The following is a 56,416-nucleotide window of genomic DNA, read 5'->3' as shown; positions in this document are numbered from 1 at the left end:
GTCGCGGGACGCCGAGGGGCGACGTCCCGCAGCTGCCCGGCGGTTGACGAGGTGTCAGCCGAAGATCTTCACGGCCTGGTAGTACGTCCACGCGGTGCTGTTGCAGGCGGTCGCGGTGGCACCGCTGTAGGCGGCGCAGACGCGCTTGAGGTCCTCGTAGAAGGCGCTGTCGAGCCGGGACTTGTTGGCGTCGAAGCCGCCCGCGGCCTTGTAGTTGCGGTAGCCGAAGTCGTGGCGGGCGCAGGACGTGGCGAAGGGGAAGCCGAAGGGGTTGTCGGGCGAGTCGGAGCAGTAGTCGGTGGACCAGTCGAACTCGTAGGCGGACCAGGCGCTTTGGTTGGCGCGGGCCGCGGCCCAGAGGTTGTAGCTCGACGCGCTGGTCTGCGTCCAGCTGGAGAGGACCTGGGGCTTGTCGGCGGGTACGGCGGTGGCGGCTGTCGCGGTGGCGACGACGGCGACCAGGGCCAGAGTCGAGGCGGCGAGACCGGTGGCGAGTCTGCGGTGCATCCAACACCTCCATGAGACCGCGATCCGCCGGTCGGATCGCAGGTTCATGACAAGATGATTTCCGGCTCGACCCCGCCTTCACACCGCATGTGCCCCAATGACCCGTTAACTCTCGGATGTGCCGGGAGATCGGGACATGAACCCCATGAGGAGACCTGGGGCGGCGGGCACGGGCGGGCGGCTCCGGGCGGTGAAACCGCCGTGAAACCACGCTGAATGCGGTCTGCCGCACGCTCTGCGGCATGACGACAACGACATCGCCCGCACTCGGCATCGCGGCCGAGGGGCTGCGCAAGGCCTACGGGGACAAGACGGTCCTCGACGGCATCGACCTGACGGTACCGGCCGGCACGGTGTTCGCCCTGCTCGGCCCGAACGGCGCCGGTAAGACCACCGCCGTCAAGATCCTCTCCACCCTCATCGCCGCCGACGCCGGTCAACTGACCGTCGGCGGGCACGACTTGGCCGTCGACCCGCAGGCCGTGCGGGCCATGATCGGCGTCACCGGGCAGTTCTCCGCCGTCGACGGGCTGATCACCGGCGAGGAGAACATGCTCCTCATGGCCGATCTGCACCATCTGCCGAGGCGGGAGGGCCGGCGGGTGGCCGCCGAACTCCTCGCGCGCTTCGACCTCACCGAGGCCGCGAAGAAGCCCGCCGCCACCTACTCCGGCGGCATGAAGCGCCGCCTCGACATCGCCATGACGCTGGTCGGCGGCCCGCGGATCATCTTCCTCGACGAGCCGACCACCGGCCTCGACCCGCGCTCCCGCCACACCATGTGGGGCATCATCCGCGCGCTGGTCTCCGACGGCGTCACCGTCTTCCTCACCACCCAGTACCTGGAGGAGGCCGACGAACTCGCCGACCGCATCGCGGTGTTGCACGACGGCAGGATCGCCGCCGAGGGCAGCGCGGAGGAACTCAAGCGGCTCGTCCCCGGCGGACACGTCCGGCTCCGCTTCACCGACCCGGCCGCCTACCAGGCCGCCGCCACCGAGCTGCGCGAGGTCACCCGCGACGACGAGGCGCTGTCGCTCCAGATCCCCAGCGACGGCAGCCAGCGCGAACTGCGCGCCGTCCTCGACTGGTTGGACGCCGCCGGCATCGAGGCCGACGAACTGACCGTGCACACCCCCGACCTCGACGACGTGTTCTTCGCCCTCACCGGCGACAGCAAGGCCCCCCACCAGCCGAAGGAGAACGCCCGATGAGCACCCTCGCCCTCGCCCTGCGCGACTCGAACACGATGCTGCGCCGCAATCTGCTGCACGCCTGGCGCTACCCGTCCGGCACCCTGAACCTGCTGCTCACGCCGATCATGCTGCTGCTGCTCTTCGTCTACATCTTCGGTGACGTGATGAGCGCGGGCATCGGCGGCGGCGGCGCGGACCGCTCCGCCTACATCGCCTACATCGTCCCGGGCATCCTGATGATGACCATCGGCGGCACGGTGATCGGGGCCGCCGTGCACGTCTCCATGGACATGAACGAGGGACTCATCGCCCGCTTCCGGACCATGGCGATCTACCGCGGGTCCATGCTCGTCGGGCATGTCGTGGGCAGCGTGCTCCAGTGCGTGGCCAGCGTGGTCCTCGTCGGCGCCGTCGGCGTGGCCATCGGCTTCCGGTCCACGGACGCCACCGGGCTGGAGTGGCTGGCCGCGTTCGGACTGCTCGTCCTGTTCTCCCTCGCGCTCACCTGGATCGCGGTCGGCATGGGGATGGCGAGCCCGAACGCCGAGGCGGCGGCCAACAGCGCCCAGCCGCTGATCCTGCTGCCGCTGATCTCCAGCGCCTTCATCCCGGCCGACACGATGCCGGGCTGGTTCCGGCCGATCGCCGAGTACCAGCCCTTCACGCCCGCGATCGAGACCCTGCGCGGACTGCTGCTCGGCACGGAGATCGGTGACAACTGGTGGATCGCGCTGGCCTGGTGCGTCGCACTGACCGCGCTCGGCTACCGCTGGTCGATGGCCTCGTTCAAGCGCGACCCGAAGTAACCGCCATGACCGCGCGGGCCGCCGCCCGCAACTCGTCGCGCCCCAGGGCGGCGTACTCCGACACCGCGTCGGCGTACGCCGCCCTGTCGGCTTCCTCGGCCGCCTCCCGGGCACGCTCCGCCGACATCGTCGGATGGAACTCCCGCATCACCCGCAGCCGTTCGGCCAGCGCGAGCATCCGTACGCCCGCGGTGTCGCCGGAGGCGAGCGCGACCAGGCCGAGGGCGTGCAACACCGTCCCGAACATGGGGAGTTCGGCGGGCGAGCCGACCGGCTCCGCGAGCAGCGCGCCCAGCCGCAGCCGCAACCGGGCGATCAGCTCCGCGACCGGCGCCAGACGGCCAGCGTAGGCGTGCGCGGTCACCGCGACCGCCTGGATCACCAACGCCCAAGGGTCGAGGGGGGCTTGGCCGCCGCGCGCCGAGCCGGCCGCGAGCATCCGCTCCACCACCCCGCGCCACAGGCCCAGTCCGACCTCCGTCAGCCCACGGGTGAGCGCGATCTCGGCACGCCCGCACAGGTCGGGCCGGTAGAAGTCGTCCTGGCCCGGGGAGTTGTCGCGCTCGGCGCGCCGCAGCCACTCCTCCGCCTCCTCCAGCTCGCCGCGCTGAAGACACGCGAAGACAAGGAGCGAGCGAACACCGATGTGGTCGTGGCCGTCGCCGAGCCGCGGCAGCACGGCGAGGGACGCCCTCAGGTGCTCGTACGCCTCCGCACCGCGTCCCGTGCGCAGGCACAGCTCGCTCAGCCGGGAGTGCACCATGAGCTGCACGGACGGATTGTCGACCGGCGCCAGTCCGGCGACCGCCCTGCGGGCCGAGACGAGCGCGCGGTCGATGTCGTGCTCGAACTCCCAGACGTAGCAGGCCACGCACTCGGCGATACCGGAGAGCAGCGGCTGCTCACTGGCGCACAGCGCGCGCAGCACGCCGTAGTCGGGCGGCCGGATCTCGGGGATCGCGCTGAGCACGACCGCGGTGGCGCGCATCAGGGTGTCCGGCGGGGCCGGGGGCAGTCGGCGCAGGGTGGCGAGCTGGCGTACCGCGCGGGGGCCGGGGCCCATGAACACGGTCGCGGCGCCCAACACCGCGGCGGTGCGGGCCACTTCGACGTACGCGGGTTCGGGACGGTAGTGCGACAGCGGCGGTCCGGTGTCCTCGGCGAGCGCGGTGAGGCGGGGGTAGCTGGTGCCGGTGGACCACAGTGCGGCGAGGACGGCGGTCACGGCGGCGGTCGTCGGGCCGTCCGCGCGGGCCAGGGCGTGGCGCAGGGCCGACAGGAGGTTGTCCTGTTCGGCCTTGATGCGCTCCCAGGCGGACTGCGCGTCGGAGCCGAAGAGCACGTCGTGGTGGGCGACCCCGAAGTCCCGCGCCCAGAGCAGGAATCGGTCCACGGCCGCCTCGTCCTCGCCCGCTTCGGCGCGGCGGGCGGCACTGAACTCCCGTACGGTCTCCAGCATGCGGAACCGGACGCCGGCCGGGGTGTCGGCGACGGTGAGCAGGGACTGGTCGGCCAGTTGCTCCAGGAGGAACAGCGGGTCCTCGCCCAGGACTTGCTCCGCCGCGTCGCCGAGGAAGCCGCCGGGGAAGACGGAGAGCGTGCGCAGCGCGGCCCGGGCGTCCTCGGCGAGGAGATTCCAGCTCCACTCGACGACCGCGTGCAGGGTGCGGTGCCGTTCGGGCGCGTCCCGTGCGCCGCCGCGCAGCAGGGCGAACCGGTCGCCGAGGCGCTGGGCGATGTCCGGCACCGACAGGACCCGGACCCGGGCCGCGGCGAGTTCCACGGCGAGGGGCAGTCCGTCGAGGTGGCGGCAGAGTTCGGTCACCGCGTCCGGGGGCAGTTCCACGCCGGGGCGGGCGGCGCGGGCCCGCTGGGCGAACAGTTCGACGGAGGTGTCGAGGCCGAGTTCCGGGAGCGCGTACACCGCCTCCGAGGTCAGGCCCAGCGGGGCGCGGCTGGTGGCCAGCACCCGCAGGTCCTTCGAGGACGAGACGAGGGCCTGGACGAGGGCGGAGGCGCCCCGGACGATCTGCTCGCAGTTGTCGAGGACCAGCAGCGCGGGCCCGGTGCCGAGGACGCCGAGGATGCCGGCCACCGGGTCGTGGCCGTTGACGGCGCCGGGCCGGCCCTCGCCCGCGCCGAGCGCGGCGGCCACCTCGGCGGCCACGTCCGCGTCGCCGGTGACGCCGGCCAGCGGCACGAAGTACACCACGCGCTGCTCGGCCCGGCGGCTGACGGCGTGCGCGAGCCGGGTCTTGCCGAGGCCGCCGGGGCCCACGACGGTGACGGCGCGGGAGGCGCGCAGCGAGCCTTCGACCGCCGCGATGTCCTCGTCGCGGCCCAGGAGGGGGTTGGGTTCGTGCGGTACGCCGTGTCTGACCGCGGGTGCCTCGCCGCGCAGCAGTTCCTTGTGCACGGCCTTGAGCGCGGCGCCGGGGTCGGTGCCGAGGTCGTCGCGGAGTTCCCTGCGGTACGCCTCGTAGCGTGTCAGGGCGGCGGACGGGCCGGCCGACGCGGCCTCGGCGCGCAGCAGTTCGGCGAGCACCTCCTCGTCGCGGGGGTGCGCGGCGGCGACCGCGGCGAGCGGGCCGGCCGCCTCCGCGTGCCGTCCCAGGCGGGCGAGTGCGAGGGCCCGGGCGCGGACGAGCGCGCCGTGGACGGGGGCGCGTTCGGCGCGCAGGACGGCCACCGGGTCGGCGCTGTCGGGGTCCCCATCGGGGGTGCCCTCCCACAGGGCGAGTCCGGCCTCGGCGGCGGCCAGCGCGCCCGCGTGGTCCCCGGCCCTGGACCGGTCGGCGCCGACCGAGGCGTGCAGCAGCAGGGCGGAACTGTCGACCTGCTCCTCGGCGAGGGTGAGCCGGTAGCCGGTCGGGGTGCTGGCGATGACGTCGGCGCCCAGTTGGGCGCGGGCCCGGGACACCAGGACCTGGACCGCCTTGCCCGGCCGCTCGGGCAGTTCCTCCGGCCACAGCCCCGCGACCAGCCGCTCGGTGCTGCACCCCGTGCGCAGATCGCCGGCGAGCAGCGCGAGGAGGCCGCGGAGCCGGGGCGCGGTCACCTCCTGTCCGCGGTGGGCGACGCGGGGCAGCAGGGTGAGATCGGTGGTCACCTGTGCAGATTAGCCAAGGCCGGGCGGCCGTGGCTCCCGCCGTGGGGCGGCCGTTGCCCCAACACCCCTGTCGTCGAAGGCGGTTGGCGTCAGCGGGAGGGGGTCAGGGGCAGGTCGTCGGTGAAGGCGTTGACGGGCTGGGCGATGGTCCGGGTGCCGTGGACGTCGAGGGCGACCGCAGCGGACCTGGTGCCGAGGGCGCCTCGGGTGTGCCAGGTTCCGGTGACGGCGAGCCAGGTGTTGGCGGGCGGGGCGGGGGTGCCGTACATCCGGATCTTCACCGTCTGGGCGTCGGCGGCGCAGCAGGTGAAGATGATCCGGGTCAGGTCCCAGGCGCCGCCCTGTCCGGGTGTCACGAAGCCGGTCATCTCGACGGTACGGCCCCTGATCGCGTGTTCCTTGTCCTGCTGGACCCGGGTGGTGAAGTCGGTGAGGGTCATCGGGAGGGGGGTGGTCGCGGGCAGTGCGGCGAAGCGCTTGTGCCGGGCGACGGTCTCGCTGCCGGCGTGCGCGGCCGTGTAGGCGCCGAGGGCGGGCGGGGCGTAGAGGAGGAGGCTGAGCGCGGGGAGGAAGAGCAGCCAGGCGATGCGGGGGGCGGTGGAGTGGTCGTGGCCGTGGGCGTGCGCGTGGTCGTCGTGCTCGCCGGTGTCGCGGTCGAGCGCCGCGTGGGCCAGGCCCAGGAGGAGCAGGAGGGCGCCGGAGACGATCAGCAGGGGGCGCAGGCCCTCCTTGACGTAGCGCAGGTAGAGGTCGGTGAACAGGGCGGTGTGCAGCAGGCCCAGGCCGGTCAGGACCAGGAGCGTGATCTGCGCGGTGCGCTTCACAGCAGGACGCCTCCGATCAGGACGCTGGCGGCCACGGCCACGACGGTGGTCGCGGTGGAGAAACGTACGGCGAACGCCCGGCCGAAGGTGCCCGCCTGGAGGGCGATCAGTTTGAGGTCGACCATCGGGCCGACGACCATGAAGGCCAGCCGGGCCGTGGGTGAGAATCCGGTGAGCGAGGCCGCCACGAAGGCGTCGGCCTCGGAGCAGACCGCGAGGACGACGGCGAGCGCGGCCAGGAACAGCACGGACAGCCAGGGCGAGCCGGAGAAGGTGTCGAGGACGGAGCGCGGGACGGTCACGTTGAAGGTGGCCGCGGCCATCGCGCCCAGCACGAGGAAGCCGCCCGCGTGCAGGAAGTCGTGCTGGAAGCCGAGCCGGAACTCGGTGAGGCGGCTGTGTCCGTGCTGGTGTCCGGTGTGCCGGACGACCGGGCGCAGCCACTCGGTACGGCCGAGCCAGAGCCACAGCCAGCCCATGACGGCGGCGGTGGCGAGCGAGGCGAGCAGCCGGGCCAGCACCATGGCGGGGTTGCCGGGGAAGGCGACGGCGGTGGCGGTCAGCACGATCGGGTTGATCGCGGGCGCCGACAGCAGGAACGCGAACGCGGCGGCCGGGGTGACGCCCCGGCGGATCAGGCTGTTGGCGACCGGCACGGACGCGCACTCGCAGCCCGGCAGCACGACCCCGGCGATCCCGGCGACCGGGACGGCGAGCACGGCGCGCTTGGGCAGCACCTTGGTGAACAGGTCGGCCGGCACGAAGGCGTTGATGGCCCCGGACAGGGCGGTGCCCAGGAGGAGGAAGGGCAGCGCCTGCACGGTGATGGCCAGGCAGACGGTGCGCCACGCGGCCACGGCGGGGCCGTCGAGCCAGGGGGTGCCCGACAGCAGGAGGGCGCAGACCGCCAGTCCGAGGGCGGCGGCGAACACCGTCGCGGGCGGTGGTCTGCGCGGGCGGCGGCGCCGTCGCTCGGGTGGGTGGACGGCGGCCGGGGCCACCGCCTCCGTCACATCAAGCAGCTCATCCGTTTTTGGCATTTTTGCTCCGAATGTCTGATGTTGCGACAGAAGATAGTACGGTTCTCGCGTGATCAGCCGACTGTCCGTCACAATCGTCCGGGCGTGTCTGCGGGAGGGCCACGGCGGCAGCCCGACCGCCGTGCTGGACGAGGTGCCGCTGAGCGACGCCGAGCGGTGCCGGGTGCCGGTGCTCGTCGGAACCTCGCACGCCGTGTTCGTCGCGCCGCGCGGGTCCGAGGTGTCGCTGCGCTTCTTCACCGCCGAGGGCGAGCTGCCCGCCTGCGGCCACGGCACGGTCGCCGCCCTGGCGTTCCTCGCGGAGCGCGCCGGAGGTCCCGAGTACCGGGGCACCCTGCGCGCGGCGGGGCGTTCCTTCGCCGGACGGGCCGTACGGGAGGGCGCCCGGGTCCGCGCCGCCTTCGAACCCGGTCCTGTCGGGCTGCGGGAACCGACGACGGCCGAGCGCGGACTCGTCCTGCCGGCCCTGCGCGTCCCGCCCGGCGCACTCGCCCCCGGTGCCCGCGTGGCCTCGATCGGCCGCGAACGCCTGCTGGTCCCGGTCACCTCGCGCTCCGCGCTCACCGCGCTCGCCCCGCACTTCGACCGCCTCCGGGCGGCCTGCGACCGGTTCGGGTTCCTCGGCTGCTACGTCTACTCGGTGCCGACGCGCTCCGGCCGGATCGCGGCGCGCATGTTCGCGCCGTCGATCGGCGTCCCGGAGGACATCGCGAACGCCAACAGCACGGCCTGCCTCGCCGCCGACCTGGCCGACCGGGGCGTCACCGGGATCACCGTCGACATGGGCGACGCACTGGGCAGCCCGGCCACGATCACCGCGAGCGCGCGGCCGGTGCCGCAGGTAGGCGGCGTCGCGGAAGTCGAAGCTGCCGCAAGGGAGTTGGCCGTCTAGCGGGAACGGACCCGGGCCAGCACGGCACGGATCAGGTCGGCGCTGATCGTGAAGTGACTCCGCGCGATCTCCTCGGCGCGCTCCGGTTCGCCGGCCGCGATGGCCTCGTACAGGGCCCTGTGGTCCTCACCGCCCTGATGGAAGTGGGCCTGCTCGCCCTTGCCCCAGGGTTCGACCGGGAAGCCGAGGCTGATCCGGGCCAGCAGGTCCTGGCTGAGCATGACGATCTGCGGGTTGGCCGTGGCGACGCGGACGGCCTGGTGGAAGGCGCTGTCCGCGGTGTGCGCGTCGCGCTGGGTGCTGGCGGAGAGGTAGGCGGAGAGGGCGTCCCGCATGGCGTCGAGGTCCTCGGCGCGGCGGCGCCGGGCCGCGGTCGCGGCGACCATTCCCTCGACCAGCCCGCGCAGGTCGAAGAGCTGCTCGAACTCCTCCCAGCGGGGCAGCAGCGTGTGCCGGACGGCGGCCGCCGTCGACTCGGTCCAGCTGTCGCGGACGTAGGTCCCGCCGTTGCGGCCACGGCGGATCTCGACGACGCCGACGGCCTGGAGGCGGGCCACCGCCTCGCGCACGGTGGGGCGGCTGACCCGCAGCAGCCCGGTGAGTTCGCGCTCGGCCGGCAGCCGTTCGCCGGGCAGGAAGTCGCCGACGGCGATCGCGGTGAGCAGCCGGTCGGACACCTCGTCGACCGCCGAGGCCACCCGTACCGGGCGCAGCGCGGAGGACGGGGAACCGCCGAGGAGGACGCGGTCGAGCACGCGTGAGAACTCGTCCCCGGCTTCGGATGCCTCAGGTACGGATGTCAGTTGTCCTCCCCCTTCGGTGCCACTTCTGTAAACGGGCGCGGGCCACGTGAACTCGCCGTTACGTCTTGCCCAGCCGCCACTAAAAGGTCTTGTGCGCTGACCTTTTACCCAATCACCATCGCTGCCATCCGTCACATCCTTTTCCGTTTCCGCCATCGGCCGGCTCGCGTCCGGCCCCTCTGGGAGGCCCTCGCGTGGCGATTCCCGAACCGAACCACACCGGCACCGTCGACTTCAACGGCCGGTCGACCTGGTACCGGATCACCGGCGAACCCGGCCGGACCCCCTTGGTCGTCCTGCACGGCGGCCCCGGCGCCGGTCACAACTACACGCTCAGCATCGCGGGCATCGCACAGCAGGGACGCCCGGTGGTGCACTACGACCAGCTCGGCACCGGGCTGTCCACCCATCTGCCCGACGAGGGCGCCGACTTCTGGACCGTCCAGCTCTTCCTCGACGAACTCGACAACCTCCTCGCCGCGTTGGGCATCGCCGACGCCTACCACCTCCTCGGCCAGTCCTGGGGCGGCATGCTCGCCGCCGAGCACGCGGTACGCCGACCGGCCGGGCTGCGCGGTCTGGTCATCGCCAACTCCCCCGCGTCCATGGAGCTGTGGCTCGCGGCGGCGGCCGAACTGCGTGCCGCACTGCCGCCCGAGGTCCAGCGGACCCTGCTCGCCCACGAGGCGGCCGGGACCACGGACCACCCCGACTACCTCGCCGCCGAGCAGGTCTTCAACGAGCGCCATGTGTGCCGGCTGACCCCCAACCCGCCCGAGGTGCAGGCGACTTGGGAGAACATCGCGGCCGACCCGACCGTCTACCACACGATGAACGGGCCGAACGAGTTCCATGTCGTGGGCACCTTGAAGAACTGGTCGGTGATCGACCGGCTGCATCTCGTCGAGGCACCGACCCTGCTGGTGTCCGGGCGGTACGACGAGGCGACTCCCGAGACCCTGCGTCCGTTCGCCGACCACATCCCCGATGCGCGCTGGCACATGTTCGAGCACTCCAGCCACATGCCGCACGTCGAGGAGGAAGAGCTCTACCTCCGGGTCGTGGGCACCTTCCTCGACTCCGCCGACTGAGCAACCGCTCCCCGGCCCACCAACAGCCGTTTTCCCGACGGGAGTTCCCTGGATGTCCCGCAGCACCGGACGGGGCGCGTTCGCCGCCGCCACCGTCGCCCTCGCCCTGACCACCGCCGCCTGTTCGTCCTCCGGCAGCGACTCCTCCGCCGACCCGGCCGCGTCCTCGTCGGCATCCGCTTCCTCCGCCTTCCAGCCTCAGCACAAGGGCGGGACCCTGAAGCTGGTCGCCCACGCGGCGGCCGGCAGCTTCGATCCGCAGGTCAACTACACGCTCCAGTACTGGCAGTTGTACCAGTCGATGTACGACGGGCTGCTGTCGTTCAAGAAGGTCGGCGGCCAGGAGTCGTTCACGGTCGTACCGGACCTGGCCGCGGCGATGCCCAAGGTCACCAACGGCGGGAAGACGTACACCTTCACCCTCCGCAAGGGCATCACCTTCTCCAACGGCAAGGCGCTGACCACAGACGACGTGGTGGCGTCCTTCCAGCGCATCTTCAAGGTCTCCAGCCCCACCGCTGGCACCTTCTACAACGGCATCGTCGGGGCCGCCGCCTGCCTCAAGACACCCGCGTCCTGCACACTCAAGGGCGGGGTGACCGGCGACGCCGCGGCCGGCACGGTCACCGTCAACCTCACCGCGCCGGACTCCGAGTTCGCGTACAAACTCGCCGTCCCGCACGCCAGCATCGTGCCGAAGGACTCGCCGGTGAAGGACGCGGGCACGAAGCCGCTGCCGACGACCGGCCCGTACATGGCGGCCTCCTACGACCCGAACCGCGAGCTGAGACTGGTGCGCAACCCGCACTTCAAGGAGTGGTCGCGGGAGGCCGAACCGCAGGGATACCCGGACGAGATCGACTACACCTTCGGACAGACCGTCGAGTCCGAGGTCACCGCCGTCGAGAACGGCCAGGCGGACTGGATGTTCGACCCGCCGCCCGCCGACCGGCTCGACGAGATCGGCACCAAGTACACCTCCCAGGCCCATGTGAACCCGCTGACCGCGTTCTGGTACGCGACGCTGAACGTCAACACGGCCCCGTTCAACAACAAGTTGGCACGCCAGGCGATCAACTGGGCCGTCGACCGGTCCGCCGTGGTGCGGCTCTACGGCGGCACCAACCTCGCCTCCCCCGCGTGCACGATCCTGCCGCCGGGCTTCCCCGGGCACGTCGACTCCTGCGACTACACCAAGGGCGGCGGCAGGACCTGGACCGCCGCGGACCTCGCCACGGCCAAGGCGCTGGTGAAGCAGTCCGGTACCGCCGGGCAGGAGGTCGGCATCGTCGTACAGGACGACGACGTCAACAAATCGATCGGACAGTACCTACAGAGCCTGCTCACCCAGCTCGGCTACAAGGCGACGCTCAAGCCGCTGTCGGCGAACATCCAGTTCACCTACATCCAGAACACCAAGAACAAGGTCCAACTCGCCCTGACCTCCTGGTACCAGGACTATCCGGCGGCCTCGGACTTCCTCAACGTGCTGCTGTCCTGCGCCGCGTTCCACCCGGGCAGCGACTCCAGCATCAACATCTCGGGCTTCTGCGACAAGGGCGTCGACGCGAAGATGCAGACCGCGCTGAAGACCGCGCAGACCGACCCGACGGCGGCGAACACGCAGTGGGGCTCGATCGACCAGGCCATCATGCGGCAGTCGCCGGTCGTCCCGCTGATCAACCCGAAGCTCATCGACTTCACGTCGAAGCGGCTGGGCAACTACCAGTTCAGCAAGCAGTTCTACATGCTCGTCGGCCAGACGTGGGTCAAGTGAGCACCGCCGCACCGCAGTCGGTCACCGCGGAGGCCCGGCGCCCGCCGGGCCCCTGGCGGACGGCCGGCGCCGACCTCGCGCGCGACAGGCCGGCGCTGGCCGCGGCCGTCGTCCTCCTCGTCGTCGTCCTGGCGACCCTGTGCGCGCCGCTGTATGCGGCCCACATCGCGCACACCGACCCCTTCCAGTCCCATGTCTCCGGCACCACGGTCATCGACGGGAAGACGGTGCCGGTGCTCACCCCGAGCAGCACCGGCCTCGGTCTCGGCGTCACTCCGGTCGGCCCGACCTGGGACCCCGCCCACTACTTCCTCGGCGCCGACAACCAGGGCCGCGACGTCATGGCCCGCCTGCTCTACGGCGGCCGGACGAGCCTGTTCATCGGGTTCACCGCGGCACTGCTGACCTGCGCCCTCGGCACGGTCGTCGGAGTCGTCGCCGGGTACGCGGGCGGGATCGTGGACGCCGTCATCTCCCGTGTCCTGGACGTCATCTGGGCGTTCCCGGTGTACCTGCTGGCGATCTGCCTCTCGGTCGTCCTGCTCACCGACGGACTGCGCCTGGGACCCCTCACCGTCGAGGCGGGAAGCCTCTGGCTCCCGGTCGCGATCATCGCGGCGATCTATGTGCCGTACATCGCCCGCCCGTTGCGCGGTCAGGTGCTGGTGCTGCGCAACAAGGAGTACATCCAGGCGGCCGTGGGCTCGGGAGCGTCGACCGCGCGCATCCTGCGCCGCGAGGTGCTGCCGAACGTGCTGCCCACGGCCATCGTGTTCGTCCCGCTGATGACCGCGCTGGCGATGCTGACCGAGTCGGCGCTGTCCTTCCTGTCCGTCGGTGTGCAGGCGCCGGACGCCAGTTGGGGCACGATCATCGAGGACGGACTCGGGCTGCTCTACACCCGGCCCGCCGTGACCATCGCGCCCGGCCTGCTGATCGCGCTGACCACGGCGGCGCTCAACGTGCTCGGCGACGGAGTGCGGGACGCGCTCGATCCCGGCGCCCGGCTGCGCGGAGGGGTGTGAGGGCCGTGCTCCAGTTCGTCGTCAAACGCTTCGCGTCCGCCCTCCTGGTGATGTTCGCGATCAGTGTGCTGGTCTTCCTGATCTTCTTCGCCACACCGGGAGTCGACCCCGCGGCCCGCATCGCCGGCCGCAACGCCGACCCCGCCACGCTCGCCCAGGTCCGGCACTCCTTCGGCCTCGACCGGCCCATGCCGATCCGCTACCTGCTGATGATGCGTCACCTGCTGATCGACCGGGACCTGGAGTCGTTCGTCAACCGCGGCTCCCGCGTCATCCCGCAGATCGTGCAGGCCACCCCGGTGACCCTGTCGCTCGTCGTCGGCGCCGCGCTGATCTGGATGGTGGCCGGCATCGTCATGGGCACCGCCGCGGCGGCCCTGCGCGGCAGGGCCGCCGACCCGCTGATCATGCTCGTCGGCGTGGTCGGGGTCTCCCTGCCGGCCTACTGGCTCGGTGAGGTCGTCAACCTCATCACGCAGAAACAACTGCACGGCTCGGTGTTCTCCTGGGTACCACCACCGGGCTACGTCGGCCTCGCCCAGGACCCCGGCCAGTGGGCGCTGCACCTGCTCTTCCCCTGGCTGACGCTCGCACTGCTCTACGCCGGGATCTACGCCCGGCTGCTGCGCGGCGAGGTCGTCACCGCGCTGTCCGAGGACTACGTCCGCACCGCGCGGGCCAAGGGCCTCTCCGAACGGCGCATCCTGATCCGGCATGCCCTGCGCTGCTCGCTCATTCCCGTCGTGTCGCTGTTCGGCCTGGACTTCGGCGCGCTCGTGGGCGGCGCCGCGCTGCTCACCGAGGTGGTCTTCGGCCTCCCCGGCATCGGCAAGCTCACCTTCGACGCCCTCCAGAACCTGGACCTGCCCGTGATCATGGGGACCGTTCTGTACGCGGCGTTCTTCGTCGTCCTCGCCAACGCCCTGGTGGACATCCTGTACGCCCGACTCGACCCGAGGGCCCGCCATGCCTGACCAACCCCTGCTGGACGTACGCGACTTGCGGGTGTCCTTCCGTACCCGTCACGGCTCCGTCACCGTCGTCGACGGTCTGTCCTTCTCGGTGGCACCCGGCGAAATCCTCGGCGTCGTCGGCGAGTCGGGCTCCGGCAAGAGTGTCTCGATGCTGGCCGTGCTCCGACTGCTGACCAGTGCGAACGTCACCGTCGAAGGCGAAGTCCGCTTCCGTGGAAGGGACTTGCTCACGCTTCCCGACCAGGAGATGCGGGCGGTGCGGGGCCGGGAGATCGCCATGGTCTTCCAGGACCCGATGACCGCGCTCACTCCCGTGTACACCGTGGGCTGGCAGATCGCCGAGCAGATCCGGGCGCACGAGAAGGTGTCCCGCAAGGAGGCGCACGCGCGGGCCGTCGGCCTGCTCTCGGACGTCGGCATCCCCGACGCGGCCTCGCGCGCGAACGCCTATCCGCACGAGTTCTCCGGCGGTATGCGCCAGCGCGCGGTCATCGCCATGGCCCTCTCCTGCGGCCCCGCGCTCCTGATCGCCGACGAGCCGACGACCGCGCTCGATGTCACCGTCCAGGCCCACATACTCGACCTGGTACGGGAGTTGAACTCGGAGGGCTCGGCGGTGGTCCTCATCACGCACGACATGGGGGTCGTCTCGCAGATCACCGACCGGGTCCTGGTGATGTACGGCGGCCGGGCGGCCGAGGAGGGTCCGCGCCGAGCGGTGTTCCACGGGCCACGACATCCCTACACGTGGGGGCTGCTCGACTCGGTGCCCCGGGTGGGCGGACCCCGGCTGCGGCGGCTGCCCACCATCGCGGGGACGCCGGTGGCACCGGGGAACCTGCCCGAGGGGTGCGCCTTCGCGCCACGCTGCCGGCTGCGGCACGACCGGTGCGAGGAACGGCCGGTCCTCGGTGCCGGCACGCACCGCGACGCCTGCTGGCTGCCCGACGACGACCGCGACTCACTGCGCCTGACGGCACGGGCCGCGGCGACGGACGTACCGGACCTGGAACGAGAGGCGACGCCGTGAGCGCACAGCCCACAACGGCAGAGGTGCTGCTGCGCGCCTCGGACGTCACCAAGCACTACCCCCTGCGCCCGGACGGGTTCTCCCGGCACCGCAGGGTGCTCCGTGCCGTGGACGGTGTGTCGCTGGAAGTGCGCGCCGGTGAGACGCTCGGCATCGTGGGCGAGTCGGGCTGCGGCAAGTCCACGCTCGGCCGCTGCCTGGTCCGGCTCACCGAACTCACCTCCGGCCGCGTCGAGTTCGACGGACAGGACATCAGCACCCTGTCGACGCGCCGGCTGCGCCCGGTGCGTCCGGGGATGCAGCTGGTGTTCCAGGACCCGCAGGCATCGCTGAACCCGCGCCGGCGCGCCGGGGACATCGTGGCGGAACCACTGCTCGTGCACCGCTACGGCGACGGGGCCGCCGTGCGCCGTCGGGTGGCCGAGCTCTTCGACGTCGTAGGGCTGGCGGCGGCCCATCTGGACCGCTATCCGCAGGAGTTCTCCGGCGGGCAGCGGCAACGCATCGGTATCGCGCGGGCGTTGGCGACGAATCCGAAGCTGATCGTCGCCGACGAACCGGTGTCCGCGCTCGACGTGTCCATCCAGGCACAGGTGTTGAACCTGTTCGCGGATCTCCAGGAGGAGTTCGCGCTCACCTATGTCTTCGTCGCGCACGACCTCGGGGTGGTCCGCCATGTGTCGGACCGGATCGCCGTCATGTATCTCGGCGAGATCGTCGAACTCGGCGAGACGGAGGCCCTGTACAAGGAGCCGGCGCATCCGTACACGCAGGCGTTGCTTTCGGCGGTCCCGGACATCGACGACGGTGCGGACGTGCCGCGCCGCGAGCGGATCGTGCTGACCGGGGAGGTGCCCAACCCGGTGGACAAGCCGACGGGATGTCCCTTCCGCACCCGATGCCCGTACGCGCGTGAGCGATGTGCGCGGGAACGCCCGCAGCTGACGGAGACGACGTCCGGCCGCCACACCGCCTGCCACTTCCCCCTGATCGACTGAGGTCGCGGAGCGCGCACGCGGCATGATGGCCCCTATGCGCCTCCGTATCGACGCCGTCGACCTGCCCGGCCGTACCTTTCCCGCCTCCGCCGACGGTTCCGGCCCGGGGTACGACGACGTCCATGTCGCCGTGCAGCGCAAGGACCGGCCGGGCGAACTGCTCGATCCGCAGGCGGGGGACGCGGTGTCCGCGACCTGGACGCTGGAGTGCGCGACGCAGGCCACGCCGGACGGCATCGTGGTCGACGGCCCCTATGTGCAGCACCGGTTGGGCCGCCGGTTCGTCTATCTGTCGTGGGGCACGGTCGACGGCGACGGGGTCTTCACGATGTTCCGGCGCGCCAAGCTCATGCTCGACTCGGTGCCCGCCGACGTCCTGGCCGCCGCCGCGCACGAGGGCCTGCTCGTGGGCCGTCTCGGCCTGACCGACGCGAACGGCGGCCCGTTGTGCGCGCGGGTGGAACCTCCGCGCATCACGTGGACCGCCGCCACGCACTAGCCGTCGGTCAGGACGCCGAGTCCTTCTTGTTGGTCGCCGCCCGGTACGCCTGGGTCGGCGTCATCGCGACGCCGTTGAGGCTGACCGTCTTGTAGGTGCTGACCTTGGCGCAGGACTTCGACTGGTCGGCGGTCGAGGCCTGGGCGTTGGAGGTGGCCGCCTTGGTGTCGGCCGGGGCCGGGGACGAGGAGCTGCCCGGGAGGGTCGAGCCGCTGGGCCAGTCCGTGCCGATGACCAGGGTCAGACCGGTGCCGGTGCCCTGCTTGAGGTGCGAGGAGGCGAGGCCGATCGCCTTGGCCACGGTCTGGGCCTCGGCCTTCTGCCCGGTGCCGTAGGTGAGGGTGGTCGTGGTCGCGCTGACGGAGGCGTTGCCGGTGGTCGTCTCCGAGCTGAAGCCGCCGTCTATCAGGCCGGTGGCGACGGTGGAGGCCCGGCCGCTGATGGTGGTGCCGTTCTCCACCGTCACGGCGATCTGCGCGGCCGGTACGGCGGCTGCCGTGGCGGTCGCGGTGGCCGCCGCCGACTTCTTGCCGGACGAGCTGGTCAGCGACTGGTCGTTGGCGATCGTCGCGAACAGGCTCTTCGCCGCGGCGGCGGGCACGACCCGGTTGGCGTTGGTCGGGTCGGCGCCGGTCTGCATCGTGGTGAACGTCATGCGCTTCGTCGGGACCTTGTCCAGGTCCGCGGCGAGCCCGATGAGCTTCTTCACGCTGCCGAGGCCGGTGTCGACGGTGAGCGCCTTGGTCGCCGCGTCGGCCAGGTTGTAGACCGCCGAGGGGTTGGTGAGGGTGCCCGCGCTCTTGAACTTGCGGATCATCGCGCTCAGGAAGAGATGCTGGGAGACGGTACGGCCGAGGTCGCTGCCGTCACCGAAGCCGTGCCGCGAGCGGACGAACTCCAGCGCGGCGGTGCCCTTGAGGGTGTGGGTGCCCTTGGCGAGCTTGAGGTGCGAGTAGGTGTCGTAGACGTCGGCGTCGACGCACACCGAGACCCCGCCGACCGCGTCGGACATCTTCACCACACCGGAGAAGTCCATCTGCACGAAGTGGTCGATGGTGATGCCGGTGAGCGCGTGCACGGTCTTGACCTGGCATGCCTGCCCGTACTGGAGGGCGCTGTTGATCTGCCCGTAGTAGCCGGACGTCGACTGGCCGCTCTTGGGGTCCTTGCAGGCGGGGACCTGGGTCATGGTGTCGCGCGGGATGCTCATCACGGTGGCGTTGGAGCGGTCCGCCGAGATGTGCACCACCATCTCCACGTCCGCGTTGCCGTTGCCCGACTGCACGCCGGTCTGCGAGCAGCCGCCGCCCAGCTTGCAGTCGGCCGCGCTGGTGCGGCCGTCGCTGCCCATCACCAGCAGGTTGATCGGGGTGCGGCCGAAGGCGTCGGCCTTCTCCTTGCCGCCCGCGCCGTCGTCGATCGGGACGCTGTTGATGTTGCCGTTCAGGTGCTCGTAGAACCACCAGCCGGCGCCCGCGGTCGCCATGATCACCACGGACAGGGATATCGCGCTGACCTTCAGCACCCGCCTGCCGCGCGGGGGCGGCTTGCGGCGCGAGGCGGCCCGGCCGGCCGCGCGGGACCCGCCGCGCGGCGCCTGGCGGGCCGCGGCGCGGGAGGCGGCCCGGCCGCCGGTGGGCAGCGGCTCGTCGGCCTCACCCGCCCGCGGTCTGGGCACCCCTCGTGTGCGGCTGCGCGTGGCGTGGCCCACGGGGCCGTCCCCGAGGTCGGTCATCTGGCACTCCCACAAAACGGTCGGGCCGTTCAGGCCGTCGGTGCTGCGGCCAGGGGGCGCGCGGCCGTGTCAGGTCGGACGAGGCGGGATTCCCGCCGCGCTTGCGTGGTTGCGCAATATAACAATCTCAGATGAGAACACCGCAGGGGCTTTCTCATTTACGGACTTTCATTTTGCGTCAAGGTCGGTCAACTGGTGGGAATGCGGGCGGTGGTGATGGTCATCGGGGTACCGGTGACGGCGATGAGATAGAAGCGCGGATGCGAGCCGCCCGGCACCCGCCGGACACCGCCGGGCGGCGTCACCAGATACGTGGCGGAGGCGTGCGGGGCGAGGGACGCCGGGCCGCCCGAGGCGGTCCACCAGTCGGAGGCGCCCTGGCCCAGACGGCTGGCGAAGTGGGGGGTGAGCCGGGTGCCGGTCGTGTTGACGACCTTGGCGACGAGCCGGGTGATGTCACGGTGCCCGGAGCGCTGGACGATGTCCGCCGTGACGTTCATGCGCAGCGGCGGCGGACTGGCCGCGGCGATCGTCACACACACGACGGCGGGCGCGAGCAGCCCCGCGGCGAGCACGGCCCGGACCGGGCGTGCGGTCAGCCGCGGGATACGGGGCTGCCAGGCCGAGGCGAGCGCCGAGGCGGGCACGGTCGCGGCTGCCGCGAGCCACAGCGGGGTCATCATCAGGAAGTAGCCGTCCTGCGACCGGGTGGCCAGGTAGAAGCTCAGCCAGGGCAGCACGGTGATCGCCGGGCCGAGCCGCCGCACGAACAGCAGCGTGGCGGCGAGCAGGCCGAACAGGAGCAGGAGACTGCCGTAGGAGTAGTAGTCGAGGTGCCTGCTGCCCGCGGTGAAGTAGTACGAGATCCCCATCAGGCCCTGGCCGTGCAGGATCGCCTTCTGGGTGATCGGGAGCAGCAGTCCGTGCAGCCAGCTGGAGAAGTCCTCGGCGGCGAAGTAGGCGTTGATCGCGGCCCAGGTCAGGGCGGCGGTGCCGGTGTAGCGGGCGACCACGCCGAGGGCGAGGCGCGGGCCGAGGTCGCCGCGGCGGACGGCGTAGAGGCCGACGAGGAGGAACGGCGTGAGGAACCAGGCGAGTTGCTGGGTGGCGCAGGCCGCGCCGAGGCACAGCGCCTGGAGCACTCCGGGCAGGCCGAGCCGCCCGCCGGCTCCGGTGTCGGGCCACCTCACCACCACCGGGATGAGAAGGACCAGGGCGAGGACGGCCGGGTAGCCGGAGTAGGCGTAGCCGGGCAGGAAGCCGAAGCCGAGGCACACGGCGGTGGCGGCGGGCCGCCAGGGGGCCGGGAGCAGCAGCCACAGCAGGACGGCGCCCGCGAGGAGCGCGCCGGTGGTCACGAGGGTGGCGGCGGCCGTCGAGTGGACCACGGCGTGCACGGGGGCGGCGATCAGCGCGGTCAGCGGCGGGTAGCCGTAGGTGTAGTCGGCGCCGCCCGACATGGTCTTGGTGATGCCGACGGAGGAGGAGTCGAAGAGCCAGGGCCAGGGCTGGCCGTAGACGGGGTGGCCGTGCAGGATCTGGTTCGCGGCCTGCGCGGTGAGCACGCCCTCGTCGGTGCCGGCGTGGTCGAGCCAGTAGCCGCAGAGCACCAGCACCACGGCGAGGACCAGTACTCCGGCGTCGACCCTGGTCAGGGCGCGGCGGGTGCGGGTGGTGAGGGCGAGGACACCGGCGACCAGGATCCCGGCGTAGCAGACGGAGATGATCCCGGCGACGGGCGGATGGGAGGTCATCGCCCTGGTCCAGGCGTCGCGGGTGCCGATGAACAGGCTGATCGTGGCGATCAGCGTCATCCCCCGGTGCAGCTGCTGCGGTGCGGCGGGCCCGGCGGTGGGCGGCCGGGTCAGCGGCGGCCCGGCGGTGGCGGGCGCGTCACGGCGCCGCAGTCGCAGACCGCCACCGGCGCGGGGACCGTCATCCATGGCGTCCTTCTCCTCCTCGTTCCGCCCTTGTCCGCCGGCGGTTCACGCCGGGGCCACCTCTACTACATGTCGTAGAGGTGAAGGGAGCCGTCGAGGTTCACCAAGGGAAGGGAAGAGCTGGGCAAGAAGCGTGGCCGCGACGGGCGGTGCCTCAGTCGATCCGTGCTCCCGCGCCGCCGACGTGGACACGCCGGTCGCCCGCGCGCAGCGTCACGGTGAGTTCGCCGGGGCGGCCCAGGTCCGCGCCCTGGTGGAGCGTGAGGACGGACTCCCCCGGGACCAGGCCGAGTTCGCGCGCGTAGGCACCGAACGCGGCTGCCGCCGCGCCGGTCGCCGGGTCCTCGACGACACCGCCGACCGGGAAGGGGTCACGGACGTGGAAGACGGTGGCCGACTCCCGCCACACCAACTGGACGGTGGTCAGGTCCAGTCGGTGCATCAAGGCTTCGAGGCGGGCGAAGTCGTAGGCGAGATCCGCGAGTCGGGCACGGGTCGCCGCGGCGAGCACGAGATGGCGGGCGCCCGCGAAGGCGATCCGGGGCGGGAAGGCCGGGTCGAGATCGGCCCGCGGCCAGTCGAGCGCGGCGAGCGCCTCGGCGAGCTCGGCGTCGGCGATCTCCTCGATGTGCGGTTCCACGCTGGTGAGGGTGGCCCTCAGCGTGCCGTTCTCCTCGGTCACCTCCACCGGTACGGTGCCCGCGCGCGTCGCGAACACCAGCTCCCCCGTGCCGGTCCGCTCGGCCAGCGCGACGGCGGTCGCGACGGTGGCGTGCCCGCAGAACGGCACCTCGGCCTTGGGGCTGAAGTACCGGATGCGGTACGCCCGTCCCTCGGGACCGCCGAGGCCCTCCGGGGGCGGGGTGAGGAACGCGGACTCCGAGTATCCGAGTTCGGCGGCGATGGCGAGCATGTCGGTGTCCGCCAGGCCGGTGGCGTCCAGGACGACGCCGGCGGGGTTGCCCCCGGACGGGTTGCTGGAGAAGGCGGTGTAGCGCAGCACCTCGGGCCGCGGCGCGTTCGTTGTCATGCCGGTGGCAACACGGGGGCCGGCCGCGGCCATTCCCCCGGGGTCGTCGCCTCGCGCGGAGGGTTCACGAGTCGAACCAGCGCAGCCAGATGGGCACGTCGGTCCCCGCGTGCCACCGGTCGCTGGCCGCCCGCCGCAGTTCCGGGGTGGTCAGCGCTTCCTCGCGGGTGAGCCAGTCCAGGTACCACTCGCCGAAGCCCGCGGGCTGTCCGTCGTCGTTCAGGAGCGGGTTGAGGCGATCGCAGGTGGCGCGTCCGTCGAACCACATCGTGCCGCGCATGGGCCCGCCGAGCACAAGGACGGTGGAGAAACCGCAGCCGTCGTCGCGGAGCCGTACGGTCCCGTGGGTCCGCGCGTCCTCGGCGGCGTCGGCCGCTTCCCGCCAGGTCTCGTGAGCGGCCCGGAAGTCCTCGGCGGAGGCGTACCGCTCCTCCCGCGGTTCGGCCAGCCAGACGTCCTCGCTCGCCGCGAGGGCGGTGTCGTGATCCGGGAACGGAAGGCGCAGGTGCGCGAGGTCCGCGGGGTGGTCGCCGTCCCAGTGCCAGCCGTCCGGGCCGGGCCGCAGCGTACGGACCCGGCCGCCCGCACTGACGCGCAGCAGGTACGCGCGGTAGTCCCCGGGGAACTCCACACCGAACTGTTCCTCGGCCCGGCGCACCTGCGTCTCGCTCAGAGCCGGCGGCAAGGCGGTGTCGGCCGGCCCGTTCCGTCGCGCGTGGAGCGCGATGGTCCGCTCGCGGACACCGGTCCAGTTCACCGTCGGCATGCCCGGCAAGATAGCCGTCCACCCGCCGAACCGCGACGGCGGGCCCGGCGTGCGTCGGCGCCGCCGTCCGGCCGCCACCCCCGTGGACGGCCGGAGCCCGGCGGCTCGCGCGGTGGTGGGTCAGGCCGGGGTGTCGGCGTCCTGCGCGGCGGCCGTGAACGCCTCGGGGCCCTGCTCCGCGGCGGCCGGGTCCATCCACATGACCTGCCAGCCGTGGCCGTCGAGGTCGTAGAAGCTGCGCGAGTACATGAAGCCGTAGTCCTCGGCGCCGTCGACCTCGGTGCCACCCGCCGCGAGCGCGGCGGCGCTGACCGAGTCGACCTCCTCACGGGACGACACGCTGAAGCAGTACAGCGCCAGGGTGTGTGTGGTGGGATCGGCCATCGGCAGCTTGGCGAACTCCGCGAACCTCTCGCGGGTGAGCAGCATGACGAAGGCCTGCTCGCCGACCAGCATGCAGGCGGCGCTCTCGTCGGTGAACTTCGGGTTGAAGTCGAACCCGAGCCCCGCGAAGAACGCCTTGCTGCGCGGGAGGTCCACGACGGGGATGTTGAGGAACAGCATGCGGCCGGGGTGTGCGGGAGTGGTCATGGCGGGTCTCCGGTCAAGGGCTCGACGGTGCTCGATGGTGTACGTCGGGGTAGACCGGCCCGGCCCGCGAAACTCATCGGAGGTCGCCGGAGGATTTCGGAGATCGCCGGAGAAACCTCGTCGGGGCCCGGCCGGCGTGGTGTGCCGGTCGGGCCCCGGTGGTGTGTCCGTACCGGCCGTCACCTCCCGGCGATCGACTCCACCCAGCTGATGAAGTTGGTCGTCGAGTCGCCGGTGCGCTCGGCCATGGTGTGCGCCTGGGCCCACACCGTGGCGAAGTCGACGTCGCGGACGCCGTAGTTCCGCAGGGCCAATTGGAGGTTGATCTCGGTGGTGTTGGCCGTGTCGCCCTGCATGATGCCGGTGCGGATGCGCCAGTGCCGTGCCACCTTGGACCGCCGGTAGCCGGCGAAGGCGGGCGAGAGGAAGTACAGCGGGTTGTACGCCTCGCCGCGCCAGGCCATGTCCTTGCCCACGCTGTCCTTCTGCGCGAAGTCGCTGTCGTAGGCCGCGGCGCCGTAGGCGGAGTCCCAGTCGGCGTAGGTGGCGTACTTCGTCTCGTTCGCCTTGACGACGTCACGGGAGAGCGGCGCGAAGTGCGCGGGGGCGTTCAGTCCCATGGCGAAGACGCCGTTCTCGGTCTGCCCGCGCGAGTACCCGTCGAACGCGCCGACCGGCTTGTTCGCGTTCTTCTGGCTGTTGACGAAGCCTTCGAGGCCGGACACCGTGGCGGTGTTGCTCGTGGCGTCGTAACTGACCCATGTACTGGCGGTGTTGAGGTAGGCGATGTAGTCGTCGACCGTCTCGTACGTCGTCGAGGTGCCCGTCTGGCCCGATCCGGGCGGGCCGCCCATCGTCGTGATCGTGTACGGGAAGGTGTTGTCCGACAGGAAGTCGTTCAGCGAGGTGGTGATCACCTCGATCAGGTGGTCGTAGTAGCTGCCCGCCAGGTGGACGCCGTCGGCGGAGCCGGTCAGCTCCAGGCGCCGGCCGTGCTCGTCGCGCAGCCCCAGCCGGTTGACGTACGCGGGCCAGGCCTTGGCGAGGTCCGTCGAATAGGCGCTGGTCCAGGTGCCGGAGGCGCGGGTGCCGGTCGAGGCGAACTGGCCCATGTTCCACTCGTAGGAGAGGTTGGCCTCTTCCAGGTTGGTGATCGGGCACCAGGCCATGACGCCGGCCACCGCGTCGCTGAGGGGGCGGCCGTGGGCGTCCTCCATCGCCGCGCCGATCGTGCGCAGGTAGGGGTGGTACAGGGGGCTGTCGCCGGACGTGCCCGCCACGGTGTCCTGGGCGCCGCCGCCGCTCATGCCGAACAGGACGATGTCGTCCGTGCTGCCGGGCAGGACGCTCCGGTTGTACCGCAGGTACCGGACCGCGGCCTTCAGGTCGGTGACGCCCCAGGGGGCCGCGTCGGAACGGGTGCTCGTGGAGCTGTCCCGGCCGCGCAGGCCCGGCCACACGTAGATGAGCCCGGCGTCGAGGTACTGCGAGACGGCGCTGTAGCTGTAGGACGTGGCGGGCCCCTGGTGGGCGTAGCCCGGGGTGTTGACCGGGATCACGATCGGCGCGGTGCCTCCTGTGTACCGGCCTGCGGTGCCCTTGCGGTTGAGCTTCGCGGTGTACGTGGTCCCGTCGCTGTTCGCGGTGGCCGTCAGATAGGCGCCGGGCACGTAGATCGACAGGTTCTCGTAGTCCGTGGCGGCCGGGTTCGCGACGTACACCTTCCCGATCTGGTAGTACACGTCGTTGGTCGCGTCGTACGACCAGGCGGTGGCATCGAACTCCAGCGAGTACGCCGAGGACGTGCCCGACGAACCGCTCGACGAACCGCTCGACGACGAGGTGGCGGCGAAGGCCGTGCCCGCCGAGCCCTCGGCGACTGGGAACGCGGCGACTGCGGCGACGGCCGTGGCGCTCCGGATCACAGTTCTGCGATTGACGTCCACCCGTGGACCTCCTTGTAGGCGGCTTGCGCGGTCGCGTCCCAGACTGGCGTTCAGGGGTCCTCGATTGTTAACAATTTCGATGATAATTCTGTTAGAAGTGTTACGGCAGTGCTTCCTCGGCCTCCGCTTCCGCGACGAGCGCGGCGATCACCATGCGCAGGGGGGCCAGTTCCGCCGGGGTGGGATCGGCCGGTTCGCGCGGCGCCCGCGCGGCCGGGGTCACCGCTGGAGTCGCGTCTTCGGGGCCGGGCGCGGCTGCGGCGCGGGCGAGGAGCGCCCCATGGTCGGGCGGCGGGGTGCCGAGACCGTCGCCGAGCGCGCGCAGTGCGGCGGCGAGCGAGGGCCGAGGGAAGGGGAAGTCCACGGGGAGCAGACCGGCCTGCGCGGTGTGGTCCTCGCCGCGGAAGTCCAGGGTCCAGCCCTCCCAGCCCGGCAGCGGCCAGTCGTGCACGCCCGCCACGGTCTGCACCGCCCAGAGCGAGACCATGCGGGCGTCCGGGTCGAAGTGGACGCCCCCGTACGGCATGTCGGTGAGCACGGGGGTGGCCGGCGACGCGGCGAGATGGCCGATCAGGCCGGGGCCGCCTGCGAGGTGTTCGATCGGCTCCCAGTCGCTGCCCCACGCGCGGACGCTTCCGTCGGGCAGCCGCAGGGAGGCGACGGAGTGCGGCTCGCCGTACTCGGTGTACGCGAACCCAGCCGGTTCGAAGGTCTCGAACCAGCCCGGCGTACGGGCCGCCTCCCGCCCCAGGCCCAGGTGCCGGGTCAGGTCGCCCAGACCGTCGTGCGCGAAGCGGACGTCCCAGCCGGGCCAGGTCCGGACCAGTACGGCACGGGCGGCGAGATGGTCGGCCCAGCCGTCCGGGGAGGCGAACCAGAGCAGGGTCCGGCGGTCGTGGTCGACGAGCGCGGCGCCCTCGCACCACACATCGTCGAGCCACTGGTCGATCTCCCGGTCGGCACGGAAGCGGCGCGTCGCCGCCGCCGGACCGGCCAGCAGATCGTCGGCGACCCGGCCGGCGGCCCAGTGCGAGTAGTACCGCCGCCAGGTGCCGTTCTCGACCACCACGTACTGCGCTCGTGCTCCCATGACCGGCGAGGCTAGCGCCGCCGCACGACGATCGACGCACCGGACGCGGACCCGCCCGGAGCCTTGTCGCCCACGGCTCGCGAATCTAGACTCGCAGCAAATGAAGTAAGTTCAGTTCAGGTGTGGCGACGGGCGCTGGGAGCGATTCATGACGGGTTCCTCGGACGGCAGGACCTGCCTCGTCACCGGCGCGGGGCAGGGCATCGGGCGGGCGATAGCGGTCCAGCTGGCCCGGCAGGGCGCCTCGGCCGTGGCGGTCGCCGACCGGACCCGGGACACGGCCGCCGAGACCGCGGAGCTGGTGCGCGCCGCCGGGGCGCGGGCCGAGGTGATCGTCTGCGATCTGCGCGTTCGCGACAGCGTCGCCGACATGGTGACCCGCACGGCGGAGGCCTTCGGCGGACTCGACGTCCTCGTCAACAACGCCGGCGTCATCGAGACCGCGTTCACCACCGGACCGGACCGCGCCGTCGACACCCTGCCCGAGGCGGTCTGGGACGCGGTCTACGAGGTCAACCTCAAGGCGGTGTGGCTGGCGACCAAGTTCGCCGCGCCGTATCTGCGCCGCTCACGGCGCGGGCCCGCCATCGTCAACACCGCCTCCGTGTCCGGCCTCACCGGCTTCCCCGACGCGCCGGCCTACGGCGTCACCAAGGCCGGTGTCATCCATCTGACGAAGGTCACCGCGGTCGACCTCGCCCCGGTGCGCTGCAACTGCCTCTGTCCCGGCGTCGTCGACACCCCGCTCGCCCAGGACCACTTCGCCGCCGCGCCGGACCGGGCCGCCATGGAACGCGAGCTGACCGCACCGCAGTTGGTCCGCCGGCTCGGCCGCCCGGAGGAGGTCGCCCGCCTGGCCTGCTTCCTGGCCGGTGACGACGCGGCGTTCATCACGGGAGCGTCGTACGTCATCGACGGCGGCGCGCTCGCGTGGCGCGGCGTACATAACTGACCCTCCAAACAAGGCATGTGAGACACCATCAGACACAGACAGGGGTTTCCGATGCAGTCGAGGCTGGCCGGGAAGACGGCGCTGGTGACCGGTGCCACCGGAGGGATCGGCGACGCGGTCGTACGACGGCTCGCGGCCGAGGGGGCGACGGTCGTGGTGACCGATCTCGATGCCGGGCTCTGCGAGAAGCTCGCCGAGGAGGTCGGGGGCGGTGCCCTCGGGCTGGCCCTGGACGTCTCGGACGAGTCGGCGTGGCGTGCCGTGGTCGCCACCGCGACCGCCGCGCTGGGCGAGCTGAACGTGCTGGTCAACAACGCCGGGATCGCCACGATGCACACGGTCGAGACCGAGACCGTGGAGTCCTGGGAGCGGGTGCTGAGCGTGACCCAGACCGGGGTGTGGCTCGGCATGAAGCACGGCGGCCCGTCCATCGAGCGATCCGGCGGCGGCTCGATCGTCAACGTCGCGTCGATCTTCGGCACGGTCGGCGGCTTCGGCGCCCAGTTCTCGTACCACGCGGCCAAAGGCGCCGTACGGCTGATGACGAAGAACGCCGCGCTGCACTGGGCGAAGCGCGGGGTCAGGGTGAACTCGCTTCACCCCGGCTTCATCGAGACACCCCGGTCGCGCGAACTCTGGCGCGGCACACCCCGGTTGACCGCGATGCTGGAGGGGACCCCGCTCGGACGGCTGGGGACACCCGAGGAGGTGGCCGCCGCCACGGCCTTCCTCGCCTCCGACGACGCGAGCTTCATGACGGGGTCCGAGCTCTACGTCGACGGAGGCTGGACCGCACGATGAAGTGAAGTGGGGTGAGGTGACCGGTCGCCACGGTGGGACGACCCGCCGGCGCAGAGGGGCGACCGGTCGGCGCGGTCAGCCGGTCGGTGTGCGCGCCGTTGTGCTCGTCGTTGTGCTCGTCGGGCGTCGACCGGCCGTCGCCGTGTACCGGTCGACCCCGTCGGTCCGTGCGGACCGGGCCCGTCCTCGGTCCACCAGCACGTCCAGGTGCGCCGCCGTCTCGTTGACGGCCAGCATCCGGTCGAAGGTGCCGAGGTCCGTGAAGGGCACTCTGCGCCGGGTCCAGCCGAGGTCTCCCGCCACCTCGTACGCGGTGCGGGCGCGGTCGCCGAGGGCGGCGCGTGCCTCCGCGAGCCGGTCGTCGTGGTGGGCCAGCAGTTCGCCGACCCGGGCGTGCACGCTGTCGCCCACCGGGCCGTGCGCGGGCAGGAGCCGGGCGTCGGCGAGGGTGGTCATCAGGTGCAGCGAGTCCAGGTAGTCGCCCAACGGCAGTGCGGGGCCGCCGAGTTCGAAGCCGATGGACGGGGTGATGTGCGGCAGGACGTGGTCCCCGGAGAACATCAGCCCCCGTGCCCGGTCGAGGTAGACGACGTGCCCCTGGGTGTGGCCCGGTGTCGGTATCACCGTCAACCGCGTCTGTCCGAAACGGAGTTCCTCCGCGTCCAGCCAGCGGTCCGGTGCCTCCCAGACGCTCGCGTCGAAGGCGCCGTCGTACATCGCGGCGACCCGCTCGGCGAGTTCGTGGGCCCCGGCGCGGCGCAGTGTCTCCAGTGAGCCGATCGGCGCGTCCGTGCGCAGCTCGCCCAGCAGTTCCAGGCCGTTCCGCTCCCCCGCGCCGAGGTGGACTCGGGAGCCGAGCAGTCTGCGCAGTTCGACGGCCTGGGTGTAGTGGTCGCGGTGGATGTGGGTGACCAGGATGTGGTCGATCTCGCCGAGATCGTGGCCGAGTCGGGCCAGCGCGTTCTCAAGTGCCGTGCGGGACTCGGGAATCGACCAGCCGCCGTCGATCAGGACCAGTCCCTCGGTCAGCCCTTCCAGCGCGTAGACGTTGACGGCCCGCAGTCCGTCCTCCGGCAGCGGGAGCGGGATGCGGTGGACCCCGGGCCGTACGGTCTCGGGTTCCGGCCGCGCCCAACGGCCGCGGTCGAGACGGGAGTCGCGGGTCGTGGGGGTGGTCATGCGTCTCCTTGCCGGTGGTGCCCGGGGTGCGCGGTGAGTCCCGCGTGCAGGTCGTGGGCGAGCGCGCGGGCGCCGGAGCGGTCGAGCTTGCCCACCGTGGTCTGCGGCAACTCGTCCACGGTGAAGGCGAATTCGGGCCACTTGGCCTTGGACAGGCCGGTGCGGGCGAGGTGTGCGGTGATCTCGTCGAGGCCGAGTTCGCCGGCGCCGTCCTCGACCACGACGAGCACGGCGGCGCGTTCGCCGAGGAGCGGGTCCGGTACGGGGGCCACACAGGCGCGCGCCACCGCCGGGTGGGTGGCCACGGCGCGCTCGATCTCGGTGATGTCGAGGTTGCGCCCGCCGCGGATGATGACGTCCTTCTCCCTGCCCATGATCGTGACCGTGCCGTCCTCGCCGGTCACCAGCAGGTCGCCGGTGGGGAAGAAGCCGTCCGCGGTGAGAGCGGGCGGTTCGACCTTGCCGTCACGGGCGTAGCCGAGGAAGAGGGAGGGGCCGCGGACCTGGGCGCGGCCGGTCGTCCCGGGGCCGAGCGGGGTGCCGTCCGGGGCGACGGCCCTGAGGTCGGTGCCGGGGAAGGGCCGTCCGTCGCGGCCGAGGCGGATCTCGTCGGGGTCCTCGGGCCGGGGCGAGGTGTGCCCGAGGCACTCCGACATGCCGAAGACGCGCAGGATCCGCGTCCCCAGGGAGCGTTCGGCGCGGGCGAGCGCCCCGCGGTCCATGGGGCCACCGCCGACGGTGATCGCGCGGAGTCCGTGCAGGACTTGCGAACCGGCCGCGGCGGAGCCCAGTTGAAGGGCCATGGTCGGTACGCACATGGTCCACCGGACGTCGTGGGCGGCCATCCGCGCGAGTGCCTCCTCGCGGTCCCAGCGGCCGGCGAGGACGAGCGGCCCGCCCAGCATGAGGGCGAGGCAGACCCCGAAGCAGTAGGCGGCGGTCGAGGAGAGCGGGACGACGGCGGCCACCGCGTCCCCCTCGCGCAGTCCGTTGACGTCGGCCGTGCACGAGCAGGCGTACCGCAGGGCGCTCTCGGACTGGACGACGCCCTTGGGCCGGCCGGTGGAGCCGGAGGTGAGGCCGATGAGGCTGCCGCCGGACCAGCGGGAGACATCGCGCGGGCCGAGTCCGGCGCGGACCGTCCAGCCGTCGAGGGCCTCGGCGGTCACCGCGGCCGGCAGGGCGGGGACGGCGTCCCACTCCTGGATCGCGGACGGTTCGGCGACCAGGACGTCCGGCCGGATGTCCGCCACGGCGGCGGTGAACTCGGCGCGGGTCGTGTGCCGGTTGACGAGGGCCAGGACCCCGCCGGTCAGGCCCACGGCGAGGGTCGCCGCGACCGTGCGCCAGGAGTTGTCGGCCTGGAGGAGCACGGTGCCGCCGGATGTGCCGTCCGGAGTCATCGCCTGGGCCAACTCGTGTGCCCGCCGCAGGAGTTCACGCGCGCCGTGCGGTCCCTGGTCGTCGACGACGGCCGTGAAGTCGGCCCGGTCGGACCGCTGCTGGAACTCCCGTACTGTCTGTCGCATCCGCTTCCTCGCCTCGTTGCGAAGGGGGCGCTCCGGGGTGGCCCCGGTCATGCCCCGGTGTGCCCCGCGCCCCGCGCCGGGTCGGCGTACAGCTCCGCCTCGCCGCCCATGACGGCGATCCGGCGTCCGCGCATGCCGCCGACCTGGGCGACGGCCGCGGCCCACTCCGGGCTGGCCAGGGCCGCACGAAGGTCCTCGGGGGTGTCGAAGCCCAGGACGGAGAGGCCGTCCCAGCCCTCCGAGCGCGGTTCGAGGGCCGTGTCGATGTCGGTGTGCCGCCAGGACCGCAGTCCGGGCAGGCGCCGGGTGAGTTCGGCGTGCTCGGTGCGCCACCAGGCGATGAACCGTTCGTGGGTCCACTCGGGCGGCCGGGCGGCCAGCAGGACGAGGTTGTACATCGCGGCTCTCCGTGTCTCCTCAGGTGAACAGGACGGCGGGCGAGCGTCCGATCAGCAGCCGCCGCACCCGGCCCGCGTCGTCCAGCCGGGCCGAGGCGACGAAGGTCGCCTCCGGTACCCCCGCCCTGCGTACCTCGCCGAGGTACAGCTCGTCGCGGCCGACGACGGATCCGGTGAGCAGGTGGTGGGTGCGGGTGCCCACCTCGCGCTGGGCGAGATAGCCCTCCATCTCGGCCCGGCCGCCGTGGAAGTCGGTGCCGGCGTCGCCTCCCGTGGAGAACAGGATGGAGAAGGAGAAGTCGTCGCTGATCAGGCCGAGGATACGGTCGGCGTCGTCGCTGTCGAGGATCCCGAACCAGGTGGTCAGGAACGGCGCGGCGGACGCGGCCGGCGCGCTCACGGCCGGTCCACGAGGTCGAAGTCCGGGGTGAAGAACGACTGGTAGCGCGCCATCAGCCCGGCCGGCGACACCCGTACGGCCGACAGGAAGGCCCCGCTGGTCACGCCGTCGTCGACGACGAAGCCGTACGCCGTCTCGACGTCGCCGTCGACCGAGTAGCGGACGATCTCGTGTCTGCGGTCCACCGCGTTCCGGCCGGCGAGGTAGCCGGCGAAGTCCGCGCGGGACGTGCCGGCGCGTCCGCCGCTCGGCAGCGTGATCAGGAACCGGAAGTCGGGTTCCAGGAGTTCGAGGGCCTTTTCCGGGTCCTGGCCGTCCATTCTGGCCATGTATTCGCGAAGCACCATTGCCGATCGCACTCCCTCAGCGTCACATTCCCGGCATCTTCAAACAACCTGAGTTCAGTTCAGTTTGACTGTAGGACGGGTGCCCCGCCGCCGACAAGGGGCGGGGCGGGGACTATTCGGCGACCATCCGCACCACGCATCCCTCGATCATCTCGCTGATCTCCGAGAGGGGGATCGCGCCGGTGGGGCGGTACCACCGCCACACGCTGACGATCATGCCGAGGACGGCCAGTCCCAGCGTGTGCGCGTCGCGGAGCGGGAAGGCGCCCTTCGACATGCCGCGCATCAGCAGGCTCGTCCAGTCCCGCTCGACCATCTGCACCAGCTGGCGGGCCGCGACGCGCTCGGTCTCCTCGCGCTTGGACCTGCGCGGGGTGGCGAGCAGGGACATGTTGGCCTGGAGGATGCGCATCTGGCGGATCTCCTGCTCGGTCACGGCGAACGCGGACCGCACCGCCGCCCGCACCTCCTCCACCGGGTCCGTCTCGTCCTTCGTCGCCTCCACGAACTGGTCGTGGGAGCGCTGGAGTTCCAGTCGCATGATGGTGAGCAGGCAGTGGGCCTTGGACTCGAAGTAGTGGTAGAGCGCGGTCTGCCCGATGCCGACCCGGTCGGCCACCTCGGACCACTTGGTGTTCTCGTAGCCGTCCTCGCCGAACCGCTCCACGGCCGCCACGAGGATCGCGCCACGCTTCGACCTGGGCCCCTCCTCCGGATCCACGATCCGTGCCCTCGCCATCGTCTCTCCCTCGTCTCCACGGCCGGTGTCCGTCGCCGTCCGGTCGTCCGAGAGTAGACCCAAGTTCAAGTCGGCTACGAATCGAAGATCGGCCGGAGATCCCGCGGACCCGGTCCCGGTACGCCACCGGACCGCGCGACCTTGCGCTCCCGAACCACCACCCCCACCCCCGGGCCATACAAAATGGGCGGCCTCGACCGTGCCCCTCATCGCGCCGTCCACCCGCCGTCCACGGTGAGCACGTGTCCGGTGCAGTAGGCGGACGCGTCGGAGGCCAGATAGAGCAGCGCGCCGTCCAGTTCGCCCCGCCGGCCGCCCCGTCCCAGCATCGTGCCGCGCTCGACCCAGCGCCGGGCGCCCTCGTCGGCGAAGAGTCCGTCGGTCATCTCGGAGCGGAACCAGCCAGGCGCGAGCGAGTTGACCCGCACCCCGGACGGCCCCCACTGTCCGGCCAGTTCACGGGTGAGTCCGACGAGTCCCGCCTTGGAGGCGGCGTAGGCCGCGCCACCGAGCGGGGCGCCCGAGACCAGGCCCAGGACGGACGACACGTTCACGACCGACCGGGTCCCGCGACCGTCGCCGTGGGCCGGAGCCTCCGCGAGCAGCCGCGCGAGCCGGAAGGGTGCCACCAGGTTCACCGCCAGGACGTCCGCGAAGTCGTCGGCGCTCTCGTCCTCGGCGCGCACCGCGCCGGACACCCCCGCGTTGTTCACCAGCACGTCGGCCCGTCCGGTCTCGTCGAGCGCCGTCTCCATCAGCCGCACGCGGTCCGCCTCGCGCGAGACGTCGCAGACGACGGGACGGATGCGCGGATCCTCGTCGGCGAGGGCCTTGAGTCTCTCCGGGCGGCGGGCGGCGGCGAAGACGGTGGCGCCCGCCGACGCGAGCACCAGGGCGAACCGGGCCCCGAGCCCGGACGACGCCCCGGTCACCACGGCGGTCCTGCCGCGCAGCGAGAACAGGTCCGCGAGCGCCTCGGTCATCCCTCCACCCCGATCGGCAGCACGGTCGCCCCGCCGTCCAGCACTAGCGTCTGCCCCGTCATCCAGGACGAGGCCCCGGACGCCAGGAACACCGCCGCGTGTGCCACGTCCTCCACCGTCCCGAGTCTGCGCAGCGGCAGCCTCGCGGTCAGGATCGGCTCGCGCGGCTCCCATACGGCGCGGGCCAGCTCGGTCTTGACCAGTCCCGGCGCGATCGCGTTCACGCGTGCCATCGGGCCCAGTTCATAGGCGAGTTGGCGGGTCATGTGCAGCATGGCCGCCTTGGTCGCGTTGTACCAGCCGATGTGCGGGTCGACGATCAGTCCGCCGACGGAGGCGATGTTGACGACCGCTCCCCCGTGCTCCCGCAGCCATGCCCGCCACGCGCAGCGGGTCCAGGCGACCATGCCGTACTGGTTGACGCGTACGGTCTTCTCCGCGCGCGGCAGGTCGAGGTCGAGGAGATCGCCCATGTAGGGGTTGGTGGCCGCGTTGTTGACCAGGACGTCGAGGCGCCCGAAGCGGGACACGGTCTCCTCGACGCAGCGCTCGGCGTCCTCGGGTTCCCCGGCGTTGGCGACCACCTCGTGCACCTCGCCGCCGGCCTCGATCCGCAGCAACTCGGCGCGGGCGGCGGCCAGTCCGTCCGGTTTGCGGGCGGCGACGACCACGTGGGCGCCCGCCTCCCGGTACGCCTTGGCGATCCCGAGGCCGATGCCCCGGGAGCCACCGGTGACGACGGCGACCCGGCCGTCCAGGACCGGCCCGTACAGCGGCTTTCCGTTCACGCCAACTCCTCCTGATATCCGGCCAGTTCACGCCGGGCGACCGTCCGCAGATGCACCTCGTCCGGACCGTCCGCGATCCGCAGCGCCCGGGTGATCGCGTACAGCCGTGCCAGTACGGTGTCGTCGCTGACCCCGGCCGCTCCGTGCGCCTGGACGGCCCGGTCGACGACCCGGTGCGCCACCTCCAGGGCGGCCACCTTGATCGCGGCGACCTCGGTGCGGGCCGCCGCGTTGCCCTGGGTGTCCATCAGCCAGGCCGACTTGAGGACCAGGAGCCGTAGCTGCTCGATCTCGATCCGGCTGCGGGCGATCCACTCCCGGATCACGCCCTGCTCGGCGAGCGGCCCTCCGAAGGCACGGCGGTTGAGGGCTCGGCGGCACATCAGCTCCAGTGCGCGTTCGGCGAATCCGACGGCCCGCATGGCGTAGTGCATCCGGCCGGGGCCCAACCTCCCCTGCGCCAAAGCGAATCCGTCGCCCTCGCCGCCGAGCATCGCCGACGCCGGGACCCGTACGTTCTCGAAGAGCACGTCGCCGTGGCCGCAGCGGTCGGTGTAGCCGAACATCGGCAGGTCGCGCAGCACGGTGATCCCGGGGGTGTCGCGCGGGATCAGCAGCATGCTCTGCCGCCGGTACGCGGGCGCGTCGGGGTCGGTGACCCCCATCAGGACGATCAGCCGACAGTCCGGGTCGAGGATGCCGGACGTGTACCACTTGTGGCCGTCGACGACGTACTCGTCGCCGTCGCGGGTGATGCGGGTACGGATGTTGCGCGCGTCGGAGCTGGCGACCTCGGGTTCGGTCATGGCGAAGCAGGAGCGGATCTCGGCGGCCAGCAACGGGCGCAGCCAGCGGTCCTGTTGTTCGGGTGTGCCGAACAGGGCGAGGAGTTCCATGTTGCCGGTGTCGGGGGCGGAGCAGTTGAACACCTCGGGGCCGATGATCGAGCGGCCCGCCAGCTCGGCGAGCGGCGCGTACTCAAGGTTGGTGAGTCCGGCGCCCCAGGTGCCGTGCGCGAGGAACAGGTTCCACAGCCCCTCCGCGCGCGCCTTCTCCTGCAACGCGCGCATGACGGGCGGCAGTTCGTGCGGATCGGCGGCCTCGGCGAGTTGTCGGTCGTAGGCGTCCTCGGCGGGCAGTACGTGCTCCGTCATGAACGCGGCCATGCGTGAGCGGAGTTCGCCGGCCTTCGGCGAGAGTCCGAAATCCATGGTGTCGCTCCTTCAGGACCGTCGGGCGAGCAGGTTGCGCGCGGTGCGGATCATCGCCGCGATGGTGGGCGGCAGCCGTTCCTGGTCGGGGTCGTGGTGCTTGCCCTCACGGTGTCGGCGCAGGTTGTGGCCCATGATCGCGGCCATCTTGGTGCGGGCCAGGGCGCGGAACCAGTCGAGGTCGGGGGGTGCGGGCCGGCCGTCGAGGTAGGCGGCGAGCAGTTCGTCCTCGCCGGGCAGGCCGGGGACGGCGCGGCCGAGCCGGGGGAAGTTGCGGTGGTCGGCGAAGAGGAGGAACCAGCCGACGTCGATGCGCGGATCGCCGTGGGCCCAGATCTCCCAGTCGACGACGGCGGCGGGGCGTGCGCCCTGGCACAGGGCGTTGCCGAGGCGGAAGTCGCCGTGGGTGAGGGTGGGTCGCACGCGGTCGGGGATCGTGGCGGCGAGGGCGGCGAGCAGGTCCTCGGCGCCCGGCCGGAGTTCGGTCGGTACGGCCCGCATGGTGCGGCTCCAGCGTTCCAACTCGCCTGCGGGGTCCAGGGGTTCGGCGTCCGGCGCGTCGGTTCGATGCAGTTCGCTCAGTACGGGGGCCAGGGCCAGCATCCGTTCCCGGCACAGTCCCGGGTCGAGGCGGTGCTCGTCGAGGACGGGCTCGACGGCCTCGCCGTCGACGAACTCCATGGCGAACCAGGCCGGTTCGGTCATGTCGACGGCGACCACGCCCGGCACGGGCACCGGTGATCCGGCGAGGGCGCGCAGCACGCGGGCCTGTCGGAGCACGTCGTTGCGGCCGAGGGGGCGCTGTCCGGGCGGCACGGCCTTCACGACGTACGGAACCGGTCCCGCCGCGATGCGGTAGGTGAGCCCCGAATGGCCTCCGGGCAGTGTGCGCAACTCCCCCACGGGCAGGCCGGGGTGGAGTTCCGTCAGGCGGGCGCGGACCCGGGCCGCGAGTGCGGTGGTCCCTGCCGTGGTGGTCAACGTCGCTCCTCCTTAGGCTCTTTGGGCAGGCCCAGCACGCGTTCGGCCAGGATGTTGCGCTGGATCTCGTCGCTGCCGCCGGCGATGCGGTAGCCGGGTGCGCCGAGGAGGTGCTCGGTCCAGGCGAAGGTGCCCCACTCTCCGGTGTCCACCGCCAGGCGTGGGCCCAGGAGTTGCTGGACCAGGTCGGTGGTGGCGCGCATGGTGGCGGTGGCGTGCAGCTTGCCGACCGAGGCCTCGGCGCCCGGTTCGCGACCGGCGGCCAGGGCGGCGGTGACGCGCAGGGCGATCAGCCGCTGCACCAGGGAACGGGTGAACAGGTCGGCCGCCTGCTGCTGTTCGCCGCCGGTGAGCGGGCGGGGCAGGTGGCGTGCGAGGTCGAGGGCGCGATCGGCGTTGTCGAGTCCCAGGCCGCCGGAGTCGAGGCGTTCGGCGGCCAGCACGGTGAGGGTCACCCGCCAGCCCGCGCCGACCGGTCCGAGCCGGTCGGTGTCGGGCACGAACACGTCGTCCAGATAGACCTCGTTGAAGCTGGCGCCGCCGGTCATCTGGCGGATGGGCCGTACGGTGACGCCCGGCGCGTCCATGCGGACGAGGAAGACCGTGATGCCGGCGTGTTTCGGCACGGTGGGGTCGGTGCGGCAGACGGCGACACCCCAGGTGGCGACCCGGGCGCCGGAGGTCCAGATCTTGTGGCCGGTCAGCGTCCAGCCGTCGCCGTTCGGTATGGCCCGGGTGCGGACGGCGGCGAGGTCGGAACCCGCCTCCGTCTCGGAGAACAGCTGGCAGGCGAGTTCGTCCGTGCGCAGCATCGGGCGCAGCCAGCGCGCTCTCTGTTCGTCCGTGCCCCAGATCCGGATCGCGGGGGCCACCAGTTGCTGGGTGACCGGGAAGATCTCGGTGCGCCGGGGCACGTCGAACGCGGCTTCCTCGGCGCGGTACAACTGCTCGTAGTACGCGGGCAGTTCGCGCCCAGCGTGCTCCGGGGGCCAGCCGATCGCGCCCCAGCCCTGGTCGTACCGGGTGCGTTCCCAGTCCTGTGTCCGGTCGGTGTGGGCGCGTTCCTCGGCCTCGGTCCAGTTCTCGAAGACGGCCACCGAGTCGTCGCCGCTGCCCCATTCCCGGTGCGCGGCGCGCGCCGGTGCCGCGCCCTTCAGCCAGCGCCGGGCCTCGGCGCGGAACTCGTCGGGGTCGGGTGTGCCGTCCATGGCGGTCCTCCTCTCAGCGGGTCAGCACAGTGCAGGCGCTGACGCCGGGCGCCCCGTAGACATGGGTGAAGCCGGTGGCGGGCTCGCCGGGCACCTGGCGTTCGCCCGCCCGGCCCCTCAACTGCTGCACGATCTCGTGGACTTGGCGCAGTCCGGAGGCTCCGACGGGTTCGCCGTTGGCGATACAGCCGCCGTCGGTGTTGACGGGCAGGGAGCCGCCGATGCCGGTGGCCCCGAAGGGGATGAGCGACTCCTGCTCGCCGTGCGCGCAGAACCCGCACTCGGCCATGTGCATCACCTCGGCACCGCTCTCGGTGTCCTGCAACTGGCACACGTCGATGTCACCGGGCCCCAACCCGGCCTCCTCGAAGGCGAGTCGGGCGGCGTCGGCGGTCACGCTCGTCGGTGTCCCGGTCGGCGCCCAGGGGCTGAACACCTCGAAGGAGCCGAACCGCCGGGTGCGTACGACGGCCGCGCGCAGCGCCACGGGCGTGTTGCCGAGCCGGCGGGCGACGGCCCGGCTGCACAGCACCAGGGCGACGGCCCCTTGGCCCGGCGAGCAGAACATGTACCGGGTGAGCGGGTCGTTGACCATGCCGGACGTCAGGATCTCGGCCGCGTCGAGCGGTTCGCGGCGCCAGGCGAGGGGGTTGAGCCTCCCGTTGGCGTACGCCTTCTCGGCGACGAGGGCGAGGGTGCGCGGGCTGATGCCGTGGTCGTGCAGGTAGCGCTGGATCTTCATCGCGAAGAACTGGGTGGTGACCATCAACCCGTCGCGGCCGTAGGCCTCGTCGAGTCCCCAGTCGGCGGGGCGCGGGTCGAAGGCGCCGCGCGGATGCTTGTCGAAGCCGACGGCGAGGGCCACGTCCGCGGCCCCGGAGCGGATCGCGTGGACGGCCGCGACGAGCGCGCTGCCGCCGGTCGCGCAGCCGTTGCGCACATTGGTGAACGGGACGCCGGTCAGGCCGAGTTCGGCGACCAGGGTGTCGGCGTTCCCCGCCGCGTCGCTGCCGCCGTAGGCCGCGCGCACCCGGGACCACGGCAGTCCGGCGTCGGCCAGCGCGTCCCGCACGGCCCGCACGGCGAGCTGTCGGCCGCTCTCCTGGGTCCGGGCGAAGGAGGTGATCCCGGCCCCGCAGACGAGGACTTCCTCGGCGGTCATCCGGCGGCCCTCGTGGCTCTCGTGGCCCTCGGCACTCCGTCCCCCGCCGTGACGGTCAGCGGCATGCCGATCTCCGCGTCCTCGGGCCGGATGTCCAGGACCGCCAACACCCGTACCCCTTCCGCCAGTTCGACGTAGCCGACGGTGTACGGCGTGAATCCGGCGGCGGGCGGGACGTACGGCGGTGACTTCGGCGCGTACCGCTGCACGGTCCAGGTCCACAGCGTGCCCGTGCCGGAGAGCACGACCGGCTCGGCCGGTCCCCCGCAGCGCGGGCACGCCGGGTCGGCCGGATAGGCGGCCACCGCGCAGTCGGCGCACCGGGAGCCGCGCAGCCGGCCCCCGGTGCGCGACGGCACGGCGGTCAGCGCCCCTTCCACTGCGGTTCCCGCTTCTCCAGGAAGGCGGCCACGCCCTCCGCGGCGTCCTCGGAGTTGAGCATCACACCGACCGCGAGGTGCTCCATGACCATCAGCGACTGGATGTCGGCGTCGAGACTGCGGTCGATGGTCATCTTGGTGATCCACATGGTGAACGGGCTCTTGTCGACGAGCTGGTCGGCGAACTCCTCGACCGTGGCGTCCAACTTGTCGGCGGGAGCCGAGGAGTTGATGAGACCGAACTCGGCGGCCTCGACCCCGGTGAGCAGCTTGCCGGTCAGCATCAGCTCCTTGGTCTTGCGGACGCCGATCATGCGCGGCACCCGGTAGATGGGGCCGGCGCCGCCGAACAGGGCGCGGCGGATGTGGAAGTCGCCGATCAGGGCGTCGTCCGCGGCGATGGCGAAGTCGCAGGAGATCATCAACTCGAAGCCGCCCGCGGTGACATGCCCTTCGAGGACGGCGATGGACGGGGTCCGCATCGAGTAGAGCCGGTCGCACACCTTCGCGGACAGGACGGCGACGTCGATGGCGTTGGACCTGCCCACGAAGTCGGCCTTGAGGCTGTCCAGGTCGAACCCGGAGCAGAAGGTGTTCCCGCGCCCGCGCAGCACCAGCACGCGCAGTTCGGGGTCCGCGTCGACCTCGGTGATGATCTCGTCCAGCCGGTCGAGGATCGGCACGGTCACGCAGTTCTTCTTGTGCGGGCGGTTCAGCCAGACCCGCGCCACGTGTCCGTCGCGCTCGAACTGGATCTCGTCTTCGACTGCCATGAGCTCCTCCAAACTGAACTGAATTGAGTTCGATTCTGTGGTCGGACGGATGTCCCTGTCAATGGATCGGGAGGCGATCGGCCGACCCTGAGGCGATCGACCCTGAGGCGATCGGCCCCGATGCGATCAGTCGGCGAGGCCGAGCAGTCCGGCCAGGCGCAGCCGGTGGTCGTCGGCCGTGCCGAACAGCGCCTCGTCGGCCCGCGCCCGGCGGAGATGGAGATGGGCGGCGTGCTCCCAGGTGAACCCGATCCCGCCGTGGAGCTGCACATATTCGGCGGTGGCGAGCCGGTAGGCGTCGGTGCACACCACCGCCGCGGCGCTCGCGGCGAGCGGGAGTCCATCGGCTCCCGCGGCGAGGCAGGCGCTCGTGTAGGCCGAGGCCGACCGTGCCCCCTCGATCGCGACGAGCAGATCGGCCAGCCGGTGCTTGACCGCCTGGAACGAGCCGATGGGCCGCCCGAATTGAGTCCGTCGAGAGACATGGTCGAGCACGGCGTCCAGGGCGTGCGCGCTGCCGCCGACCTGCTCGGCCGCCAGGGCCACCCGACCGGCGTCGAGCACGGCGTCGACGGTCGCGGCCGTCGTCGCGGGGTCACCGACCGGCTCGGCCCGAGCGCCCCGGAAGCGCAGCAGCGCCTGGCGGCGCGTGGGGTCGAGGACCCGGCGGGCCGTCCGTTCGCACGTCGCCGCGTCCGGCTCGCAGGCGAACAGCCGCTCCCCGTCCGGAGCGCGGGCCAGGACCAGCAGCAGTTCGGCGCCCTCGCCGTCGGGCACGAAATCGGCGGTTCCGCGCAGCACCCAGCCGTCGGGGCCGCGCTCGGCGGTGAGGCCGGCCGGGTGCAGGAATCCGACTGCCGTGGCCGTGAGTCCACCGGACGCGATGCCCGGCAGCCAGCGCGCACAGGCCTGTCGGTCACCGCTCGCCACCAGGGCGTGCCCGGCGAGAACGACCGTGCTCAGCACCGGCGCGGGACACAGCACCCGCCCCAACTCCTCCAGGGCCACGCCCAGTTCGGCGAACGTGCACCCGGCGCCGCCGTACTCCTCGGGCACCGCGAGCCCGTGCACCCCGATCTCGCGGGCGAGCCGGTCCCAGAGCGCCCGGTCGTATCCGCGCGGGTTCTCCACCTCTGCGCGGACATCACAGGCGCCGAGCAAGTCCCGCAGGACCGCGCGCAGTTGACGTTGCTCGTCGGTCTCCAGCAGCGCTTCGGGACCCATGTCGAGCCGAAACATTCGAACCTCCCTCACTCGAATCCACCCGAGGGGCGCGGGTCCGCGGCCTGCGCGGTTCCGTCGCGCGGGCGCGACCGGTCGTAGCCAACTCGCTCCGGAACAGGCCGGGTTGGACGTTCACACCGTGAACCTCCCGCCGTTCGCGAGCACCACGGCCCCCACCAGATTCGCCGCCTCCGCACTCGCCAGGAACAGCGCGACGTCGGCGATCTCCTCCGCCGTGGCGTAGGAACGGACCCGGGGATCGGCGAACCCACGCCGAAGCGCCGCGGGTGTCCGCGCCGCCATCCCGGTCTCCGTCGGCCCCGGCGCCACCGTGTTGACGCGGACGCCGAACGCGATCGCCTCCTTGGCGACGGACTGGCTGACCGCGTGCGCGTCGGCCTTCGAGGCGGCGTAGTGCGGATAGCCGGCCTGGGTGTCGAAGACCGAGGAGGAACCGACCGTGACGACGCCCCCGGACCGGCGCGGCACCATGACCCGCAGCGCCGCCCGCAGCACATGGAACGTGCCGTCCAGATTGACGCGCATCACGCGCCGCCACGCGTCGTCCCCGAGCCGCCGCGTCACCTCGGGCGGCCGGTCCGCGACCAGCGCTTCGGCGATCCACTCCTTGGCCACGGGGTCGTCCACACCGGCCGCGTGCACCAGGACGTCGAGCCGCCCGTGCCGCCGTACGACCTCGTCGAAGACGGTGTCGACCTGGGCGGACTCGGCCACGTCGAGGGTCAGCGGGTGCGCTCGCGGCAGGTGCTCGGCGGTGGCCCCGGCCGCCGCGCCGTCGACGTCCGTGACGACGACGTCCGCGCCCTGCGCGGCGAGTCCCCGCGCGACGGCCGCTCCGATGCCGGATCCCGCTCCAGTGACGAGCGCGATCCGCCCATCGAAACGCCCCGCGTGCTCACCACTCATAGGCACACTCCCATCTCCTGAACTGACTTCATTTTTGTTACTCTCCCCCGTATGTCAACAGGCAGGGCGAACGAACGAACGAGAGCGGTCCGGCTGACCCGCTGGGGCGGCCCACCGGTCCTCACCGAGGTGGCGTCCCGTACCCCGGAGGGCCAAGAGGTGCTGATCGAGGTGGAGGCGGCCGGCCTGTGCCGTTCGGACCTGCATGTCATCGACGCCCGACCGGGAGCCCTCCCCTACCGGCTCCCGTTCACCCTCGGACACGAGGTCGCGGGCCGGGTGCTGCACCGCGGCCCACTGGCCACCGGACCGGCGACCGGCGAGCGCGTACTCGTCTACGGCCCCTGGGGCTGCGGGAGTTGTGCGCGCTGCGCGGCCGGCGCGGAGAACTACTGCGACCGGCGCCCGGCACTGGACGCCGACCGGACCGGCACCGGGGCGGGACTCGGACGCGACGGCGGGATGGCAGACCTGCTGCTCGTACCGTCCGGGCGGCTGCTGGTCCCGGTGGGCGACCTGGACCCCGTCCGGGCGGCGCCCCTGTCGGACGCGGGGCTGACCGCGTACCACGCCGTGGCCATGGTCCGGCATGCCGTGGGCGACGGCTCGGGCGCCTCTGTGGTGGTCCTCGGCGTCGGCGGTCTCGGACATCTCGCCGTCCAGATCCTGCGCGCCACGACAACCGCGCAGGTCCTGGCCGTGGACGTGCGCGAGGAGGCGCTCGCCCTCGCCGACGCGTGCGGAGCCCATTTCGGCACCCTGCTGCGGCCCGACACGGCGAGCGTCCTACGGGGGCGGACCGGCGGTGCCGGGGCGGCGGCGGTGCTCGACTTCGTCGGCGGCCGGTCCAGCCTGGACCTCGCGGTGGCCGTGCTGCGGGCGGGCGGCGAGCTGGCCGTGGTGGGCAGCGGCGGCGGCGAGGTGGCCGTACGCAAACCGGGGACGCTCCCGCCCGGGACACGGATCTCACTGCCGTTCTAGGGAACGCTGCCCGAGCTGACGGCGGTCGTCGCGCTGGCCCGCGAGGGCGTGCTGAAGGCGGACGTCGAGCGGTTCGCACTGTCGGACGCGGCGGAGGCGATCGGGAGGCTGCGGACCGGTGCCGTACGGGGGCGCGCGGTCCTGGTGCCCGACTGACGGCCCACGCGGCCGAAACGCGAGCGGCCGCATCCTCTGCCGTCCACCCCCTCGACTCCAGAAGTGAGTTCAATTAGCGTCATATTTCAGTCGGCGGAAGGGAAGCGGTGGGACCTGTCATGGATACGGACAACGTGGATCTGCTGGTGCTCGGCGGTGGCATGGCCGGGCTCTCGGCCGCCGCCCGCGTGGCCGCGGCGGGCGGCTCGGTGGCGTTGGTGGAGAAGGCGGAGCGCACCGGCGGTTCCGCCCGCTTCGCCGGTTTCGTGTGGACGGCCCCGACCGTCGAGGAGATGCGCCGGGTCAATCCGGACGGCGACCCGGAGCTGGCCGCCGCCCTGCTGGACGGGTTCGCCGACGGCGTGGCGTGGATCCGGTCGCTCGGCGTGGACTGCCGTCCACCGGTGCCGGTGCTCGGCTTCGGCCGGGGGCACCAGCTCGACACGAACCACTACCTCGACACCTGCGAGCGCCTGATCCGCGACCGGGGCCAACAAGTGTTGACCGGCACCTCGGCCACATCCCTCGTGACGGAGAACGGCGTGGTGAAGGGGGCGGATCTCGTGCTGCCGGACGGTTCCCCGCGCCGCGTCGAGGCGAGCTGGACCCTCCTGGCGACCGGCGGCTTCCAGGGCGACCCGGACCTGCGCGCCGAGCACATCCACCCCCGGGCCGCCGGCATCGGGCTGCGCGCCAACCCGCACAGCAGGGGCGACGGACTCGCCCTCGGGCGCTCGGCGGGCGCGGCCTTCGGCAAGAAGGACGCGGGTTTCTACGGCCATCTGATGCCGGCCGGCGTCTCGCTGGCGGACCCGGCACGCTTCGTCGACCTGGCGCTCTACTACAGCGAGCACGCCCTGCTGTTCGACACGACCGGCGAACGCTTCGTGGACGAGACGGTCGGCGACCATCTGACGACCATGGCGCTGCTCGAACGACCGGGCGCGCGCGGCCTGTTGGTGGCCGACGCGCGCGTGCACCGGGAATGGATCACCGCCTCGTACGTGGCGGGCATCCCCGGCGTGGACAAGTTCCAGCTGTGCCATCGGGCCGGCGCCCGGTGCGCGGTGGCGGACAGCCTGGAGGACTTCGCCTCGATGCCCGAGGAGTGGGGCTATCCCGGCGCGACGATCCGGGACCGGATCGAGGAGTTCAACGCCGCCGCGAGCGCGAACGGCGGCACGACGCCCGGCCGCGCCCTCGACCGGCTCCCCCTGGACGAACCGCCGTTCTACGTCGTCGAGGCGGCCCCGGCGATCACGTTCACCTTCGGCGGTCTGCTGATCGACGCCGGAGCGCGCGCCCTGTCGGCGGCCTCGGACGGACGGGCGCCGGTCCCGGGCCTGCTGGCGGCCGGCGCCGACGCGGGCGGCCTGTACCGGCGCGCCTACGCGGGCGGTCTGGCCCCGGCCCTGGTCTTCGGTCTGGCGGCGGCACGCACCGCGCTCGCCGGGACACCGTCCGCGACCGGGCGCTGAGGGCTCCGCACAAATCCCGTGCACGAGGCTTGCCCCTCCGGCCCGGCCGTGCCTAGCTTACTGAAGTGAGTTCACTTTGACTCCGTGGTGAGGCGATCACGCTTCCCGCACAGCTGGCGCGAACGCGCTCTTCCCCGAAGGAGGGACTGTGAGTCAGTTCCTGCTCGTCCTGGTGAGCGGTGTGGCCAGTGGCGCCGTCTACGGCCTCATGGGTCTCGGGCTGGTCATCATCTACCGGGCCACGGACGTCGTGAACTTCGCGATGGCCTCGCTCGCGACCCTGGGCCTGTACGTGGCGCTCTCGCTGCACGACCGCGGTGTGGCCACGCTCCTCGGCGTCCTGGCCGCCGTCGTGATCACGGTGGTGGCGGGCCTGCTCGTCCGGGAGACGGTGATCCGGCCGCTGGGGCAGGGCCAGTTGTTCTCCGCGCTCGTCGTGACGATGGGCGTGTCCCTGATCGCGGAGAACATCGCCGGCTCCGTCTGGGGCGACCAGCCCAAGGCCTTCCCCAGCCTGCTCGACGGAACGGTGCGCTGGTCGGGGGCGGCGGTCCCGGCCCAGAGCCTGCTGACGATCGCCGTCGCCGCCGTGGCGATGGCACTGGTCGGCTGGCTCTTCGCCCGCACCACGCTCGGCTCGGCCATGCGCGCCGCCGCCGAATCGGCGCAGACCGCCCGGGTGGTCGGCCTGAGTTCGCAGCGGCTGGCCCGGATCTCCTGGGCGCTGGGCCTGGGCCTGGCCGCACTCGCCGCCTGCCTGTACGCACCCCGGTCCGGCCTGGTGCCCACCGCGCTGGTCGCCCCCCTCTTCCGCGCCTTCGCCGGAATCTTCCTGGGCGGCCTGACCAGCATGTACGGGGCCGTCCTCGGCGGGCTGACCATCGGCGTCCTGGACAACCTGGCGGCCAACTACGTCTCCGCCAGCTTCCGGGACACCTTCGTTTTCTCCTTCACCGTGCTGGTGCTGCTGATCCGCCCGCAGGGCATGTTCGGCACCCGCACCTTCCAGCGGGTCTGAGGGGTCGCATTTATGGTCTTCAACCGTTCCCTCCTGGCGCGGGCCGCGCTGGGCCCGGCGGCCGGCGCGGTGCTCATCGCGTTCATGGCCTCCGGCGCGATCCCCGCGTACCAGATGTACTCGGTGGGGCTCGCGGCCGTGTACACGATCGTCATCCTGTCGGTCGGCCTGCTCGCCGGCTGGTCCGGCATCTGGTCGGTGGGCCACCCCGCGTTCTTCGCCATCGGCGCCTACTTCGCCGCGTACGGCAGCGGTCACGGCTGGTCGCTGGAGACGGTGGCCCTCGCCGCCGTCGCCGCCGGTGCCGCGCTGGGCGCCTTCCTGGGCTACGCGGGTGCCAGGTTCTCGGTGCTCTACATCGCCCTGCTGACCCTCGCGTTCACCACGGTCACCCTGGAGCTGATCAACCGCTGGAGCGGTGTGACCGGCGGCGACCAGGGAGTGCCGGTGGTCCAACTGCGCAGCGCCCTGGGCTTCGGCACCCTCGCGGGCGGGGGCACCGAGACGCAGTACCTCGCGGTCGGCGCGGCTGCCGTGGTCCTCGCGCTGGCCGTACCGGCCGCCGCCTCCGGGCTGCGGATGCGCCTGGTGGCCGCCAAGTCACATCCCCTCGCGGCCCGTACGATCGGCATCGCTCCGGAGGCGCAGTCGGCGCTGTCGTTCGCGGTGAGCGGGGCGTGCACGTGCTTCGCGGGCGTACTGCTGGGACTGCTCACCGGATTCGTGAGCCCGGACCCCTTCTCACTGACGTTCGGCATCTCGCTGATCGCGGCCTGTGTGCTCGGCGGGGTCGGCACGATCGTCGGCGCGGTGGCCGGCGGCGTCTACCTGACCTGGAACCCTTCGCTCTCCTCCGCCGTGGGCCTGCCCCAGCCGGTGGTGCAGGGCCTGGTGCTGATCGCGGTGCTGCTCTTCCTGCCGGGCGGGGTCGTTCCGTTCCTCGGCGGGCTCGCGGGCCGCGTCCTGCGCCGGCCCGGCGCTCAACACACGTCACCGCCACCGGAGTCGACGGATGCCACGCCGTCCCCACCGCCCGCCGCGGCCGAAGGGATCGGCGCCGGACCCGAACTGCTGCGCCTGGAGCACCTGTCGGTGTCGTACGGCGGGCTGAAGGCCCTGGAGGACGCCTCCCTGACGGTCCGCCAGAACGAGATCCTGGCGGTCATCGGACCCAACGGGGCCGGAAAGACCACCCTGTTGAACGCGCTCTCCGGGCTCACCGGCACCGGACGCGTGAACGGGACCGCCGACCTCTCCGGGCAGCCGCTGCTGGGCGCGAGGGCGACCGCGCGACGGCGGCTGGGCATCGGCCGGACGTTCCAGCACGCGGAGGTGTTCTCCGAACTCACCGTCGCCGAGAACGTGTTGTGCACGCGGCGCCGGATCACCGCCGCACACCGGGCCGACGTCACGCGGCTGCTGCGCTCGGTCGGTCTCGCCGAGGTGGCCGAACGCCGCCCGAAGGAGCTGCCGTTCGGCCTCCAGAAGCGCCTCGACCTGGCGCGCGCGATGGCCGAGCGGCCCCGACTGCTCGTCCTGGACGAACCGTTCGGCGGTCTCGACGCGGGCGAACGGGCGCTGCTGGCACGGCACATCAGGCGGCTGCACGCGGACGGCACCGCCGTGGTGATCATCGACCACGTCCTCGACGACCTCTTCGCCGTCGCGCACCGCGTCCTCGCGTTCGACTTCGGCCGCACGATCGGCGAGGGCACCCCGGACACCGTGCTGAAGGACCCAAAGGTGCGCTCGTCGTACCTGGGAACGGTCGGCACCAGGACCCGGCCGCCCGAGCACGTGGGCGAACGCAGCATGCTCCGCCTGCGCGGGATCGGCCACACCTACGGCGGGGTCGTCGCGCTGCGGGACGTCGACCTCGACGTCCGTCAGGGGGCGGTGCTGGGCATCGCCGGAGCCAACGGCGCGGGCAAGAGCACGCTGGCCGGCATCCTGCACGGCTCCCTCGAACCGGCGCGCGGGGAAAGGGAGTCGACCGGAGTCGTCCGGACCGGTCTGGCGCCGGAGGGGCGGGCTCTGTTCAGGACGCTCTCCCTGCGCGAGAACCTCGAAGTCGCGGCCTACGCGGCGGGCATCACCGGCGGCGCGCTGCGCGCACGGCTGGAGGAGACCGTCGAGTGGCTGCCGGCCCGGCTGCGCGACCGGATGTCGGCCTCCGCGGGCGGGCTGTCCGGCGGGGAGCAGCAGATGCTCGCCATCGCCCGGGCCCTCATGGGCGCGCCGGACGTCCTGATCGTCGACGAACCGGCGCTCGGCCTGGCCCCCGCCCTGGTCGACGAGGTGTACGACCGGCTCACCGGGCTGGCCCACGAGGGGCTGACCGTCGTACTCCTCGAACAACTCCTCAGCCGTGCCCTGTCCGTCTGCCACGAGGTGGCCGTACTGCACGAGGGCGTCGTCGCGGCGCGCGGGCGGCCCGACGACCCGGAGTTCGCGGCACTCGCGGAAGCGGCCTACTTCAGCGGCGGCCTCGGAGCCGCACCCACCGCGGCGGGCAACGCCCGGATCTCACCAGTGAATTGACAATCCGTTGCGAACGAGGTGGACCGTGTTCCGGACCAAGAGAAAATCCCGCCGCGCCATGGCCGCGTCGGCCGTTCTGGCCGCGGTGGCGCTCACCGCCAGTGCCTGCGCCGGCCAGGACTCCACGGCTGCCGGCGGCAGTTCCGCCGAGATCCACATCGGCGCGTGGCTCCCGCTGACCGGCGCGACCGCGACCTACGGCGTGGGGGAGAAGGCGGGCGCCGACGCGTACTTCAAGATGCTCAACGCCCAAGGGGGCGTCAACGGCCGCAAGATCGACTGGACCGTCAAGGACAACGCGGCCGATCCGCAGCAGACCGTGCAGATCGCGCGTGAACTGGTCGGCCAGGACAAGGTGGTGGCCATCGTCAACGCGAACGGCACCTCGCAGGCGGAGGCGGCCTTCCCGTTCGTCCTCAACCAGTCCAAGGTGCCCGTCCTCAACGAGGTGGGCGGCACCGAGTCCTGGTACAAGCCGCCGCGCGCCGGTCTGTTCGGCACGCAGACGCTGTACGAGGACCAGGCGGCGGCGATCGCCGCGTGGGCTGTGCAGGACGGCGCGAAGAAGATCCTCGTGGTGCACAGCGACCCGGCCGCGTTCGTGAACGTGGCCGAGCAGGTGAAGCCCGTCGCGCAAAAGCTCGATCCCTCGGTCGAGGTCGACCGGCTGCCGGTCAAGTACCAGACCACGGACTACACCCCCGTGATCAGCAAGGTGAAGGCCGCCAAGACGCAGGCGGTGGTCCTGATCCTCACCTCCCCCGAGGCCGCCGCCTTCCTCAAGGAGGCCAAGCTCCAGGGCCTGTCCCTGCCCACCTACGCCTACGCCCCGGTCGCCGCCGAGTCGACGATCGCGCTGGCCAAGGACGCCGCCGAGGGCCTGAAGGCCGTACAGCTGGTGAAGGCGCCCTCCGACAACGATCCCGCGGTGAAGGAGTTCCGGACCGCGATGGCCAAGTACGAGCCGGGCCAGGACGCGGGATTCCTCGCGCTGTGGGGCTGGAGCAACGCCAAGGTGTTCGCCGAGATCGCGAAGACCATCAAGGGGCCCGTCACGTCCAAGTCGATCACCGAGGCCTACGAGAAGGCGTCCTCCGTGGACCCGGGGGTCTCACCGGTGATGAAGTTCAGCGCGAGCGACCATCTCGGGACGCGCAGTGTGCAGCGCGTGGTCGTGAAGAACGGCGTCTGGACATCGGTCGGCGACTTCTACACTCCGCCGAGCCGCGACTGACAGCGCGGGGAGGGCGAGGGGGAAGGGGAGGGCTGGCCGTCCGTCGACGCCCGGAGAGGGCCGGGGCTCGACGGACGGCCTGCCCCGGCCCGTGCACCGTGACCCGCGCCCCTCGCCCCCCCTCCCCCGTCCTTTGACTCTTGCCCCTGTGCCGCGACCCGCCTAGCCTGACTTTGTGCCGCAAATAAACAAAAGCCGTACGCACAACGCCGTGCCCGGCACCCCCACCGACCTCACCCGGCTCCGAGTCGTCCTCACCGCCTTCTTCGCCCTCGACGGCTTCATCTTCGCCGGGTGGGTCGTCCGCATCCCCGCCATCAAGCACCAGACCGGCGCCTCCGCCGGCACCCTGGGGCTCGCCCTCCTCGGTGTCTCGGCCGGCGCCGTGATCACCATGATGCTCACCGGCCGCCTCTGCCGCCGCTACGGCAACCACCAGGTCACCGTCGTCTGCGCCGTGCTGCTGTCCCTCAGCGTCTCGCTCCCGCCCCTCACGCACTCCGCACTGGCCCTCGGTCTCGTCCTGCTGGTCTTCGGCGCGGCCTACGGAAGCATCAACGTCGCGTTCAACAGCGCGGCCGTCGAACTGGTCAGGACCATGCGGCGGCCGATCATGCCCAGCTTCCACGCCGCGTTCAGCCTGGGCGGGATGGTCGGCGCCGGGCTCGGCGGGCTGGTCGCCGGAGTACTGACCCCCACGCAGCACCTGTTCGGTCTCGCGGTCCTCGGCCTCCTGGTCACCGCCCTGATCGGCCCCCCGCTGCTCCGCCTCCAGCCCCCGCCGCCGCCCCCGCCCGCGTCGGCTCCCGACTCCCGGAAGGAGGAGGCCGCCCCCCGCCGCCTCGACACCCGTACCCGCGGTCTCGTCGTCACCTTCGGTCTGATCGCTCTCTGCACGGCCTTCGGGGAAGGCGCCCTCGCGGACTGGAGCGCGCTGCATCTGCAACAGGATCTGGACGCCACAGCAGGCGCCGCCGCCATCGGCTACTCCTGCTTCGCGCTGGCCATGACCGTCGGCCGGCTCAGCGGCACCCGGCTGCTCGAACGTCTCGGCCGGACCCGCACCCTCGTGTCCGGCGGCACGACCGCCGCCGCGGGCATGCTGCTCGGGGCGCTCGCACCCACGCTGTGGGCGGCGGTCCTCGGGTTCGTGATCACCGGGCTCGGCCTCGCCAACCTCTTCCCGGTCGCCGTCGAGCGCGCCGGCACCCTGGCCGGCCCCGACGGAGTCGCCATCGCCTCCACCCTCGGCTACGGCGGCATGCTCCTGGGTCCGCCCGCCATCGGTTTCATGGCGGACTGGTACTCGCTGCCCGCCGCCCTCACCAGCGTGGCCGTCCTCGCCGCCACGGCCGCGCTCATCGGGTTCCTCACCCGGCACGCGGCGGAACGCTGAGGCCCGTTCCCCCGGACCGGAGTGGCAAACAAGCCAACAGGCGTCCGAACAAGGCCCGTTGGGGCAGGCGGGACGCATGAGCCGAGCCGTGGGGGAATAACGTGGGCCTCCACGGCCAGAGTTCGACGGTTCCGTGCTCCCCACCACGCACCCACAGGAGTGACCATGACGGACGAGACAGCCGGCTCCGAGCAGGAAGCGCTCTCCAAGTTCGACACGACGGTGCCGCAGTCGGCCCGGATCTGGAACTACTGGTTAGGCGGAAAGGACAACTACGAGGTGGACCGCGTCGCCGGGGACGCCTTCCGCGAGATCTTCCCCGGTATCGAGACCGGGGCCCGCGCCGCCCGCTACTTCCTCGCCCGCGCCGTGCGCCAGCTCGCCGCCGAGGAGGGCATCCGGCAGTTCCTGGACATCGGCACCGGCCTGCCCAACGTGGACAACACTCACGAGATCGCCCAGCGGGTGGCCCCCGAGAGCCGCATCGTCTACGTCGACAACGACCCACTGGTGCTGGCCCACGCCCGCGCCCTGCTCACCAGTACCACCGAAGGCGTCACCAACTACGTCGACGCCGACCTGCGCGACCCGGACACCATCATCCGGGAGGCCGCGAAGACGCTGGACTTCGACCAGCCCGTCGCGCTCATGCTGATGGGCATCCTGGGCCACATCGAGGACTACGACGAGGCCCGCTCGATCGTGCGGCGGCTGGTGGACGCGCTGCCCGCCGGCAGCTATCTCGTGCAGTACGACAGCACCGACACGAGCGCGGACTACGTCGACGCCATCCGGCAGTACAACGAGGGCGGTTCGATCCCGTACATCCTGCGCGGCCCCGAGCAGATCGCGGGCTTCTTCGAGGGTCTGGAACTGCTCGAACCGGGCGTCGCGTCCTGCTCGCGCTGGCGCCCCGACGACAGCGCCTGGGGCCTGCCCGCCGAAGTGCACCAGTACGGCGGCGTCGGCCTCAAGCGCTGACCCCGCCCGGCTCGGACCGCCTGTCGGTCAGGTCTCCTGAAGGATGCGATGCAGGATCGTCGGAGTCTCCTCCGGCGGTTCCGCCTCGACCACCAGGCGGTTCATGACGTCCCAGTAGCACTCGATCTCGTTCGGCCGGTCGGGGTAGAGGGCCGTGACGCGGTGTTCGAGGTAGACCATGTCGGGCAGCCGGCCGCCGGGCAGCCGCAGGATGGTCACCGGTCCGGCCTCCCCGGCGTGGCCGCCGGTGACGAACGGCATGATCTGGACGGTGACTTGAGGCAGTCGGCAGATCTCGATGAGATGCCTGAGCTGGGCGCGCATCGTGCGCCGGCCGCCCACCGGGCGGCGCAGCGCCGCCTCGTCGATCACGGCCCAGAGCTGCGCGGCCGGCCTGCGGCGCAGGACGCGCTGGCGGGTCATCCGCAGCATGACCCGCCGGTCGAGTTCCGTCCCGCGCGCGTCGGTGTGGGCAAGGCGGAGCGAGGCGCGCGCGTAGTCGGGGGTCTGCAACAGCTGGGGCACGCGCTGGACTTCGAAGCAGCGGATGAGGCTCGCGGCCTGTTCGGCGCCGAGGTAGGCCTGCTTCCAGCTGGGCACCACGTCGTTGAAGTACTGCCACCAGGCAGGGGCGTTGGCCTCTTCCGCGAGGGCCAGCAGGGTGCCGCGCTCGGCCTCGTCCAGGACGCCGTAGAGCGTGAGCAGGTCGGTCACGTCGCGCAGTTTGAATCCGTGCCGGCCGGCCTCGAGTCGGCTGATCTTGGAGCGGGAGGCGCGGATGGTCTCACCGGCGGCCGTGCGGGAGATGTGCCGTGCTTCCCGCAGTTCGCGCAGCCGGGCGCCCAGTACCAGACGCGGCACCATGGGGCCGGCCGACCGGCCGTCCAGGAGCGCGTGGTCGGGCGGTGTGGTTAAGACCTCGTCGGATCCCATGGTCGAACTCCCTGCGGTGCACGCGACGTTGTGTGGGGACAAGCGCTACGGGCAGTCATCCTAGGGCCAGTCGGCCGTCGACTCGCCGTGCTCCGGAGTTTGCTCTCCCCTGCACCGCGGCGGCGCCCCCATGGGCGAGTCCGTGCGCGCGCTGTCTGGCAGCGGGTGCCAGGCGGCCGTCACCCCGCCTCGGCGGGAACCGCCGCGTCCTCGTTCTTCCCGGTCAGATCGAGGCTGCTGCGCAGGCTCACCGGCTTCAGCAGGATCGCGGCGATCACCGCGAGCAGGGCCGCCCCGGCGGAGAGCAGGAAGATCTGTGCCGTGGCGTCCCCGTAGGCGGCGCGGACGATCCCCCGCACGGCCACGGCGTCCGATCCGGTGGCGGTGCCGCGCAGTCCCGCGTCGGCGAGGCCGTGCGCGATCCGGTCCTGGACCTGCCGGGCCAGTACGGCGCCGAGCACGGAGACACCGATGGTGCCGCCGAGCGAACGGAAGAAGGACACGGTCGAGCTGGCCGCGCCGATGTCCTTCAGCGGCACGGTGTTCTGCACGACGAGCACGAGGTTCTGAAGTGTCATCCCGACGCCCATCCCGACGCAGAGCATCTCCACGCTCAGCAGCGGGATCGGTGTCCTGGAGTCGAGGGTGCCGAGACCGGCGAACCCGACCGTGAGCAGCACGGCCCCGGTGATGATGAACGGCTTGATCGTCCCGGTCCTGCTGATCAGGCGCCCGGCGACCGTGGAGGCGACCAGGATGCCCGCCATCATGGGGATCGTCAGCAGCCCGGCCTGCGTCGGGCTGTGTCCCCGGGCCAGCTGGAAGTACTGGCTGAGGAAGACGGCGGCGCCGAACATCGCCGTACCGACGGCGAGGCTGCCGACGATCGCCAGCGCCGTGGTCCGCTGCCGCACGATGGCGAGCGGTACGACGGGTTCGGCGGCCCGCGACTCCACCCGTACGGCGACGGCGAGCAGCGCCAGTCCGCCGCCCACCATGGCCCCGGTCTGCCAGGAGGCCCAGCCGAAGGAGTTGTCGACGAAGGACACCCACACCAGCAGCACGCTGACCCCGGCGGCGATCAGGGTGGCGCCCAGGTAGTCGATCCTGACGTTCGCACGGCGGATGACGGGCAGGTTCAGTGTCCGCTGGAGCAGGAACAGGGCTACGACGGCGATCGGCACGCCGATGAAGAAGCACCACCGCCACCCCAGCCACGAGGTGTCGACGACGACCCCGCCGAGCAGCGGCCCGCCGATCGTCGAGGTCGCGGTGACACTGCTCAAGTAGCCGCTGTAGCGACCGCGCTCGCGGGGCGGGATCATCGCCGCGAGCGAGATCTGGACGAGGGCCTGCACGCCTCCGACGCCCACACCCTGCAAGGCCCTCGCGGCGATGAGCTGCCCGGCGGTCTGGCTGATCCCGGAGGCCAGGGCGCCCAGCACGAACACGGCGATGGACGCCTGCACCAGGGTCTTCTTGCTGAACAGGTCGGCGAGCTTGCCCCAGATCGGGGTCGTCGCGGTGGTGGTGAGGAGGGTCGCGGTGACGACCCAGGTGTACTGGGTCTGCGATCCGTGCACCGCCCCGATGATCTTCGGCAGCGCGCTGGAGACGACCGTACTGCTGAGGGTCGACACGAACAGCGCGAGCAGCAGCCCGCTGAGCGCCTTCAGCACCTCGCGGCGGACCGCCGGGGGGACGTCCGCGGGACTCGCCCCGTTCCCTGCCGTGCTCATCCGACGAACCCCCTGCGACCAGCTCGCTATGCACGCTGTATAGCGAGATCGCCTCACCATACATCGTGTACAGCGACGGGAGACAGTACGGACCGCCTCCGGGTCGCCGTAGCCGTCGTCGACGTCCTCCAGCGGGTGGGAAGGCCCGGCGGAGGCGCTCGTGAACACCAGGTCAGGGCGGCATCGCTCGCTGCGGCGCACCCCGTCCGCCGTAGAGTCGCGGTATGCAAGAGACTGGGCGGATGGAGCCGACGCCGCGCAAGAACCTGCGTGAGGAGCAGAAGATCCTCACGCATCGCCGACTGCTCGAAGCGGCCGTGACGGTGTTCACCGAGAAGCCCTTTCTCGAAGCGCGGATGGAGGACATCGCCCGGGCGGCGGGGGTGACCAGAGTGACGGTCTACGCCCATTTCCCCGGCAAGGCCGAGATCGTGGACGCGCTGGTGGAGCGCCTGTACGGCCTGATGGGCGAGGCGTACGCCGAGTTGGCGGCGCTCCCCCGATGGACGCCCGCGGAGGTCCGGGCGTGGCTGGACGGGGCGGTGGTCCGCTGGCGGGAGATGGCGCCGATCCGCCGGGTCGCGAACGCGGCGGCCCCGACCGCGTTGCGCAGCCTGGGCGACGGGCGGCGGCAGTACGTCGAGGCGCACGAGCGGTACGTCGGGATGCTGGTCGGCGATTACGGGCGGTGGCGGGAGGTGGATCCGGCGGAGGCCCGGCAGCGCGCGCTGATGGCCGTACTTCAGACGGAGTCGTTCTTCTCCGCCTGGATCGCCGTCGAGTGGCCGCTCGAAACCGCGGACCCGCTGGGGCTGTTGGCGGACTCGCTCTGCCATCTGCTCGCCCCCGCGGTGGAACGCGACGGCGCCGCGGCCTGAACGGGCCGTAGGCCAGGGGTGGTTGGCTCCCGGTGGCGTAACCGATGAGCAACCACCCCTGGCGGAGCGGGTGTTGGTCAGCCGGTCTCGCCCATCGCCGTCGCTCCGGCGGCGGGTCGGGGTGCCGGGGCGGTCTCCGGGTGCGGGGCGCGGGCGCGGACCCCGATCGTGACGAGGGCTACGGCGGCGGCCACCAGCATGCCGACTCCGCCAACGAGGGCGCAGGTGTGGAGCGCGTCGGTGAAACTCGCCCCGTAGGCGGCCAGTGCCCGGCCGGTGGCCTCGCCGGAGTCGAGGTGCAGGAAGGCGCCCGCCTGGATGCCGACGCCGTTCACCGTGCCGATGACCTGGCCCTGGTCGGCGGGGCCGAGGCCGGACGCGGCGACGTGAGCGGGCAGGGTGTCCAGGGTGCGGTGGGTGAGGACGACTCCGAAGATGGCCGGGCCGAGGGCGCTGCCGATCTGGCGGAGCGCGCTGTTGGCGGCGCCCGCGGTGCTGCCCAGGCGGCGGGGCAGGCTGTTCATGGCGATGGTGGTGATCGGGGCCATCGCCAGCGCGATGCCGATGCCGAACACCGCGATGACCAGGGCCGCTTCGCCGGTGCCGGTGGTGGCGTCGAAGAGGTTGACCAGGAGCGCGCCGACACCGCCGACGAGCAGGCCGGCCACCAGGACGAGGCCGGGCGAGAAGCGGTGCATGAGGCGGCCGACGACCGGGCCGAGGACGACGGTGAAGCCGTTGAGGGCGATCAGGCGCACCCCGATGTCCCAGGTCGAGGCGTGGTGCACCAGGCCGAAGTACTCGCTGAGCGAGAAGACCAGACCGACCTGGGCGAACAGGGTGAGCGCCATGACGAACGCGGCGCCGGAGAACGCCGTGGACCTGAAGAGCCGCATGTCCAACATGGGGCAGCGGGAGCGCAGTTCGACCAGGACGAAGGCCGGCAGCGCGAGGGCGGCCACGACGAACGCGGTGACGACCTCGGCCGAACCCCAGCCGGGGGCACCGCCGCCCTCGATGACGCCGTAGACGATGCCGGTGATGGCGACGACGGCGAGGAGTTGGCCGGGGAGGTCGAGGTGGCGTTCGCGGTCGGAGCGGGAGTCGACCAGGACGAAGGCGCCGACCAGGACCGTGAGGGCGCCGATGACCAGGGTGGGCAGGAAGATCCAGCGCCAGGTGGTGTGTTCGACGATCAGGCCGTTGAAGAGGGGGCCGAGGGTCAGGCCGAGGCCGAGGGCGGCCGTCCACAGGGCTATCGCGCCGGCCCGCTTGCGGTGGTCGGGGCAGACGTGGCTGATCAGGCCGAGGGTGGCGGGGAGCAGCGCGGCGGTGCCGACCCCGGTGAGGGCCTGGCCGACGCAGACCTGGACGACGCCGTGCGCGGTGAGGGCGACCAGACAGCCGACGCAGGACAGCGCGAGGCCGAT

The 56,416-nt window shown here is 72.1% G+C and carries 52 protein-coding genes (1 of these 52 running past the window's edge); 21 read left to right on the top strand and 31 right to left on the bottom strand.

Going from position 1 to position 56,416, the window contains the following annotated elements; all coding sequences use genetic code 11:
* Positions 1–54: 54 nt before the first annotated feature.
* Positions 55–507 (bottom strand): phospholipase, encoded by a 453-nt coding sequence (locus tag ACIQPR_RS19560; RefSeq protein WP_403649784.1) that lies wholly within the window; start codon positions 505–507, stop codon positions 55–57.
* A 242-nt stretch (positions 508–749) separates the two neighbouring features.
* Between ACIQPR_RS19560 and ACIQPR_RS19555 the strand changes: the two genes are divergently transcribed.
* On the top strand, positions 750–1,721 hold the full coding sequence (locus tag ACIQPR_RS19555) for an ATP-binding cassette domain-containing protein (RefSeq protein ID WP_403649781.1): 972 nt from the start codon (positions 750–752) through the stop codon (positions 1,719–1,721).
* Positions 1,718–2,509, top strand: coding sequence for an ABC transporter permease (locus tag ACIQPR_RS19550; protein WP_403649779.1), 792 nt, complete (start codon positions 1,718–1,720; stop codon positions 2,507–2,509). Before ACIQPR_RS19555 ends, ACIQPR_RS19550 begins: the two co-directional genes overlap by 4 nt.
* Here the strand turns inward: ACIQPR_RS19550 and ACIQPR_RS19545 are convergent.
* The 3 genes from ACIQPR_RS19545 to ACIQPR_RS19535 all read right to left on the bottom strand — a co-directional run bounded on the left by ACIQPR_RS19545 (position 2,490) and on the right by ACIQPR_RS19535 (position 7,482).
* Entirely contained in the window at positions 2,490–5,618 is a 3,129-nt protein-coding gene (locus ACIQPR_RS19545; protein WP_403649776.1) for an ATP-binding protein, read from the bottom strand. The genes ACIQPR_RS19550 and ACIQPR_RS19545 overlap by 20 nt on opposite strands.
* 89 nt (positions 5,619–5,707) lie before the next feature.
* A complete protein-coding gene (locus tag ACIQPR_RS19540; protein ID WP_403649774.1) occupies positions 5,708–6,442 on the bottom strand; it encodes a TIGR03943 family putative permease subunit in 735 nt (244 codons plus the stop codon).
* The gene (locus ACIQPR_RS19535) at positions 6,439–7,482 is read right to left on the bottom strand and encodes a permease (RefSeq protein ID WP_403649771.1); all 1,044 of its coding nucleotides are present in this window, start codon (positions 7,480–7,482) and stop codon (positions 6,439–6,441) included. The genes ACIQPR_RS19540 and ACIQPR_RS19535 overlap by 4 nt, the downstream gene beginning before the upstream one ends.
* 49 nt (positions 7,483–7,531) lie before the next feature.
* Here ACIQPR_RS19535 and ACIQPR_RS19530 point away from each other — a divergent pair, with 49 nt between their 5' ends.
* A complete protein-coding gene (locus ACIQPR_RS19530; protein ID WP_403649768.1) occupies positions 7,532–8,374 on the top strand; it encodes a PhzF family phenazine biosynthesis protein in 843 nt (280 codons plus the stop codon).
* Here ACIQPR_RS19530 and ACIQPR_RS19525 read toward each other — a convergent pair.
* A complete protein-coding gene (locus ACIQPR_RS19525) occupies positions 8,371–9,129 on the bottom strand; it encodes a FadR/GntR family transcriptional regulator (RefSeq protein WP_403649766.1) in 759 nt (252 codons plus the stop codon). The genes ACIQPR_RS19530 and ACIQPR_RS19525 overlap by 4 nt on opposite strands.
* A 242-nt stretch (positions 9,130–9,371) precedes the next feature.
* Here ACIQPR_RS19525 and ACIQPR_RS19520 point away from each other — a divergent pair, with 242 nt between their 5' ends.
* From ACIQPR_RS19520 to ACIQPR_RS19490, 7 genes are read left to right on the top strand one after another with little or no spacing between them, the layout of a single operon-like run.
* Entirely contained in the window at positions 9,372–10,268 is an 897-nt protein-coding gene (locus tag ACIQPR_RS19520) for a proline iminopeptidase-family hydrolase (protein ID WP_403649763.1), read from the top strand.
* A gap of 52 nt (positions 10,269–10,320) precedes the next feature.
* Positions 10,321–12,045 carry an ABC transporter substrate-binding protein gene (locus tag ACIQPR_RS19515; RefSeq protein ID WP_403649760.1) on the top strand — a complete coding sequence of 575 codons (1,725 nt, stop codon included), beginning with the start codon at positions 10,321–10,323 and terminating at the stop codon, positions 12,043–12,045.
* Positions 12,042–13,070: an ABC transporter permease gene (locus ACIQPR_RS19510; RefSeq protein WP_403649757.1), complete on the top strand. Its 1,029-nt coding sequence runs from the start codon at positions 12,042–12,044 to the stop codon at positions 13,068–13,070. The genes ACIQPR_RS19515 and ACIQPR_RS19510 overlap by 4 nt, the downstream gene beginning before the upstream one ends.
* A gap of 5 nt (positions 13,071–13,075) precedes the next feature.
* Complete coding sequence (locus ACIQPR_RS19505) at positions 13,076–14,044, top strand: ABC transporter permease (RefSeq protein ID WP_403649754.1); 969 nt, start codon at positions 13,076–13,078, stop codon at positions 14,042–14,044.
* Entirely contained in the window at positions 14,037–15,074 is a 1,038-nt protein-coding gene (locus ACIQPR_RS19500) for an ABC transporter ATP-binding protein (RefSeq protein ID WP_403649751.1), read from the top strand. The genes ACIQPR_RS19505 and ACIQPR_RS19500 overlap by 8 nt, the downstream gene beginning before the upstream one ends.
* A gap of 23 nt (positions 15,075–15,097) precedes the next feature.
* Positions 15,098–16,072 carry an ABC transporter ATP-binding protein gene (locus ACIQPR_RS19495; RefSeq protein ID WP_403650611.1) on the top strand — a complete coding sequence of 325 codons (975 nt, stop codon included), beginning with the start codon at positions 15,098–15,100 and terminating at the stop codon, positions 16,070–16,072.
* Between the two features lie 34 nt (positions 16,073–16,106).
* Entirely contained in the window at positions 16,107–16,571 is a 465-nt protein-coding gene (locus ACIQPR_RS19490; RefSeq protein WP_403649748.1) for a DUF5990 family protein, read from the top strand.
* A gap of 7 nt (positions 16,572–16,578) precedes the next feature.
* Here ACIQPR_RS19490 and ACIQPR_RS19485 read toward each other — a convergent pair whose 3' ends face one another.
* The 7 genes from ACIQPR_RS19485 to ACIQPR_RS19455 form a co-directional block, all read right to left on the bottom strand.
* On the bottom strand, positions 16,579–18,306 hold the full coding sequence (locus ACIQPR_RS19485) for an LCP family protein (RefSeq protein ID WP_403649745.1): 1,728 nt from the start codon (positions 18,304–18,306) through the stop codon (positions 16,579–16,581).
* A 188-nt stretch (positions 18,307–18,494) separates the two neighbouring features.
* Positions 18,495–20,249 (bottom strand): hypothetical protein, encoded by a 1,755-nt coding sequence (locus ACIQPR_RS19480; RefSeq protein ID WP_403649742.1) that lies wholly within the window; start codon positions 20,247–20,249, stop codon positions 18,495–18,497.
* Positions 20,250–20,400: 151 nt separating this feature from the next.
* Entirely contained in the window at positions 20,401–21,276 is an 876-nt protein-coding gene (locus ACIQPR_RS19475) for a PhzF family phenazine biosynthesis protein (RefSeq protein WP_403649739.1), read from the bottom strand.
* A gap of 64 nt (positions 21,277–21,340) precedes the next feature.
* Positions 21,341–22,042, bottom strand: coding sequence for a hypothetical protein (locus ACIQPR_RS19470; RefSeq protein WP_403649736.1), 702 nt, complete (start codon positions 22,040–22,042; stop codon positions 21,341–21,343).
* 120 nt (positions 22,043–22,162) lie between these two features.
* Positions 22,163–22,633, bottom strand: coding sequence for a VOC family protein (locus ACIQPR_RS19465; RefSeq protein ID WP_403649733.1), 471 nt, complete (start codon positions 22,631–22,633; stop codon positions 22,163–22,165).
* Positions 22,634–22,812: 179 nt separating this feature from the next.
* The gene (locus tag ACIQPR_RS19460; RefSeq protein ID WP_403649730.1) at positions 22,813–24,579 is read right to left on the bottom strand and encodes an esterase; all 1,767 of its coding nucleotides are present in this window, start codon (positions 24,577–24,579) and stop codon (positions 22,813–22,815) included.
* Between the two features lie 100 nt (positions 24,580–24,679).
* The gene (locus ACIQPR_RS19455; protein WP_403649727.1) at positions 24,680–25,669 is read right to left on the bottom strand and encodes a hypothetical protein; all 990 of its coding nucleotides are present in this window, start codon (positions 25,667–25,669) and stop codon (positions 24,680–24,682) included.
* Between the two features lie 148 nt (positions 25,670–25,817).
* Here ACIQPR_RS19455 and ACIQPR_RS19450 point away from each other — a divergent pair, with 148 nt between their 5' ends.
* Together ACIQPR_RS19450 and ACIQPR_RS19445 are read left to right on the top strand one after the other, a co-directional pair.
* Complete coding sequence (locus ACIQPR_RS19450) at positions 25,818–26,621, top strand: SDR family NAD(P)-dependent oxidoreductase (protein WP_403649723.1); 804 nt, start codon at positions 25,818–25,820, stop codon at positions 26,619–26,621.
* A gap of 51 nt (positions 26,622–26,672) precedes the next feature.
* Positions 26,673–27,422, top strand: a complete 750-nt coding sequence (locus tag ACIQPR_RS19445; RefSeq protein ID WP_403649720.1) for an SDR family NAD(P)-dependent oxidoreductase — start codon at positions 26,673–26,675, stop codon at positions 27,420–27,422.
* 75 nt (positions 27,423–27,497) lie between these two features.
* On the opposite strand, the gene ACIQPR_RS19440 is transcribed toward ACIQPR_RS19445, so the two are convergent.
* From ACIQPR_RS19440 to ACIQPR_RS19365, 16 genes are all read right to left on the bottom strand, one after another.
* A complete protein-coding gene (locus ACIQPR_RS19440) occupies positions 27,498–28,601 on the bottom strand; it encodes an MBL fold metallo-hydrolase (RefSeq protein ID WP_403649717.1) in 1,104 nt (367 codons plus the stop codon).
* Entirely contained in the window at positions 28,598–30,130 is a 1,533-nt protein-coding gene (locus ACIQPR_RS19435; protein WP_403649714.1) for a class I adenylate-forming enzyme family protein, read from the bottom strand. The genes ACIQPR_RS19440 and ACIQPR_RS19435 overlap by 4 nt, the downstream gene beginning before the upstream one ends.
* Before the next feature lie 47 nt (positions 30,131–30,177).
* Complete coding sequence (locus ACIQPR_RS19430) at positions 30,178–30,528, bottom strand: EthD family reductase (RefSeq protein WP_403649711.1); 351 nt, start codon at positions 30,526–30,528, stop codon at positions 30,178–30,180.
* Positions 30,529–30,547: 19 nt separating this feature from the next.
* On the bottom strand, positions 30,548–30,928 hold the full coding sequence (locus ACIQPR_RS19425) for a hypothetical protein (RefSeq protein ID WP_403649708.1): 381 nt from the start codon (positions 30,926–30,928) through the stop codon (positions 30,548–30,550).
* The gene (locus ACIQPR_RS19420) at positions 30,925–31,275 is read right to left on the bottom strand and encodes a nuclear transport factor 2 family protein (protein ID WP_403649705.1); all 351 of its coding nucleotides are present in this window, start codon (positions 31,273–31,275) and stop codon (positions 30,925–30,927) included. Before ACIQPR_RS19420 ends, ACIQPR_RS19425 begins: the two co-directional genes overlap by 4 nt.
* A gap of 112 nt (positions 31,276–31,387) precedes the next feature.
* Positions 31,388–32,014: a TetR/AcrR family transcriptional regulator gene (locus ACIQPR_RS19415; RefSeq protein WP_403649702.1), complete on the bottom strand. Its 627-nt coding sequence runs from the start codon at positions 32,012–32,014 to the stop codon at positions 31,388–31,390.
* Between the two features lie 206 nt (positions 32,015–32,220).
* Complete coding sequence (locus ACIQPR_RS19410; RefSeq protein ID WP_403649700.1) at positions 32,221–32,997, bottom strand: SDR family NAD(P)-dependent oxidoreductase; 777 nt, start codon at positions 32,995–32,997, stop codon at positions 32,221–32,223.
* On the bottom strand, positions 32,994–33,770 hold the full coding sequence (locus ACIQPR_RS19405; protein WP_403650609.1) for an SDR family oxidoreductase: 777 nt from the start codon (positions 33,768–33,770) through the stop codon (positions 32,994–32,996). The genes ACIQPR_RS19410 and ACIQPR_RS19405 overlap by 4 nt, the downstream gene beginning before the upstream one ends.
* Positions 33,771–33,781: 11 nt before the next feature.
* Complete coding sequence (locus ACIQPR_RS19400) at positions 33,782–34,996, bottom strand: acyl-CoA dehydrogenase family protein (RefSeq protein ID WP_403649697.1); 1,215 nt, start codon at positions 34,994–34,996, stop codon at positions 33,782–33,784.
* 12 nt (positions 34,997–35,008) lie between these two features.
* On the bottom strand, positions 35,009–35,977 hold the full coding sequence (locus tag ACIQPR_RS19395) for a phosphotransferase family protein (RefSeq protein ID WP_403649695.1): 969 nt from the start codon (positions 35,975–35,977) through the stop codon (positions 35,009–35,011).
* Positions 35,974–37,185 (bottom strand): acyl-CoA dehydrogenase family protein, encoded by a 1,212-nt coding sequence (locus tag ACIQPR_RS19390; RefSeq protein ID WP_403649692.1) that lies wholly within the window; start codon positions 37,183–37,185, stop codon positions 35,974–35,976. Before ACIQPR_RS19390 ends, ACIQPR_RS19395 begins: the two co-directional genes overlap by 4 nt.
* Positions 37,186–37,198: 13 nt before the next feature.
* Positions 37,199–38,347, bottom strand: a complete 1,149-nt coding sequence (locus ACIQPR_RS19385) for a thiolase family protein (protein WP_403649689.1) — start codon at positions 38,345–38,347, stop codon at positions 37,199–37,201.
* The gene (locus tag ACIQPR_RS19380; RefSeq protein ID WP_403649686.1) at positions 38,344–38,727 is read right to left on the bottom strand and encodes a Zn-ribbon domain-containing OB-fold protein; all 384 of its coding nucleotides are present in this window, start codon (positions 38,725–38,727) and stop codon (positions 38,344–38,346) included. Before ACIQPR_RS19380 ends, ACIQPR_RS19385 begins: the two co-directional genes overlap by 4 nt.
* Positions 38,712–39,500, bottom strand: a complete 789-nt coding sequence (locus ACIQPR_RS19375) for an enoyl-CoA hydratase/isomerase family protein (RefSeq protein WP_403649683.1) — start codon at positions 39,498–39,500, stop codon at positions 38,712–38,714. The genes ACIQPR_RS19380 and ACIQPR_RS19375 overlap by 16 nt, the downstream gene beginning before the upstream one ends.
* Positions 39,501–39,626: 126 nt before the next feature.
* Positions 39,627–40,739 (bottom strand): acyl-CoA dehydrogenase family protein, encoded by a 1,113-nt coding sequence (locus ACIQPR_RS19370; RefSeq protein WP_403649680.1) that lies wholly within the window; start codon positions 40,737–40,739, stop codon positions 39,627–39,629.
* A 117-nt stretch (positions 40,740–40,856) separates the two neighbouring features.
* Positions 40,857–41,651 carry an SDR family NAD(P)-dependent oxidoreductase gene (locus tag ACIQPR_RS19365; RefSeq protein ID WP_403649677.1) on the bottom strand — a complete coding sequence of 265 codons (795 nt, stop codon included), beginning with the start codon at positions 41,649–41,651 and terminating at the stop codon, positions 40,857–40,859.
* A 51-nt stretch (positions 41,652–41,702) separates the two neighbouring features.
* On the opposite strand from ACIQPR_RS19365, the gene ACIQPR_RS19360 reads away from it, so the two are divergent.
* From ACIQPR_RS19360 to ACIQPR_RS19325, 8 genes are all read left to right on the top strand, one after another.
* Positions 41,703–42,632, top strand: a complete 930-nt coding sequence (locus tag ACIQPR_RS19360) for an alcohol dehydrogenase catalytic domain-containing protein (RefSeq protein WP_403649674.1) — start codon at positions 41,703–41,705, stop codon at positions 42,630–42,632.
* Between the two features lie 6 nt (positions 42,633–42,638).
* Entirely contained in the window at positions 42,639–42,788 is a 150-nt protein-coding gene (locus ACIQPR_RS19355; RefSeq protein ID WP_403650607.1) for a zinc-binding dehydrogenase, read from the top strand.
* 119 nt (positions 42,789–42,907) lie between these two features.
* Complete coding sequence (locus ACIQPR_RS19350) at positions 42,908–44,266, top strand: FAD-dependent oxidoreductase (RefSeq protein ID WP_403649671.1); 1,359 nt, start codon at positions 42,908–42,910, stop codon at positions 44,264–44,266.
* 148 nt (positions 44,267–44,414) lie between these two features.
* Positions 44,415–45,284, top strand: coding sequence for a branched-chain amino acid ABC transporter permease (locus tag ACIQPR_RS19345; protein WP_403649668.1), 870 nt, complete (start codon positions 44,415–44,417; stop codon positions 45,282–45,284).
* A 12-nt stretch (positions 45,285–45,296) separates the two neighbouring features.
* Positions 45,297–47,825, top strand: a complete 2,529-nt coding sequence (locus tag ACIQPR_RS19340) for an ATP-binding cassette domain-containing protein (RefSeq protein ID WP_403649665.1) — start codon at positions 45,297–45,299, stop codon at positions 47,823–47,825.
* 25 nt (positions 47,826–47,850) lie between these two features.
* Entirely contained in the window at positions 47,851–49,059 is a 1,209-nt protein-coding gene (locus ACIQPR_RS19335) for an ABC transporter substrate-binding protein (RefSeq protein ID WP_403649662.1), read from the top strand.
* Between the two features lie 211 nt (positions 49,060–49,270).
* Positions 49,271–50,455, top strand: coding sequence for an MFS transporter (locus ACIQPR_RS19330; protein WP_403649660.1), 1,185 nt, complete (start codon positions 49,271–49,273; stop codon positions 50,453–50,455).
* A 165-nt stretch (positions 50,456–50,620) separates the two neighbouring features.
* The gene (locus tag ACIQPR_RS19325; protein ID WP_403649657.1) at positions 50,621–51,436 is read left to right on the top strand and encodes an SAM-dependent methyltransferase; all 816 of its coding nucleotides are present in this window, start codon (positions 50,621–50,623) and stop codon (positions 51,434–51,436) included.
* Between the two features lie 27 nt (positions 51,437–51,463).
* Here ACIQPR_RS19325 and ACIQPR_RS19320 read toward each other — a convergent pair whose 3' ends face one another.
* Positions 51,464–52,369 carry a helix-turn-helix domain-containing protein gene (locus tag ACIQPR_RS19320; protein ID WP_403649655.1) on the bottom strand — a complete coding sequence of 302 codons (906 nt, stop codon included), beginning with the start codon at positions 52,367–52,369 and terminating at the stop codon, positions 51,464–51,466.
* Positions 52,370–52,548: 179 nt separating this feature from the next.
* Positions 52,549–54,108 (bottom strand): MFS transporter, encoded by a 1,560-nt coding sequence (locus ACIQPR_RS19315; RefSeq protein WP_403649652.1) that lies wholly within the window; start codon positions 54,106–54,108, stop codon positions 52,549–52,551.
* Positions 54,109–54,332: 224 nt separating this feature from the next.
* On the opposite strand from ACIQPR_RS19315, the gene ACIQPR_RS19310 reads away from it, so the two are divergent.
* Positions 54,333–54,986: a TetR/AcrR family transcriptional regulator gene (locus ACIQPR_RS19310; RefSeq protein ID WP_403649649.1), complete on the top strand. Its 654-nt coding sequence runs from the start codon at positions 54,333–54,335 to the stop codon at positions 54,984–54,986.
* A 77-nt stretch (positions 54,987–55,063) separates the two neighbouring features.
* Here ACIQPR_RS19310 and ACIQPR_RS19305 read toward each other — a convergent pair whose 3' ends face one another.
* Positions 55,064–56,416, bottom strand: the 3' portion of a protein-coding gene (locus tag ACIQPR_RS19305; protein WP_403649646.1) for an MFS transporter. It continues 279 nt past the right edge of the window; 1,353 of the gene's 1,632 nt are visible here — the last part of the coding sequence; its start codon lies beyond the right edge, outside the window — the gene reads right to left on this strand; its stop codon occupies positions 55,064–55,066.

It is taken from the genome of Streptomyces sp. NPDC091280, assembly GCF_044768565.1.
GTDB lineage: Bacteria > Actinomycetota > Actinomycetes > Streptomycetales > Streptomycetaceae > Streptomyces.
Note: the sequence above shows the minus strand (reverse complement) of the source record. Positions and strands in the feature narration are given on the sequence as shown.

Coding starts and splice junctions, on each gene's coding strand:
- ACIQPR_RS19555 (WP_403649781.1), top strand. CDS start 750: ATGACGACAACGACATCGCCCGCACTCGGCATCGCGGCCGAGGGGCTG.
- ACIQPR_RS19350 (WP_403649671.1), top strand. CDS start 42,908: ATGGATACGGACAACGTGGATCTGCTGGTGCTCGGCGGTGGCATGGCC.
- ACIQPR_RS19385 (WP_403649689.1), bottom strand. CDS start 38,347: ATGACCGCCGAGGAAGTCCTCGTCTGCGGGGCCGGGATCACCTCCTTC.
- ACIQPR_RS19370 (WP_403649680.1), bottom strand. CDS start 40,739: ATGTTTCGGCTCGACATGGGTCCCGAAGCGCTGCTGGAGACCGACGAG.
- ACIQPR_RS19430 (WP_403649711.1), bottom strand. CDS start 30,528: ATGTACAACCTCGTCCTGCTGGCCGCCCGGCCGCCCGAGTGGACCCAC.
- ACIQPR_RS19485 (WP_403649745.1), bottom strand. CDS start 18,306: ATGACCGACCTCGGGGACGGCCCCGTGGGCCACGCCACGCGCAGCCGC.
- ACIQPR_RS19325 (WP_403649657.1), top strand. CDS start 50,621: ATGACGGACGAGACAGCCGGCTCCGAGCAGGAAGCGCTCTCCAAGTTC.
- ACIQPR_RS19320 (WP_403649655.1), bottom strand. CDS start 52,369: ATGGGATCCGACGAGGTCTTAACCACACCGCCCGACCACGCGCTCCTG.
- ACIQPR_RS19440 (WP_403649717.1), bottom strand. CDS start 28,601: ATGACCACCCCCACGACCCGCGACTCCCGTCTCGACCGCGGCCGTTGG.
- ACIQPR_RS19365 (WP_403649677.1), bottom strand. CDS start 41,651: ATGAGTGGTGAGCACGCGGGGCGTTTCGATGGGCGGATCGCGCTCGTC.
- ACIQPR_RS19310 (WP_403649649.1), top strand. CDS start 54,333: ATGCAAGAGACTGGGCGGATGGAGCCGACGCCGCGCAAGAACCTGCGT.
- ACIQPR_RS19435 (WP_403649714.1), bottom strand. CDS start 30,130: ATGCGACAGACAGTACGGGAGTTCCAGCAGCGGTCCGACCGGGCCGAC.
- ACIQPR_RS19550 (WP_403649779.1), top strand. CDS start 1,718: ATGAGCACCCTCGCCCTCGCCCTGCGCGACTCGAACACGATGCTGCGC.
- ACIQPR_RS19490 (WP_403649748.1), top strand. CDS start 16,107: ATGCGCCTCCGTATCGACGCCGTCGACCTGCCCGGCCGTACCTTTCCC.
- ACIQPR_RS19390 (WP_403649692.1), bottom strand. CDS start 37,185: ATGGACGGCACACCCGACCCCGACGAGTTCCGCGCCGAGGCCCGGCGC.
- ACIQPR_RS19400 (WP_403649697.1), bottom strand. CDS start 34,996: ATGGATTTCGGACTCTCGCCGAAGGCCGGCGAACTCCGCTCACGCATG.
- ACIQPR_RS19315 (WP_403649652.1), bottom strand. CDS start 54,108: ATGAGCACGGCAGGGAACGGGGCGAGTCCCGCGGACGTCCCCCCGGCG.
- ACIQPR_RS19470 (WP_403649736.1), bottom strand. CDS start 22,042: ATGCCGACGGTGAACTGGACCGGTGTCCGCGAGCGGACCATCGCGCTC.
- ACIQPR_RS19465 (WP_403649733.1), bottom strand. CDS start 22,633: ATGACCACTCCCGCACACCCCGGCCGCATGCTGTTCCTCAACATCCCC.
- ACIQPR_RS19420 (WP_403649705.1), bottom strand. CDS start 31,275: ATGGTGCTTCGCGAATACATGGCCAGAATGGACGGCCAGGACCCGGAA.
- ACIQPR_RS19340 (WP_403649665.1), top strand. CDS start 45,297: ATGGTCTTCAACCGTTCCCTCCTGGCGCGGGCCGCGCTGGGCCCGGCG.
- ACIQPR_RS19415 (WP_403649702.1), bottom strand. CDS start 32,014: ATGGCGAGGGCACGGATCGTGGATCCGGAGGAGGGGCCCAGGTCGAAG.
- ACIQPR_RS19450 (WP_403649723.1), top strand. CDS start 25,818: ATGACGGGTTCCTCGGACGGCAGGACCTGCCTCGTCACCGGCGCGGGG.
- ACIQPR_RS19410 (WP_403649700.1), bottom strand. CDS start 32,997: ATGACCGAGGCGCTCGCGGACCTGTTCTCGCTGCGCGGCAGGACCGCC.
- ACIQPR_RS19445 (WP_403649720.1), top strand. CDS start 26,673: ATGCAGTCGAGGCTGGCCGGGAAGACGGCGCTGGTGACCGGTGCCACC.
- ACIQPR_RS19500 (WP_403649751.1), top strand. CDS start 14,037: ATGCCTGACCAACCCCTGCTGGACGTACGCGACTTGCGGGTGTCCTTC.
- ACIQPR_RS19475 (WP_403649739.1), bottom strand. CDS start 21,276: ATGACAACGAACGCGCCGCGGCCCGAGGTGCTGCGCTACACCGCCTTC.
- ACIQPR_RS19535 (WP_403649771.1), bottom strand. CDS start 7,482: ATGCCAAAAACGGATGAGCTGCTTGATGTGACGGAGGCGGTGGCCCCG.
- ACIQPR_RS19560 (WP_403649784.1), bottom strand. CDS start 507: ATGCACCGCAGACTCGCCACCGGTCTCGCCGCCTCGACTCTGGCCCTG.
- ACIQPR_RS19455 (WP_403649727.1), bottom strand. CDS start 25,669: ATGGGAGCACGAGCGCAGTACGTGGTGGTCGAGAACGGCACCTGGCGG.
- ACIQPR_RS19375 (WP_403649683.1), bottom strand. CDS start 39,500: ATGGCAGTCGAAGACGAGATCCAGTTCGAGCGCGACGGACACGTGGCG.
- ACIQPR_RS19480 (WP_403649742.1), bottom strand. CDS start 20,249: ATGGATGACGGTCCCCGCGCCGGTGGCGGTCTGCGACTGCGGCGCCGT.
- ACIQPR_RS19360 (WP_403649674.1), top strand. CDS start 41,703: ATGTCAACAGGCAGGGCGAACGAACGAACGAGAGCGGTCCGGCTGACC.
- ACIQPR_RS19515 (WP_403649760.1), top strand. CDS start 10,321: ATGTCCCGCAGCACCGGACGGGGCGCGTTCGCCGCCGCCACCGTCGCC.